Source organism: Comamonas sp. w2-DMI (assembly GCF_040187735.1).
GTDB classification, from domain to species: Bacteria; Pseudomonadota; Gammaproteobacteria; order Burkholderiales; family Burkholderiaceae_C; genus Comamonas; species Comamonas terrae.
On the sequence record NZ_JBANEL010000022.1, the window covers coordinates 56,239 to 100,037 of the forward strand.

Sequence of the window (43,799 nt, forward strand, 5' to 3'; positions counted from 1 at the left end):
AGGCAGTGCCGAACCCGGCGAGGCCATTGACGAAGCCGCCAGCAGCCGCGCCAGCCAGTAGGGAAAGAACGAGTTCGAGCGACATCTCAGGGCGCCATCACTGAAGAAAACCGGAGGAAGCGCGCGCCCAAAGTGGGCCGCGAAGTAGTAAATGGCATGACCTGTCGATGTCTCCCAAGCCTTGTTGATACCCAATTTTCGCCTTAAAATGGTAGGAGCAATCATACCAATTTCGCGGTGAGATACCTACCAATTGTTCAAGCACGCCCAACTCGAATCTGTCAAAGCCTGGATAGGTGACCCGGCTCATGGCGCCCTGTCGCTGCACGCCCGCATTCAGCGTGCGATCCGGCAATTGATCCTGGACGGCGCGCTGGAAGTCGGTCGGCCCTTGCCCGCCTCGCGGGCGCTTGCACAGTCACTGGGCGTTTCGCGGGACACGGTCGAAGCCGCGTACAGCCAATTGCATGCGGAGGGGTTCATCGACCGGCGAGTGGGTAGCGGCAGCTTCGTGTCGGAACGGGCACAGGTGCCTCCGAGGCGAGGCACGAGCCAGCGGGCGAAGCTGCACCGTGAATCACCACGTCTCAGCCAGCGTGGGGCCGCAATCTTCCAGAACGGCGGTGTACGCGAGGCCCTGACACCGCGCCCCTTCGCGCCGGGGGTGCCGGAGACGCGCAGTTTCCCGTTGCAAACGTGGGAGCGGCTGCAGCGTCAGGTGTTGAAGGAACATGGAACGCTGGCCCTGACACACAGCCATCCGCAGGGTGTGGAGGCACTGCGACGGGCCATCGCGGATTACGTCAACCTCGAACGCGGAGCCCGTGCCACACCTGATCGCATATTGGTGTTGACCAGTTCGCAACAGGCGCTGTCGCTGTGCGCCACTGTGCTGCTCGATGCAGGGGACCGGGTCTTTATCGAAGATCCCGCCTACCACGGCGCTCGTCGTGCATTCGATGCAGCGGGCCTCGAATCCGTGCCAGTGCCGTTGGATGCCCAGGGGATTCGGATCGAGTCATTGCAGAACGCCGCGCAACCGGCAAAAGCGATTTTTTTGACCCCATCGCACCAGTTCCCGACTGGAGCCACGCTTGCGCTTGACCGACGGCTTGCGATCATCGAGTGGGCACACAGGAACCAAGCCTGGATCATCGAGGACGACTACGACAGCGAGTTCCACTACGCCGGCAAGCCGACCGCATGCGTGCAAGGTCTCGATGCGCACGACCGGACCATTTACATCGGCACATTCACCAAATCCATGTTTCCGGGCCTGCGCATCGGCTACATGGTGCTGCCATCGCAGCTCGTCGCTCCCATGACAGTGGCCCGCACGCTGCAGGACGGCCATAGCGCCTCCATCCCGCAGTTGACGCTGGCGCGGTTCATGGAGGGCGGACACTTCGGTTCGCACGTTCGGACCATGCGCAGCGTCTATGCCGAACGACGCGACGCTCTGGAACTGCTTGTCCGCAAGCATTTGGCCGACTTCGTGGAGCCGAGAGTGCCCAATGGCGGCATGCAGATGCCATGCGTCTTCGTGCGCGACATCCCGGAACGGGAGGCCATTGATACCGCACGTCGCGCCGGCATCGACTTGCTGGGACTGACACCCCTGCATGCGTCGAGCAAGCACAAGGCCGGTTTTCTCATGGGGTTTGCCGCCTACGCCCCGAAGGAGCTGGAAATCGCGGTCAAAAAGCTCGCCAATGTACTTCGCGCACTGGATCGGTGACCGACAAGGACGTCCAATATGACTTCATCATCCAACGGGCTGCTGGCCCAGGTCTCTACCGCCCACCTGGTCAGTCACCTGCACATCATGGCGGTGCCCGCCATGTTGCCGTTGCTGCCGGCCGCGATGCAGGTCAGCTTCGTCGAGCTGGGTATTGCAATCGGCGTGTTCAATGTCGTGTCAGCCTTGGTGCAAGCCCCACTCGGGTTTCTCGTCGATCGCGTTGGGGCGCGACGGATGCTGTTGGCCGCGCTGGCGCTCGGTTCACTGAGTTTCGCACTGCTTGCCATCTTCCCAACCTATCTTTGCCTGCTCGTAGCGATGGGACTGGCCGGGCTGGCCAACGGCGTTTACCACCCTGCCGATTACTCATTGCTGTCGCGGGGCATCGTTCCCGAAAGAATGGGGCGGGCCTTCTCCGTTCACACCTTCGCGGGATTTCTAGGTGCGGCCCTCGCGCCACCGCTGATGGTGGGCGCTGCGCTGGCTTGGGAGCCGCGTTGGTCGTTTGCCATCGCCGCCGGGGCTGGGCTGATCGGGCTGTTCGTTGTGGGACTCGGCACGCCAGAACCGGCAAAGGCGGCAAGCCCGGCGACCACAGAAAAGGCCAAGGTGAGAGCCAGGCCGTTGACCACTCCGCTGGGAACCCTGGCTGTCCTGACGCTGCTGTTCGCCATGCTCAGCCTCAGCACCGGCGCCATCGAAAAATTCTCTGTCTCCGCGCTGGTCCAGGGGTTCAACGTCACGCTACCGGCTGCCAACATGGCGTTGACCGTCTTCATGTTCGCCAGCGCCTTCGGTGTGCTGGCAGGCGGCGTGCTTGCAGACCGAACGGACAAGCACGGCTACCTGGCTGCGGGTGCATTCGCGTTGGCGGCGGTCTTCGTTGTGATCGTCATCGGCCTACCGTTGCCACCGCTGCTGCTGGCCCTGGCGCTGGGGGCGATCGGCTTCCTGACCGGAATCGTGGCACCGTCGCGTGACATGCTGGTGCGTGCCGCTTCGCCGGCCGGCGCAGAGGGCAAGACGTTCGGCATCGTCTCCACCGGATTCAATGTCGGGGGTGTCATCGGGCCGGTTCTGTTCGGTTTCCTGCTCGACCGCGGGTTAGCCAGCGGCGTGCTCTGGGCTTCCGTCTGCTTCATGGTCATCACCACGGTGATCGTGCTCGTCCAGGAGCGGCACAGTGCCGCTAAACCCGCACTGGCTGTCCACTAGCAGCCACCCAAGAAAATCAAAGGAGATATTCATGAGCCATCCGAGCATTTCCCAAAAACGCGCGGCATTCCGCGCACTGCATCAATCCGGCTGCTTCGTGCTGCCAAACCCGTGGGATGCCGGCAGCGCCAGTGCGCTGGCCAGTCTCGGCTTCAAGGCACTGGCGACCACCAGTTCGGGCTACGCCTGGTCTCGTGCGCGGGCGGACGGACAGCTTTGCCGTGATGAAACCCTGGCGCACATGCGCTACATGGTCGAGGCCTCCGACCTGCCGATCAATGCCGATTTCGAGAGCGGGTTTGCCGACACGCCCGAGGGCGTGGCCGAGAGCGTGCGCATGGCGGTCGAAACCGGCGTGGCAGGCATCTCCATCGAAGATTCGACAGGCGACGCGCAAGCACCGCTGCGCAGCCTGGCTGAATCGGTCGAGCGGATGCGCGCGGCACGCGCTGCGATTGACGCCACGGGCGGCGAGGCCTTGCTGATCGGGCGCGCGGAGAACTTCTTCGTGGGCCGCCCCGATCTCGACGATGCCATCCTGCGGCTGAAGGCATATGCGGATGCCGGAGCGGATTGTCTGTACGCGCCCGGCATCAAGACACGCGAACAGATCAGCGCGGTGGTCGCGGCGGTTGCACCCAAGCCGGTGAATGTGCTCATCGGCTGGGAAAGCGATCTGACTTTGCAGGAGCTTGCCGACCTCGGCGTTCGGCGCGTCAGCGTCGGTGGCGCGTTGGCCCGCGCGGCTTGGGGCGGCTTCCTGAATGCGGCCCGCCTGATCGCCGAGCAAGGCCGGTTTGACGGTTTCGCCGGAGCCCCCTCCGGCGCGGAGCTTAACGCGCTACTTGGCAAGCAGGCGCCTTGATATGCCGCCAGGAGCGGGACGCCTCAGACGATTCAGCGCGAAGCAGGACAACGCTCCCGGCCTGCGTCGTGGCTGAGAGACCTTTTGAGTGCTGGTGGCAGGCCAGCTAATACGGAAAAAATTTGTGAGGCCAATATGGACGCAGACCTCGACGCGATGACGCGGGAACAGCTCATCGACGAAGTGAAAAAGTTACGCGCCGGCATTCGTACCCACCGCGACACGTCTGGCCATGATCTGTGCTGGTATCACCCGCACCTGTGGGCCTTGCTTCCAGAAAAGGCCGAACACGTTCCCGTAGTGCCCGACTGGCCACAGTTCATGCGCGGTTGCGTGCAGTACCGCGCATCGCTGGATGTTCAATGTCCTCAAGCTCCCCGCGTTCAACAGGAACTTGAGCAATGAATCGTTGGGTGCATCCATGACTGGAAGCCAGGGGTGTCAATCATTTATATCTCGGCTGTCTTTCGGCGCTTCGTCACGCTGACTCATTCCGTAGTCCCGAATCACTGTCGCGACTCGCAGACGGTAGTCGGCGAAGACCTCTTTTCGGCCAGCCGCTTGAGCTTTCCGATGTTGTCCAAGGTTACGCCATTGTTGAACGGCCTGTTCATCGCGCCAAAACGAAAGCGATAGATACTTTCCCTTGGACGTCACGCTTTCAAAGCGTTCGACCGAAATGAACCCTTCAATTTGCTCAAGATCACCCTTCAACGACGTTGCAATGTCGAAGTATTTTTCGGCACCACCATGAGAGGGGAAAACCTCAAAAATTACCGCTATCACTGTCACCTTCCATCATGATTTATATCGTGCTTGATCTAGTCCCGGTTGATGAGCCATAGCGCCAAGCAGATCAAGAGTCCGCCAGCAGCCTGTGTCCATGAAACCGAAGAATCCAAGATGAAATAGGCAAGAACGACCGTGAACAGTGGGGCCAGGAAAAGGAATCCACTAGCTCTTGCCGCTCCACCTTTGCTCAAGGCAACAAACCACAGCCCGAAAGATCCTGTCGATGCAGGGATTGCAAGCCACAGGAACCAACCCCACTGGACCGCTGTCACTGAGTCCGGCCAACGCAAACCATTGCCATACGCAAGGATCAGGATGGCCAGCGCACCTATCATCATTTGCCAAAAACTCAACGCCCACGAGTTGAACGGCAGAGCAGCACGTTTATTGACGAGCGTTGCGATTGCCCAGCATAGAGCCGAAGCAAGGCCGATGATCTCGCCGGTCACGCTTGTTTCGTGAGAAAAAGCGGCTGGACTGATGCCGAGCGCAAGCGCGACGCCCGCGAAACCGAGAAGCAGCCCCGCGAGTCTCGCGCTGCGAAGTGGCTCACCATGGAATACCCGTCCGAACAGCACTACCCAGATCGGGTTGGTAAAAAGCAGGATCGCGGCGGTAGAGGCAGAGACATGTTGCATTGCCCAAAACAGCAACCCCATGACGGCTGCCGTTTGAAGCAGCCCGATCAGGATCACCAAAGAGGCGTCGCGCAATCCGGCTTGGGGAGGGAATAACGCGGCAACGAGCTGTCTGGAATGCAGAAAAACCAGTGGAAGCGTTGCAAGGGCTGCGACGAAGAAGCGCCAGCCAACCAGGATCATGGGCGAAAAACCCTGCTGAAGCAGAATTTTCCCCGCAATGAAACTGGACCCCATCAAAAAAGTGGAGACGACAATTGAAATGTAGAAACCATCTATTGAAGACGCTGGCGATGGCTGAATCCGCGACATCGGCTCAGAATTGCAGGCGATAGCGAACGAAACGATCTGCGGCGACAAATTCGTCATACAGCTTGCGTGCCGGGTTGTCGTCCCGGGTATGCCAGTAAAGCCTTGCCCACCCGTTTTTCTTGGCCAAGGACACCAGGTCTTCAATCAGCTTCCGCCCGATGCCTTTCCCCCGACACTCGGGGTCCACGAACAAATCTTCCAGATAGCAGCCTGGTGCGGCGGTCCAGGTACTGTCGTGCAAGATGCTGGTGCTGAAACCGATCACCCGGCCATCGTGCTCGGCTATTCGGCAGAACGTCGATGATTTGGGGTCAAGAATGCTCTGCCAAGTCCGGGCGGTGATGGCGGGTGGCACGCTGGTTTCATAGAACGTGTTGTAGCCAGCCCAAAGCCGGAGCCAATCGTCTTGGTCAACCGGCAAGGCATCGCGAATTACGGTTTTATCGCTCATTGTGGATCTCCTAGATTGGCTAAATTACGGTGTCGTTACTGCAGATGACCGGGCCTCTTTTGCGGTATTGAAACGACCACAGCGGCAACCGTCAGCAAAGCGGTACAAAGAAATATCGGCCCGGAGTAGCTGCCGGATGTGTCGCGCAGCAGGCCGATCAGCCCAGGCCCGAAGGCGTAGGTCACTTGGCCGATGGCGGTCGATAGCCCGACGATCAGCGCAAAAGCTCTCGCGTCGAATTCCTTCTGAACGATGAGTGCCGGAAGCGTAATCACGTTGCCCACTGAAAGCCCGAACAGCGCGCAGGCGGACAGAAGCACGAGCCGGTCGTCGAACAGGCCGATCAGCAGCAAGGCCACAGCCTGCGACGCCATGGACAGCGCACTGGCCCGCCTCATGTTCAGGCGGTCGATGACAAAGCCCAGGCCCACCCGACCAACGACGGCCGTGACGGACACGATGGAGATGGCAAGGCCGGCCGAAGCCCTGCCTATCGTCGGCTCCAGAATGGCGACAAGGTGGACAAGAAAGCCGACCTGCGCGAACAACGCCAAGGCAAAGGGACCGGACAGCGACCAGAACGCCGGGCTATGCAGTGCCCGCATCCGCGTCCACGGCATGCCCGAATCACTGTCGCTGGTCGCATGTGAAACGCTTGCATTCGTCCGCGGCGAAGACTTGGGTGATGACGGCCGGCTGCCCCATGCAAGAATCATCGGGACAAGAACGACGAGCATGATGGCCGAGCCTGCCAGCGAAGCGACTTCCAACCCGACGTGTCCGATGGCGGCCAGAAGGATAGGCGCCCAGGCTATGCCGCCAAAGCTCGCCCCATTGAGCGCCAGGCTGATCGCGAGACCGCGCTTCGTGTCGAACCAGAGGGCGATCAAGGTGGTGATCGCAACGACATTCATGGCCGACCAGCCCATTGCCATCAGCAAGTAGGCTGGATAAATCTGCCACGCCGCCCGTGCCTGCCCGATGAGCACTACGGCGAGCGCAAGGCAACTCACGCCGCCAAGCAAGAAGCGTCGCGGTCCCCATCGGTTAATGGCCTCGCCAGTGAAAAGTACCAGTAGGGCACCAGCAAGATAGGACATCGTGCTCGCCGTCGAGACGGTGAAAGACGACCAGCCATGCAGGCGTTGCAGCTCAGCGAGATAGATGCTTTGGCCGTAGAAGGCGAATCCCCAGGAGAATACGGCCACTGTGAAGCACAAAACAACGATCCGCCATCCCCGATAGCTTGGGGAGGTTTCATCAATTCCAGTTGTCATGTTGAAGCGTTCTCGGCGACCAGGCATCGGCAGACAAGGGCCGCCAAAGCTGGGCGCATCTCGCCGGGGTGGAGCACGCGCTCTGAGTCCAGATGCGTTCTATTGGTACCAAAGATGCGAGGTGACCGTATAGCCTCCTTGCGAAATCCGGCAATCGCCCGACCGAGTTGGTCAAAACGCAGTCGCTTCAATTTTGCGACTGCTCCTTTCGGATCTCGGCCAGCGTCCTGATCTGCTTCCCTTCGCTGTCAAAGTTGGCGGATGCGAGCCAAGCGAGAAACGCCGCTTTGAGCGATGCCCATTCCTTGTCGATGATGGAGAACCACGCGGTATCGCGCGAGCGCCCCTTGTAAATCACCGCTTGGCGGAAGATGCCCTCGAAGCTGAAACCGAGCCGGTCCGCCGCCTTCCGGGACGGCGCGTTCAGGCTGTCGCATTTCCACTCATAACGCCGGTACTTGAGTTCATCGAACACGTACTGCATGAGCAGGAACTGGGCCTCGGTAGAGGCGGGCTTCTGTTTCATCAGCGGAGAGAATGCGACATTGCCCACCTCGATGGCGCCATTGCCAGGATCGACCCGCATCAGGGATAGCGTACCGACAGCTTTTCCCAGCCTGGTGTCGATGACGGCATAGTGCTTGGGGTCGGTGCTGCGCGCTGCGGTTTCAGCGTAGCTGCGGTACTCGTCCATGCTATTGAAGGGGCCAGCGAACATGTAGGTCCAGTCGCGCCCGTCAGGGGCGGAACTGTATGCCGCGTACAGATCGCCGGCGTGGCGCTCCGCATTCAGCGGCTCAAGGCGGCAAAAAGTCCCCTCCAGCGTCACATCGCCGGGCAACGGACGCGCCGACCAGTTCGCCAGGGTTTCTCCGATCGGTTGTCCATATTGATTGCAATTCTGGCTCATGCTGTTCCTTACCCTTCCAGTTTTTGAGATGGTTTTGACTGGGTTACCCGGATGGTGGTTGCCCCACAGGGAAGCCCGCTTTCAGCGATTGGCGGCAACGCCATACATCTCCATCAGATACCGCAGCCATTGGCGCCTGCGAGACTCTCGCGTTCCTTCGGAGTTGTCGTGGCGACGGTCACCAATCACTCCAGCGCCCGGCTGTTGTGCGATTTGATGAGAGGTCGAATCCGTTTCGCTACCTGTCCTGGGGGGCAATATCTTTGATGCTCTGAACATGGCTCGCGATCTCCTCAGTAGTGAACTTACAGTGCTTGCGCGCTGTACCGGCAGGATGATTGGCAAGCCCCAAATTCAGCTCCGGCCGCCAGGATCGGCGCGGTCGGATTGGCCTGGGGGCGAACCCACCTCCGCAGGTGGGACACACGTTGTTCAATACCCCGGTCGCGCAGTCAGCGCAGAACGTGCATTCGTAGCTGCAAATGCGCGCATCAAGGCTGTCGGCAGGCAAATCCTTGTCGCACAGTTCGCAGTTGGGTCTGATTTCAAGCATGCTTTGTCTCCTGTTTCATCCGGGCAGCGCTCCTATCCTTGGCAAGTAACTGCGCCAATGTCAGGCGGAGGGGTTATTGACGGACTCCAATCGCCAGACGGTTGAACGCACTCATCAGTGCGACGGCGAAACACAGGTCGGAAATCTCTACATCGCTGAAGTGTGCTTTCAGGGGCGCGAAATCTTCATCGGGAGCGTGGGTGTCCGCGACATTCACCAGGGACTCGGCCCAGGCAAGCGCGGCCCGCTCGCGCTCGCTGAAGTGTGAACTGACCCGCCAGCCTGCCAAGCTATCGAGCTTGACCTGTGGCGTGCCACCCGCACGAAGCGCCGTCGTGTGCATTTCCAGGCAGTACGCGCAGCCGTTGATCTGGGACACCCGCAGGTACACCAGCTCGACCAGTTCCTTGCCTAGATTGCTCTTTTCGAGCGCCTGGCTGGTGGCAATGAGACCGCGGTAGGCATCGGGCGAGAGAGTTCTGTAAGGCAGGCGTAATTCGCTCATCTTCGATTTCCTTGTCATAAGTCAGGGATTTTAGGAAAATTACGTCCTACCCAATAGGTGCAAGAATTGGAAAAATGACTGGGACATCGAACTTGGATTTGCGACAGCTCAAGCCGAGTCGGCAGTCGGACGCGCCGATCTATTTGCAGTTGTATCGGCGCTTTCGAGAAGCGATCGCCGCTGGCAAGCTGCGGCCGGGAGACCGTGTGCCATCGGTGCGCAGCCTCGCCAGCGAACTCAGTCTCGCGCGAGGCACCGTAGAACTGGCGTATCAGATGTTGACCGGCGAGGGTTATTTCCTGGCTCGTGGCCCCGCCGGTACGGTCGTTTCCCCGCGCCTCGACACCCTGGGCGAGCCAAAGCGAGCGGCTCCGTCCAAGCCTCATGTGCAGCCGCCAGTGCGCCGGCAGACAGCGTCCGACGAGCCTCAACCCTTCCAGTTCGGCCTGCCTGCTCTGGATGCGTTCCCTCGCAAGACATGGACCCGTCTCGCTGGCCGCAGCTTGCGTGTTCTCGACGCGGCAGCCATGAACTATCCAGACCCCGCCGGCTATGAACCGCTGCGGCACGCCATCGCCACCTACCTAGGCATATCACGTGGCATCGTCTGCTCCCACGAGCAGGTCTTCATCACGGCTGGCTACCGAGGAGCACTGGAACTGGTGTGCCGCACTGTGCTGAAAAGCGGCGACGAGGGCTGGTACGAAGATCCGGGCTACGTCTATGCCCGGGATTTTCTGCTGCGCATCGGGATGCGTCTGGTCCCGATTCCAGTGGATGAAGAAGGGCTGAGCGTAAGTACCGCGCAGCGACGCGCCGCCCAAGCGCGATTTGCCGTGGTCACGCCCACCCACCAGTGCCCCATGGGCGTTGCTCTGTCCTTGCCTCGGCGACTGGAGCTGCTGAAATGGGCGCGGCGGCGGCAGGCGTGGATTATCGAGGACGACTACGACAGTGAGTTTCGCTACCACGGCCGACCATTGCCCGCCCTGAAAAGCCTGGATCGGGACGAACGTGTGCTCTACAGCAGCACCTTCAGCAAAGTGTTGTTTCCAGGCCTGCGTCTGGGTTATCTGGTTGTCCCCGAGTCGCACATCAGGCGGTTTCGAGAGTCAGCGAATCATCTGCCCGGCCCAGGTTCGATCTTGCCGCAGGCAACGGTGGCCGAATTCATGGAGCAAGGCCATTTTGCCCGTCACCTGCGCAAAATGCGTTCGCTCTATGCGGAGCGACGGGGCTACCTGGTTGATGCGCTGACGCAGGTGTTCGGAGCGGATCTCAGTATTGCAATGCAGGCAGGCGGAACCCACGTGCTCGCGATGCTGAGCGGGCAACGTAGCGACCGCGACTTTGCTGCCGCGGCGCAGGCCCACGGTTTGGCGGTTCAGGCATTGAGCCACTGGCGTATCCGAAAGTCCGCCAAGGGAGGGGTTTTGATGGGGTTTGCCAACATTACCGGGCCGGATAACGCGATGGCGCTTGCGCGGCGCCTGCTAGAGACGACCAAGATCACGTGAGACCTCTACCGATACGCCGCGCCGCCTGGTGGTGCGACCCCTTGTTTCAGTTGCCTAACCATCCTTGAGGCTGAGGTAGGGGTTATCGGGTGGGGCTTCCTCGAAAACGTGCGTCGAATCGGCCAGCAGGTATCCATGCAGCCGCCTGGATTTGCGTGGACCAACAACCTCGCAGGTCCAGATATTCAGTCCATTGTTCTGCTTGCAGTGTAACTCTAATTTCTCGAAGCGTTTCTGCACCCACTGCCAGTCTTGCTGCCCCTCGCTCTTGGAGAGTATGGCTATTTGCGGATGCTCTTGAGCATATCGTTGGAACACACCTGGACTGACCAGGTAGGCTGTGCTGCACACGGTGTGTACGAGCGCCTTCGCGTCGTTGATGATGAGCCGCCGTGAGGCGACGCCCTGCTTCAGCCATGCCATGAAATGCTGCCCGGACGGTTTTGTTGCCGACGAAGCTGGTGCAGGTGACGGACGAGACGTTGCGGCTGTCGCGGCTACGGGGTTGTTGAGAACCTGTCCTGGGGTTTCCTCCGCGTGCTGGTCGGCCGAAGCGCCACCCAGGCCCACCATCGCCAGCATGTCCTCCATGACGTCAGGCTCGGGCTGGGCCGCAGGTGGCAACGCGGTGGCGGGGCCACCGCCTTCCAAAGGAGGGGGCTCTTGGCCTTCCTCGGCTGGCTGCGCCACGACCCCAGGCGGGGCGACTGTCGCACTGGCGTCAATATCGGCTGGTGTCGTGTCGATCGTCACTGTGCCGGCGAAAGGTGTTGGCCGCTCGGCAGAGTCCCAGATCAGTGCCGGCGCGAGGCGCAACAGGGTGAACGAGTGGGACCAGCCGGTCGCACTGGTCACGATCGCACGCCAGACCGCCTTGCCGTCGGACGTCGGCTGGAGCATCCCGTGATCCTGCAAGACGTTAAAGACGGCGGTGTTGTTCGCGGGAATGCCATCGATGCCCTGAGACAGCAGGTGCGCACGGAGCTTGTCCGAGACGGTTTTGCTCACCAGCCACAAGCTGTCCTCGGTGAGCCAGCCATCGGAAGCCTCGGGCTGGTTCAGTTTCAACTGTTCCCTGAGCAGGTAGCGCAACCCGTCCAGCAGCTTGCGCTGCAGCGCGTGTTTGGGTGCAGCCATGGCGCGGGTCGGATCGCCGCCCAGTTCCTGCGCCACTGAAGCCCGGTCTGCCTGCACGACAAGTTCTCCCAGCACACCGGCGTGCTCGTACTGCCCGGCCAGAACGTAGAGCAGCGGTGCCCACAGGGACGGGTAGTCACTGAGCCAGTCCAAGGCCTCACGGTCGAGCAGTTGGCGGTAGAGCAAACCTGTCGCGGCGCTGTGGAGCCGATATTCGCGATCGTCGCGGTAGCGGAATCGGTATGGCTGGCGCAGCGGGCCGTGCCACGGGTGCCAGGTGCTGCCGTCGGCCAGCTCGACGTGCAGATCGACTGCCACCTTTCCGATGTCATGGAGCAGCGCGGCGTAGGCGATGGCGGCGGTCCAGGCCTCGGACTGCGCCGCCTGGTCCTCAGGGCTGGCTCCAATGGGTAGTAGATGGGACTGCCGCAGTTTCAGGCTGTAGGCGACGATTTCCAGGCCGTGGTCCAGCATGCCGCCGGGGTAGGCGTGATGATGCGCTTCGGAGGCCGGAAAGGCCTGGACCAGTTCGGCATAGCGCTCCAGCGGTATGCGGTACAGAGTGGCGAATTGCCTGCGTGAGAGCGAGGTGCGCTGCCAAATGTGCTCCAGCAGCTTCTGCCGGCGCGGGGTAGCCAGCAGCGATGCGGCCGACTCGGGCTGCATCAACCCTTTCGGGAGGTCGGTAGCGGCTGGTGGTACCGGCGCGGCGGCGACCGGCGGCCGCTTTCGCTGGAACAGAGAGAGCATGTCACGGTGTCCTGATAGCGGGCCGGCCGGGAGGCCTTTTAGCCTTTTCGAGGTAGGGCCTTTCCCCTTGCCCCCATTCCCTTGCCGTTTTGGCCCTTTGGTCTTTAACCGTTTCGGTATAGCGGGGCGCGGGTTGCGACTCCAGCGTCAATGTGGAACTCCCACGAATGGATTGGACGGCGACCTGGCGCTGGCCTCGGCCCATACTGCGGAGACGCTGCTTCCGCCAGGTAGATTGCCTTTCAGGCGACAAAGTTGACAAACGCGACAAAGGAGACTAGAGTGGAGCCTGTCTCAAACCTACTTGGGAGATGACCATGCCCACTGCCATTGAATTCATTGCCGACCGTCTGCCGCGCGTCACGGTGGAGGATGTGCGCCGCTTTGCGGATACCGTCGAAATCCGGGATGCCACGGCGTTCGCGGCCGAGTTGCAGGCGTTCGTCCACGAGCGTGTGGAGGCGGTGAAATTGCCCGCCAACCTGGAAGGGGAGACGGTGGGGCAGGCCTTGGCACGCAAGGCGGCCGCGCTGCGCGCCGACACGCGCTGGGCACCGAACGAAACCGACGTCCAGCGAGGCCGTGCCGTGCTCCTGGAAACCTTCAACCAGCCGCACAACCTGCCGATCCCCGAGTTCGCCAAGCTGGCGGACAAGTCCCGCCAGCAGATCTACAAGGACATCGTTGCCCGTCGGCTGCTGGCGCTGAACGTGGGGCCGCGCGGTCAGAAGCTGCCCGACTGGCAACTCGACCCGGTGAAGCAGCAGTTGACCCAAGCCGTGCTTCAGGAGGTCGAGGGCATCGACCACTGGACGATCTACCGTGCGTTGTCCGAACCGCTCGAAGGCCTGGGTGATCGTTCGCCGGTGGATGCGGTGACGCATGGCACGATCGACGACGTGGCCGAGGCCGTGTTCAACGTGCTGGGCGTTCAGGTGCATTGAAGCGAGACCGCCATGAGCCACGAGCTGCCCTCGTTCCTGATCGATGCCGGCGAACTGCTCCAGCATGTGAGCCGCGTCATCTATCGGGGCAGCCCGCTGTTCTACGGCCGCAGCAGCACCAACCGCTATGACGACCCGGCCCGAGTCTATGGCGTGCTCTATTTGGGGCGCGACCTGCCCACGGCGCTGATGGAGTCAGTGTTTCACAAGCACCAGTGGCTTGAGGACACGCAACGCTCGATCGCGCTGGAAGAAGTCCAGAGTCGGATGGTGCGGGCCGTAGGAGTAATGGCAGACGTGCTCCTGGCCGACGTCACGGCACCGGGCGTCATGGCGGGCTACTTCGGCCTGAACCTGGAGCAGTTGGCCAGCCGGGACTACACGTACACGCAGCAGGTGTCCGCCCAGGTGCATGCGATGCTCGGCGATACCGGCCAGCCGCTGTTCGACGGGGTGCTCTATCCGTCGCGCAACAACTATCCCGCCAAGAGCATCGCGTTGTTCGAGCATGCGGGAGCGAAGGTCAGCGTCATCGAGGACATCGACCTGGTGGATCATGTGGACTGGCCGCGTTTCATTGCCGCTTACCGTGTCGGCGTGGAACCCGAGTCCCGCCCGGTGGAGCCGGATGACGAAGCGTTCTGAAACAGCAAGAGAACACCTTGAAGCCCGCAGCAGAGTGAAATGGACCAAACTGGAATAGGCATCCCTCATTAGCAGGAGACGACCATGAGCACCACGACCCGCACCAGCACTGCAAAACGCTTCGGCCGCGCCCTTGGCCGTGGGTGGCGCGTCTATGCGCGCGGCGAACGGCGGGCGTCGAATTGGTTGGCATCCAAGGGTGTGCCGGTGGCTGGTGCTGTTGCGCTGCTGTGGGCGGCCAAGCTGGTTGTGCTAGGACTGCTCTTCTACGCTGTCTTTTGGCTCGCGGTCGTGTTGCTGTGTGTCCTCGCGGCAGGATGGACTGCTGCTGCCAATACCCCTGATGATGACGAGTGGCCTTTCACCGATCTCACCGAGCTGCGCAAGACCCCGGGATACGACCCGAATCTGTACAACGACACATCGCACGAGTTGTACACCGACGATTGACCGCATCTGCGCTACTTCAGCTTACCTCCACTTAGCGCTCCAGCACCCTTGCCACCTGCTTGCCCGGCGCTCTTGCTGCCATCAGAGAGCCCTTGAATGGCATGCCCGGCCCGAATGCCGACCCAGGTGAGGCTCGCCAGCCAGAATCCCGGCAGTACGAGGAACATCGTACCCATGACGAAGTTCAGCAGCATGTCGCCGAACGCATTGTTCAAGCCCACCAGCGGATCGAAATTGCTGTGCGGCCGGTTCCATCCCCATCCCCACCCGTAGAGCGCATCGAGGATGGTGCTGTCGATCCAGCGGGCCAACTGAAACCAGAAATCGACGAAGAACAAGGCGAACTGCACGACGCTCACGGTGACGACCGTCTTCAGGTCATAGGTGCCCACGACCAATACCAGCGGGATGCAGATCACGAGCGCCATCTTGAGCAGCGCGAGCACCATGGGCAGCGCCTGGCGCACCACGTCCATGGCCGGGAATGCCGCGATTCCCCCGACGGCCATGCCCACGTCGCCGGCTGCGCGCGTGATGATGTTCGGCAACGTCTTGTCGATCTGGCCGCCATAGTCCGTATAGACCGACCCCTGGTTGAGCTTCTGTTGCTTGGGTGCAGCGATCGCGCGGATCACCGAGTCGTCCACCTCGGCGCGGCTCAGGAACCCGGCCCAGCCCGCCAGCCGCGTGAGCAGGCTCGGGTCCACCTGGCTCAGCAACCGTGTCCGCAGGCCGTTGCTGCCATCGGCCCACCACTGCCTGCAGGTTGGGTAACCACCGCCGCTGGGCACCTGCGCCAGCCCGGCGTCGCGCGCGCTGTCGTAGGGCCAGTCATCGCGCGGCGTGCTGGAGCGATAGCTGTCGTAGTAGCCGGCGGTGTCGGTGAAAAAGCGCGAGCCGATCCAGGTGACATCGTGCATCTGCGCGTCATCAAGGTCCGGGCGCTGCATGAACAGCTTGGCGCGGGCCGGCCCGTAGCAGTTGTGCGTGAAGTCCGCCACCTCCTGGGCCAGAACCGGATCGGCGATGCGAGTGGCGTCGATCTCCATGCGCATCTGCCGCAGATCGGTGCCGCAGGGGATCGCCGCGACGGAAGCGCCCGTGACCGCGCGCGAGAGCGGGTGCATGAAGGCCCACCACACCGGCACCTTCGCCGACTGGTTGTTGAGCGTGCTGAAGGACTGCGACCAGCCCGTGTCCGTGGGCTGCGGCACGCTGACCTGGCATTGCGCCGAGCGCGAACTGTCGTACTGAATTGTGTTCAGATCGACGTCAATGAAGGGGATGCCCGCGAACATCACCACCACGATAGCGACGAACACCCGGTTCTCGATGCGTGCGGCCGAAAGCACGCCCTTGTTGCCTTCGTCGGCACCCTCCGAGCGAGCCTTCAGCCATTCCTGCAAGATGATCGCCACGAAGGGAATGGCGAACACGCCACTGGACACCAGCACGGCCCAGATCCCGTTGTGGACGATCCACGAGACGAGCGTCAGGTAGTACTCCAGGTAGTCAGTCGTATAGAGCGTCATGGTCTGAATCTCCCTCAGCCGGCCTGCATCAACAGACTGGCTTCCAGCGCAACGATGGCGATGACACCCGCGATCTCGCTGCGCAGCAGGCGGCGGCGTGCCTGCGGGTCAGCCTCGCGCGTCAGCAGCCGGCGGCGCATCCAGACCCAGCCGTAGGCCGTCGCGCCGTACAGGCACAGCCGCCACATCAGGAAGTAGCCCGCGCTGGCCGCCAGCCACCGCTCCCAGCCGGCAACGCTACCCACGAGGTAGATGCCAACGATGTTGGCAACCACGGCCGCGGCGGTGATGACGGCCGTCCAGAGCAGCGCCTTTGCCGCGCGCCGGCTGAAAAGCCAGCGCGGGCGCAGCCAAGCCGCGTTCATGGCGTGCCTCCCGGGTTGCCCCGCTGCAAGCGATCGAGGCGGTCAGGCACCGGGTCACCCTCGTAGATACCGCGTGAGCCGGCCGCGCGCGTTCCGTGGCGCTGGATGATGGCCATGGGCGAGTTATTCGCCAGTTCGCGGCGCAGCTCCAATTCGGTCTTGAGGTTGCGGATCTCCTGATCGAGCGTGTCGCTCTCCTGGTTCACGGCCTCGACCGCCAACTGGTTGGCCGCCACATTGGGCTCCTTCTTGCCGGTCAGCAGGGTCCGCTGGAGCAGCAATGCCTTCTCCAGCACGGACGACAACGCGACCTCGGACGCGAGGCGCCGCGCCAGCAGGTCCTGGTCCGGCTCGTCGCGCAGCGCCTCAATGACGCCGCGCGTGATGGGCAGCGAGGTACTGCCGGCTGCACGCAGGTTCTCGAACGTCGTGTTGCGCGTCCCAGAAACCAACTCCTGCAAGGCCTCCAGCTTGGTCTCGTACTCCTCTTGGATCAGCGGCGTCAGCCCGACGCCTGGCACAGTCTCGGTCTTAGTGCAGGAATCGCACGTGCGCTGCACCTGTTCCCCGAGAACCCGCGTCGCCCATTCGGTCGCCTGCTGCGGCGACGTCCAGGTCTGGCAGGACAAGCTCGCGCAACTGGCGGGTGCGATGGAGGAGGTGTCGGTCACGCTGCGCCCGTTGACCAGGTTGTAGCCCGCGCGGGTGACGTCACCGACCACCCGGATGGCCGACTGGCCCGCGCCGCCGGCATTGCTGCCGCCCACCCAGGGCACGCCGTCGTTGCCGCGGCGGGTCTCGGCCTGTTCAATCGCCGATACGGCATCCGTGCTCGAAACCGCGTCGCGCAGCGCCATACCTTCCGCCATCTGGCTCCATCCGAGCTGGCCGCCTGCTGTGTCGGCCATCTTCTCCGCCATCGCGCGGCACGTCAGCTTCGAGCGGTCGAAGTCCAACCTGGCTTGCAGTACGCCGTTCGTGAGCAGGTTGTAGAGGCCCGGATCAGCCCTCTGGATGATCAGTGCCGGCAGGGACGCCACCGCGCTGGTGGCGCTCTGGATCACGTTACTCATGATCTGCTGAAAACCGTTCGTGATGCCATTGAGCTGGTTGCGCAGCGTGGTCTGGATACTCATATCTCCGCAGATGAGATTGCTGTTCCAGCCCACGCCGACACCGATCGAGCGCATGCCGGCGGCTCGTCCCATGGATACCGCGCTGCCGCCACCGATGGAGTACATGACCTCATCCCCGATGACGGGGCCGCTGGTCTGGAAGCCGGCTTGCCCCCACGCGAGGCCGCAGACCAGGGCGAGCGCGCCCGACAGCACCGTGGCGCGCAGCGGGCGGCATGCCTTGGTGGAGAGGTTCATCAGTTCAGGACGCTTCATCGTCGTACCCTCAGTAAAAATCGACGCTTCCGAGGAACACCTGGCCCCGGCGTTCGCAGCACGCATACGGCCGCCACAGCGCCCAGGCGTAGTCGCCTTGCTGAGCCTGGGTCAGGAAGCCGCTGCGCGGGAAGACCGTGCAGGACGAAGACAGAACGGGCGTGAGTTCCTGCCACTTGCCGGTCGAGGCATCGCCCTCCATCAGCGCGCCGGCAGGCCAGTAGCCGGGGCGCGAGTTCGCCAGCAGTGGCTGATAGACGTGGATCTGCCCGCGGCGCGTGACGACATCGCCGGCGCGTTGCGCGACCACGGCACCAGCTTTGTGGTCATCGGTCTGGTGCAGAAAGCCACCGCGCGGATAGACATTGCCCCAAAGGTTCAAGGTCGAGCGCGCACCGACCTCGCGCATGCCCGGGATCAATGCCTCCGGGAAAGCCATCTCGGGCACGTTGTAGCGCCAGGCCAGCGTATCCAAGGTACTGAGCAAGTACGGCATGAACGCCGTGCCCGCGCCCTCACAGAAGTAGCCCGAAGACGAGACGAATTGGTTGAACACCTCGACGCCAGGGTGGCCGATGACGTCCGCGTTCTTGAACTTCGCGAGATTGTTTTCGTGATCTTCATTGGTGGTGCCGTCTCCACCAGCCTGTGCCGAAGGGTTGGGCGTGCTCATGGCGCGCACTTCGATCCACGGGTTCTCGCCGGTGTTCGAGTAGGACGAAACCACCGCATCGGGGATGTAGTGCCTGACCTTGACGGACGTGCGCACCGTGCAGCCGGTCCAGGTGCAATAGAGCCAGTAGCAGATACCCACCACCCGGTATTCCAGGCAATCGGGCGAAGCCACTGAACCCACGATGGTTGCCGTGTTCAGGGCGTAGCTCCCCGTGGCACTGAGCAGCAGTACGGAGGCGACGGCAACCCGCATGCGGCGCAGAAGGTCGAATGGGCGGATCACGGTTCGGCCCTCCGGTGCTGTTCGATGCGCGCGATGGCGCGGGCCACGTCAGGCTCGCCATAGACCACGTAGCGCTGATCCACCACGACCGCCGGGATGGTGGTGATGCCCAGGCTCCATGCGTCGGCGACGCCCTGGTATGCGGTGGCGATGCGACGCTGGAGGTCAGCGCCCCCCTGGCTCAGCCGGCGCTTCACCACGGCGGTTGCCTGTTCGGGATCGGCGGGCAGCGCAGCAGAAAGCTCCGCTTCGATCCGGGGCGCCTCATCCAACTCGATCAGCCGCTCGCCACCCATGGTCTTGACCGGGTGGCGGCTGTCGGTGATGACTACCACATCGGCGGCGAAAGTGGTCGGGCTGAACACGGCCAGGGACGCCGGCAGCGCAACGGCCAGGCCAAGGGTTCGCCAGCCCGATGCAAACCTGGATAGAGATGTTGGCATGTCGAGCGCCCCCAAGAGTTGTCAAGGGCCATAGTCAAACGCCGAACGCCATGCGAGCCCAACAAACAATGCGCATCGCGGACTACCCGCATTACCTGCTTGTCTTGCGCCAAAGAAAAACGGAGGCCGAAGCCTCCGCGTGGATCAAGGAGCCGATACCATCGCTACAGAAGGCCGGATTCCGCGAACGAGTACGGTGTGCCCAAGCCGACGATGACGTGATCCAGCACCTTCACGTCGATCAGTGCCAGTGCAGCTTGCAGGTGCTGGGTCAGCGTGCGATCCGCGTTCGACGGTTCGGTGGCACCCGAGGGATGCTGGTGCGCGAGGACGACCGCGGCGGCGTTTAGTTCCAAGGCACGCTGCACGATCGGACGCGCATGTACCGTGGTCGAATGGACGGTGCCCTTGAACATCGGTTCGTAGGCCAGCACCTCGTGCATGCTGTTCATGAACACGACGGCGAATACCTCGTTGGGTTCAGCGACCAACTTCAGACGCAGGTAGTCGCGCACAGCCGCTGGCCGGGTCAGGTATGGCCCGGTTTTGAAGACGCGCTTCTCCAGCAGCACGATGGCTTGTTGAATGATCCAGTCTTCGTGATGGCTGGCGACAGTGGAAAGCGACTCCACGCAGGAGTCATTGATGACAAAAGACATGGCGAACCTCCAGACGGTGAGAACGGAGGACGCGCACCCTTGGGGAGGCGAACCTCCCCAAGGGATGAAAAAATAACAGCGATACAAGGTGCATCCATCACCGCGGCTGCGGTGGTCGTTCGCGGCCAGGATGCGAGGCGAACGGGTTGCGGTCAGCGCAGCAGGCTGCGCCGTAGCCTCAAGGACCGCTGACTACCTGGGCATGTCGCCGACGGCGTCGGCAGGCATCTCGTTTGTGGGTGTGGCGGCCGGTTCGTCAGCCGCCAACATGTCCATAGCCGACAGCAAGGCGTCACCCTCGATCGGCCCCTGCAGCAGAATTGCCTGGCCGGTCTGGCGATCCTGTACCAGCAGCGATGGCGTGGCGGTCACGCCGCTCTTTGTGGCTTCTTCGGCCTGGGCACGGATAACGGCATCGAGCCGCTCGCTTGCCATGCACTGCTCGATGGCTGTCGAACTGTCGGGGTAGCGCAGACCATCGGGCAAGCCCTGGCCGTCGCTGCGCGTATGGGCATAGACCCACTCGACGGCTTGCCAGAAGGCCGCATGTCCGCCAGCTTCGGCGGCACATTCCGTCAGGCGTGCCTCGGCCGATGCGGCCGGCTCGTGCGCGGCCAGTGGCTGGTGGTGCCATTGCAGGGCCACGTCCGGGTTGTCGCTCACCCAACGCTTGAGCCGCGGCAAGTACGCCCGGCAGAACGGACATTCGAGGTCGGCATAGAGTGTCAGCGTGAAGCGGCCCTCGGCGTTGCCCAACTGCCAAGGCGGCCCAGCCACCTGTACGGCGTCAACCGTCGTGGCAGGTGGTGGTGCGTGCTCGCTCGGTAACTTGGCTACGAGCCAGATCAGCAGCACGCTGGCAAGCCCGGCGGCAACGGCCCGAGGCCAGCGCCGCCCGCGGCGCAGGTGGCGGTAGGCCTCGACCTGCAACGGAATGGAAGGACGTTTTGGCTCCATGGCGGTCTCCGATTTTTACGATAGCTCCAGGGCTGGCGACTCGATGCCGCGCGCCTGATCGATCTTCTCGGCCACTTTGAAGGCCGCGTCGAGTTCGCTGATGCCGTGCTGCTGCATGAGCTGATAGCGCTCCGCCTTCTCTTCGGGTTCGGTCTGCGCCAACGCCAAGTAGAGGCTCGGAGGCACAGCCCGGAAAAGTACCTCCATCGATTTGGAGAGGATCACGCCCTCGGTGAACTTGCCCGCCTCTTTGCGCGCTGACAGCATCAATGCTTTCTGTGCGGGCGAGAGTTCGCGGAACCTGGCGATCTTCTCCACTTCGTCCGGTGGCATCGACAGGCACAACCACCATTCAATCATGTTGAGCATGGGCTCCGCGGCGCGCGGCAGGTCGTCGATATTTTGTGTCGCCAGCCAGTACCAGGCCCCTAGCTTGCGCCACATTTTTGTGATCTTGACCACGTAGGGAGCGAGCAGCGGGTTCTTCGTGATGATGTGGCCTTCGTCTGTGACGTTGATGATCGGCCGCCCCAGGTACTGGTCGCGCTCCGCGATGTTATTCACGGTGCTGATCAGGCTGATGTAGGCGATGGAGAGTTGGGCGTTGTAGCCCTCGCGCGCATAGGTCGCGAGATCCACCAGCGTGATGTCGGCCTCGGGCCACGGACTGCCGTCGCGGTCGAACATCTCGCCATCCGTGCCTTGGCAGAACATATCCATCGCGTCCGCCATCTCCAGCAGCCGCACGCGCCGCGTCTCGGGCAGCGTCGGGTCCTGGCCGCGCGCGCGCAGCGCGTTGCGCACGTCGCGCGTGAGCACCGTACGCGTTTCGGCCACACAGTGTTCGGCAGCGTCGAGGATGCACTGGCGGATCAACGAGCGATCGGCCCGCGTCATCCTGGCTTCCTCCTTATCTTCGCCGCCCGTGATCATCAGCCGCGCCGTGATCTCCAGCTCGCCCAGCACGTCGCGCTGTTCGTCCGCGTCCATGGCTTCCAACGGCTGATCCTCGTCCAGCGCATCGGCATCGAGTGTCTGGACGTCGCTGGGCGTTTCGATCAACCGGCGTGCGTCGGCGAACGGAGCCAAGGTCACGCCGGAGCCAGGCGCCAGCTTGACCCGGTTAACTGTCAGGCCCAGACGCTTGGCGAAGTCGCTGAACAGTCCGAACGAATTCCCTGCCTCCACGATGAAAAGTCGCGGTCGGTAGATCGCCGTGACCTGGTTCAGCAGATTGTTGAGCGTCGCCGATTTGCCGGAACCCGTCGGGCCGAACAGGAACAGATGGGCATTCATTTGCCGGTCCAACCTGTTGAGCGGATCGAAGGTGATCGGCCCGCCGCCACGGTTGAACATCGTGATGCCCGGATGGCCCGTACCCTGGCTGCGGCCCCAGGCCGGTGAGAGATTCGCCACGTGCTGGGCGAACATCAGTTGGGTAAACCAGTTCCGCCGATCCTGAGCAGGGTTGTAGCAACAAGGCAGCCAGCGCAGGTAGCTGTTGAGCGGCGCGACTTCATCGTCCTCGCGCACGGGCTGCAGCCCCGCGTTGAGCATCACGTTGGCGAGGTCCAGGCCGCGCCGGTCAAGCTCAGCATCGTCGTGTCCGCGCAGGTAGAAGGCCAGCGTGCCCCGGTAGAGCTTGTGCGCGCTGCCGATGAGCGAACGCGCCTCCTGCACATCCTTGAGCGCCTGCTCCGATGCCAGTGTTTCCCCGACGGCTTTCTTCGCCAGATGGTTCAGGTGCGATTCGAGGATATCCTGGGGCGTCGCCACCATGGTCAGACACATCGTCGTGTCCTCGGGCATCTGGTCGAACAGCGTGTTGATGGCGTCCCCCTTGCGGGTTTCGCCGGTCAGATGTCCGGTGCCGGGCGGCATGCGCAGCCGGTCGGTGACCAGCACGCGGTGCGGCATTCCATCGAAACGCCAGGTGCCATGCGCTACGTCGGAGCGTGGCTGGCCGAAGAACAGCCGTTGGCTGAAATCCCTCCCGCTCGCCAGCTCGATCTCGCCGGCGTCGTCCTCGTCGGGATAGCGCGCCAGTGCATAGAAGCGCTCCCGATCCTCGGCGCTTGGCCCGAGCATTGCGGGACGTGGGTTGAACCATCGCAGGAACCAGTCGTGGATATCCGCCCCTGACATGCGGCGGACCTGGATACCGGCATTCGCCAGCCCACCGCACAGGCGGTCGCAGACGATGTTCAGCATCTGCTCCGGCGTCTGGCCGCGGCGGTTTGTCTGTCCGGTGGACCGACGATAGACAACCATGCGCACGCGCCGCGTCTGGCCGCGCCAGCGCAGCCGTGTGACCACAGTGTCCTCGAACAAGCCCCCAGGCTTGGCCACCGAGCGCAGGTGATGGGCGAAGAAATGCAAGTAGAACTCGGTGAACGCCGAGCCGCGCGCACGCGGCTGCACATAGTCGCGCAGGGTCTGCATGTACTGGTCGAAGCTGGGTTCGTCCTGGGCATATAGCTGCAACACCCAGGGGTTCTCGTCCAACTCATCGAAGCTGTCCTGAAGCGCGTTTTCCAACGCATCGCGGGCGTGCGCGAGCCAGCCAGGTTCCCGGCCCTCGGTGCCCAGCGGGACCAGCTCGTAGAAGGCCGCGACGGATTGACCGTCCTCAAGCAGCATGGATTTCGACTGGGGCAGGAATTCAACCCAGGGCAACAGTTCCACGAACGATGGCCCGAAGTCGTACAGCGCCTGCTCGTCGGCCATGGTCGCTGGCCTACGGCCCTGGGTCGTTGCGCCGGGTTCGGGGATGCCGGCTTGGTGCAAGGCTTCGATGTGGCGCTGCCAGCCGTCCGGCTGCTCGTTGGCCGCCGTGTCTTTGGCGCCGGCTGTGGCCAGCTTCGGCCACGGGAGTTTCCAGCGCATCAGTAGTCCTCCGTCCTCTCACCAGGCATCGCGTACTGCACGCGCTGGTACAAGGGAAAAACCGTCGTGTAGCCCGGCACGGGTACGGGATCGGTACCCGCGAGGTGCGGATAGACGTACATCACCAGATCGGGGTTGGGCAGGCGCTGGAACTGGCGATGGACTTCATTGCGGGCTGTGCGCGTGTAGTGCATCTGCTCGGTGGGCGCGGCCAGCACGTCCGCCTCGGTCAGCGGCCTGCGCAGGCTCTGGCGTGCATCGAGCAGTTGGCGGCGCATGACCTGGCCCGCACCGCCACCCGCACCGTCGCCGGCTTCCTGCTGCCAGATGTCCATCATCGTGCGGTCGCCGTGGGTCAGCAGATCCTCCTTGCTGGTGGCACAACCACCGAGGGCGGTCACGGCAACGGCCAGCGCGAGGCCCTTGGCCCAGTCAGTCAAGTTCGAGTGCATGGCTTTCTCCTGCTCGGTGATCGACGCGGCGGCCCTCGGGGTCGAAGTCGATGGCGAGTGGCTTTTCGAGATGAACGGCGACCTTGGCACCGGGCTGGACGTACACCGCCGCGAACGCTTGCCCGTAGAGCTTGTTGACCCAACTCGACATCTCCTGGACGCCGCTCGCGAGAATCCGGCCGACCGCTTCCTGGCCGCTGATGCCCACGGTACCGATCGAGCCATCGGCGCCCACGTAGGAGGCCCTGCCGCTGTCGGATTCGATGAGCGAAGCCACGCCCGCGCCTGCTGCCGTGATCAGGGCCTGCGAGCCGAGGTACTGCTGCGCGTTGCTGCGCCGTTCCCCGCTGACGCAGGGGATACCGTGCGGATCGCTGATCCAGCCCAGGCCATCGCGCTGCTGGTTGTTCTGCTGGTTGCCGTCGCGGTCTTCGGGGATCGTGCGGATCGTGCCGTCGTGGAAGACGAACGTGATGCTGCGCACCTGGCCGCGCACGCACGAAAGTGTCCAGTCGCCGGACGCCGTACCGCTGAACACGGCACCTGCGACGTCGGGAATGTCGATGCCATTCGCGGTCAAGTTGTCCGGCCCGACCAAGACCTTGAAGGGGTACGGGTCGTTCACCGTCCCATCGATCGGCACGCGGCCGATCAGCGCCGTCATCGCCACCGAGCCCATGAGGGTCGAGTTGGTCGGCACGGTATAGACGGGCTTGGCGCTCTTGATCCCGGTCGCGCGTGCGCCGGCATGCGCCACGGTTTCGGCGGTGGTCTCCAGCGTGCGCTGCGCGGGTCCGAAGCTGGTCGGGAAGCTCACGCTACCGCCCGACCTGCCGCGTCCATCGCCTTGCTTCGCGTCGTCAGGCTCCACCCAGCGCACGCCGCCTTCCATTCCGGCTTCGTCGCCGCCCTGCAGCCCGAGGCCGACTGGCAGGTCGGCGTGGCTGCCACCGTGCCCGCTAATGCTGTCCAGGCGCCGCTGCAAGTCCGCGAGCAGTCCCTCGGTCTGCTGGCGTTCGCTGGCTGCCTGCTGCTGGTCGCGGCGCAGGTTGGAGCGTTCGGATTCGAGCGCCGAATTGATGCGCTGGTCGATCGAGTTCTCGCGCTGGCGCAGGCGCTGGTTCTCTTCACGCTGGGATTTGTTGTCGGACAGCGCGGTTTGCAGTTCGGTGCGCAGTTGCTTCACCTGCGCGACCAGCGTGGCCACTGTGTCGCGCGGGGTATCTCCTTCGATGCCCAGCGCCTTCATTTCCTCGGGTGTGAGCTGGCTCCCCCTGTCACTTTGGGAGGGCACCGCGTTATCGCCACCCGAGAACAACCGGATGCCGACGAACAGGACAAGAAGCGCCACCGGGATCATCAACCACTTGAGCAGACCGTTACTGCGCATGGTGGGTCTCCTTGTCGCCCTTGCTGTCCTCGGAATGCGGCTTCGGCAGCGGCAGATGTACGGCCGGATCGAAGCGGTAAATAGCGGGCAACAGCGATTGCGCGAGGCCACGGCCGCGCGTCACCAGATACAGCACGGTGGTGTCCTCCGGCGTTCCTCGCGGGCCCAGCGCCTCGTGCTGGAAGGTCACCGTCAGGAAATCGCCTTGCAGCATGCGCGGGTCAAGCGTGACCCAGCCAGCGCCGGTGTTGCTGAGGCGCACGGCCGTCACCCACTGGTCCTCCAGCCGCCATGAGGCAAGCGCGGCGGCACGCACCGACAGCGTGGGCATCAGCGTGCCGAGGTCCAGGTCGCGGCGCAGGTTGACCCGCATGACGCCCGGCAGCGGTTCGACCGTACGCAAGGGTGCGTACAGGTTCTGCGCGGCGAAGCGCGTCAGCACCACAGGGATCGGGGTTTCGCGTTGCGGCTTGCGCGCGCCCGGCCGCCCGTCAGCGGGTGCCAATGCCTCGTCCGTGCCGATCGCCTGATCGCCATACCGCACCGGGGTGGCGTTGCCCTCGATGATGCGTACCGGCTCCAGCGCCGGCTCGCCGTCCTTGGCCGGTTCGGCGACGATGTCCAGCAGGATCAGTGCGCCGGTGTCGGCGTCCTGCAGTTGCAACCGCGTGGGCTCGATCGGCTCACTGGCGCGCAGGTACACCGCGCCGCCTGCGCTCTGCACGCGCAGCCGTTCGCCCACGCCGACCGGGATACCCACGCGCACGTTCCGGTCGATGAACACGATGCGCTCCTGGCCGACGCGCAGCGGCACGGCGAGCGGCATGCGTTCCCAGCGCAGGATTTCCACCGCCTGGGAAATGGGGGACGCGGTCACAGCCAGCAGGCCCAGCAGGGCGAGAAGGTATTGCCGGAAGGGATGCTTCATGGGGTGTCTCCTTGGGGCACCTGCGGCGCAAGGCTGCCCTGGACGGGTGCTGGCCGCGCCGGTTCCGGCGCACTGATGCGCTGCGGCGTGGCTTCGTAGCAATCGAGCACCAGCCCGAACGGGTTGCGCGCGGGATCGACATCCACCCGCGTCACCTTGATGGGGTAGCGCACCAGGGCGCGCTTGACCTGCTCCGCGCCGTAGTATTCGTCGGCGCTGATGTCCAGCGTCACCACCCAGTCGCGGTCGGAGACGACACGCACGCGCGCCGTGGGGTCGTCACCGTAGCCACGGCCGGGGATTTCATAGATGCCGCGCACGCGCTGCCGCAGCTCGCCCGTACTGCGCCGGTAGTCGTAGTCGGCACGCAGGAACGCATGGCAGGCCGGCGTGAGGTACGGGGACAGTGCATGCAGGTTGCGCGGGTAGTCTTCCTCGCCATTGGTCGGCCAGCGGTTGAGCTGCTGAAACACGTAGAACGTGAAGGCATAGACCGATTCGGGCGGCACCTCCCACCACTTGCGGATGCTGCCGGAACGCAGGTCGGGCGGCACGTGGATGGTCAGGTCGCGCGGTGCGCTCCACCAGCCGCCGCCCATCAACAGGGCGACGACGACCAGCGCGCCGGCACCCAGGCGCAGCGTCTTGATGTGCGCCTGCAGGTGGGTGATCTCGTTCTTGAAACGGCTCATCGGGTGCTCCTGCGTGTGGTCCAGAAGCCGGAGCGCGAGATCAGCACATGGCCGCCCACCCAGCCCGCCATCAGCGGATGGCGCGTCGCGATGCGCCATTGCAGTTGCCGGTAGAGCCAGGTGTCGGGACGCCCGCGCTTGAGGCGGCGCAGGATGCCTCCACCCACGAACACGCCCAGGGCCACGCCCAGGACAACGAACGTCGGTGCGACGGCGATCGTGCGGAGAACCCATGAAAGCGGCGCGCCGACCAGCAGGCCGGCGGCGCTGGACAGGCCGCAGCAGATCCAGAGTTCGTCGGCGGTCAGGCCGCGCACGACAACGGGGTGACGGTTGAGCCGATGCGGAAGGAACGTCACGGTCCCGTCTGCACGGACGTGCTGCTGCTCGGACATACCGGCCTCGCCTTACAGGATGCCGGTGGCTTCGGTGAGCAGCCAGATGCCGATCACGAGCAGGACGGCGCCGATGGCGACGGTGAGGCCGAACTGGCCCCAGGTCTTGCGGCCGGTGTGGATTTCCGCGTAGGTGCCGTAGGCGTGGTAGCACACGCCGATGAACATGGAGGCCACCACCAGTAGGGCCACGAGCATGATGATGTCGTAACCGTAGTTGCGGATGGTCTCCATGATGCCGCTGCCGGTGCCCCTGGTGGGGTTCTCGATCGTCGGCAGGCCCTGCGCGAACGAGAGCGCGGGCAGCATGGCGGCGCCGAGGGCCATGGTGGCACGCTGGGCAAGACGGGAAGTGAGGATGCGGCTTTGCATGGTCAGTCCTTTCAGTTCAGGAGAGGAGGAAGAAACTCAGAACGAGGTACATCGCGACGAAGCGGATGCAGACGCCGAGGAACTGGCGCTGATTGAGGCGGCTTTCCGACCACCCCACGTAGGCCGTTCGGATGGCCCACACGCCCCACACGAGCAGCACGGCGAAGACCACGCCCACGAGGACGGTCGCCATGGCTGAGGGCGCGATGCCGCTGTTGGCCTGGAATGCGGAGAGCTGAGCGCCAGTCATGGCTGGCCCTCCGGTATCGGCGCCGGTGACGCGGGCGCGGACCGCTCGGTGCGGTAGTCGCCGGCCAGTTCGGACGGGTCGCGCGGCTGGGCGCGCGAAGGCGTAAGGTGGTCCTGAATGCCGGCGCGCACGCGCGCCAGGTCAGCCAGCAGCCTTGGGTAGTCGAAGTGGTAGCGCTCGCCTGGAGCGATGGAGGTACGTACGGCGCTGTGCGCAACGGTGCGCTCAAGCGCGTCGATTTGGCGAAGCGCCGCAGCCAGTTCCTGACGCTGTGCCGGCGTTTCGGCACGGGCCATCGGTGACTGGCCCAGCAGGAGGACCGCCACGAGAACAAGGGGAAGAAGGGGCACGCCGCGATGCGCGGCGCGCAGCCAGATCGAAGCTGCCATCGCGCCATTCCTGTGTGATCAGCAATGGCTAGATCGTGGAGATCGGTGGTGCTTCAGGCTGCAAACAATAGGAACTCAGCTATGCCCGGATTGATTGGTCGTTCTGTTTGGCATGTCCCCTTGATGTGGTGCGATAAAGCTAGCTGCCGCAATCCAGGTCGTCGCGTACCAGATGCCATGGGCCGATCGCCACGCACAAGCCAGCCGCGGCCGCCTGCAAGCTGAAATAGAAGTGCTCAAAAGTTTGCACCGGCGCGTGAGGCACGGGGCTGGCCCGAGGCCGCCACCCATTCCGACCATGTGACCGGCCTCATGCGCTGTTGCTGGGCATCCGCCCATGATCGAGAGACTGGCGACGTCAACCGGCTACAGGCTGCGCCTTATGTGCATCGCCCTCGACATGGGCGTCACCCCACTTCTTCAACGCATGGATCACCGGCTTCAAGGTCTGGCCGTAGGCCGTCAGTCGGTATTCCACCTTGGGTGGCACCTCGGGATAAACCTTGCGCGCGATTAGTCCGTCGCTTTCCAGCTCGCGCAATTGGTTGGTGAGCATACGCTGGGTGATGTTGGGCAGCAGGCGGCGCAGTTCGTTGAAGCGCAGCACCTGCTCGGTGAGCAGGCGGTAGAGGATTACGCCTTTCCACTTGCCGCCGATCAGGGTGAGCGTGGCTTCGACCGTGCAACCGGCGGAGCAGGTGAAAGTTTCATGTGGGATGCGGGCCATGACAGTACCTTTTTCGACACTATGTGCAAAATATGTGCGTTCTTACGTAAATCGCCAATAGGAGCAAGAATAGCTGCATTATTCACTGAATGGAGTGCACTATGAAAGCCATTGGATTCAATCAACCGCTGCCGATTTCCGATCCCCAAGCCCTGGTCGATCTCGACCTGCCCGAGCCCGAGTACGGCGAGCAGGATCTACTGGTCGAAGTGCAGGCCATCGCCGTCAACCCGGCGGACACGAAAGTGCGGGCCTCCGCGCAGCCTGCCGCCGGAACCTGGCGCATCCTCGGCTGGGATGCCGTAGGACGGGTACGCGCGGTCGGCGCCCGCGTGACCGGGTTCCAGCCAGGTGACCGGGTGTTCTACGCGGGTGCGATCGACCGGCCAGGTTCCTACGCCGAGTTGCAGGCGGTCGATGCACGCATCGTGGCCCATGCACCGGTGACGCTTAGCGACGAAGACGCCGCTGCGTTGCCGCTGACAGCGATCACTGCTTGGGAAACCCTGTTCGACCGCCTGCGGATCGAGCAGCCCGTGGCGGGCGCTGCCAATGCCATCGTGGTGATCGGCGGGGCCGGCGGTGTCGGCTCCATCACAATCCAGTTAGCGCGAGCCCTGACGGATTTGACCGTCATCGCCACCGCGTCGCGTCCCGAAACCGTCGAGTGGGTCAAGAAGCTGGGCGCCCATCAGGTCATTGATCATCATCAGCCACTGGCGCCACAGATCGAGGCGCTGGGCTTGGGCGCGCCGGCCTTCGTGTTTTCCACGACTAACACCGATCGCTATCTAACCGACATCGTGGAACTGATCGCACCACAGGGGCGGATCGCGCTCATCGATGACCCCAAGTCGCTCGACATCGTCTCGCTCAAGCGCAAGAGTCTGTCGATCCACTGGGAGTTCATGTTCACGCGCTCGTTGCTGGGGACGGCCGACATTGCTCGCCAGCAGGACATCCTGCGCAAGGTGGCCGAACTCGCAGGCCATGGAACGATCACGACGACGCGCACCCGCTCCCTCGGGACGGTCAGCGCGGAAAATCTGCGCAAGGCACATGCCCTGCTCGAAAGCGGACAGGCCATTGGCAAGATCACGTTGGCAGGCTTTGCTTCGCAGGAGCAAGGCATATGACGATACGAGGCGTTTTCCGAGCACTGGCCGCGTGTGACATGTTGACAACGTTGACTCGCTACCGTTAGAGGTACTTTTTGAAGCTGCCTGCCGTCAAGCTGACGGCCAACCCCAGCAAGGCCGCGCTCGGCAGCAGGATCACCAGCGGATGCACCGAAATCGGCAACGCGAGGTATGTCACCCAGGGCAATACAGCCAGCGGCATCAGGCTTGCCTTCGCGCGGTGGTAGATGAAGCCTGATTCTCGGCCCGCGCCGAATCGGCGCACGTCACGTCTGACCAGGCCGTCGATCAGGCCGACGAATGCCGCAGTAAAGATCAGCGGCAACGTGAGCACCAGTACCAGCAGCCGCACCAGGAACGTCAGCGTCGTGAAGGCTGCGGCGATCAGGTAGTTCTCGGCCCAGACATAGACCTCGCTGATGTAGTAGCGGAAGTTGCGTGCCTGCGCGTGGCTGGGTGCCCGGGCGCGCTCGGCGGTCTGGCTCATGCGTTCCAGCAACCCGGAGCGCACGAATACCCATTCGTATCCGGTATCCACGAGCGTGTGTGCCGTGCGCCCCGGCTCCTGCACCACCACGCTGCGCGTGAAGTGGCTGGACAGGTGCCCTAGTTCGTACTGCAACATCTGCTGGGAATGCCGCCAGCCCTGATCTTTCCAGAACAGGTGCATGCCCACGCACTCCATGACGATGGAAAACAGCAGCGAGCCGATCAGCACCCCGAGCAGCCGGAACGGCAAGGTGAAGGTGCCGACGATCAGCCCTCGCCGGCGGTTCTGCTCCCGTTGCGTGGTGGTAGCGGCATCGCTCATGGCGTGGCCTCATCGCTGGCCGCGCCGCCTGAGTCCATGGTGGTGGGCGTACTGGGAACTACCTCGTCGAGCAGACCATCAGGCAAAGCCGCGTCCTGCAAGGCGGGCGAACTGGTGAACTCCCACCACTGGGTCGCGTCGGTGTAGCTCTGACGCATGTAGCCGGCGAGCTGCTGCAGATCCTGCGGCATCAGCTCATCCGGGTCCGGCGCGGGCAGCGGCATCCTGATCTTCCAAAGCTGGCCACCCTGCATCAACGCGAAGCACTGGCCTTTCGGCAGGCTGACAACGTGGGATGGCTCGACCATCGGCACGCTGGACATGCTGATGCGGTCCTGGGTGTTTGACGTGAAGTCCGTCGCGCCGCGGATGTCCGAACTGTCGGTCGCGCCCGAGACGATGGTGGTGGTATAGACCTCCACCTTTGGCAGTTGCCGGGTCAGCAGTTCGGCGGTGGCCGTCTCCCGCACCCGCAGCATGAACAGGTTGTTGAAATTGCCGATGACCTGGCCGGCCTTCGCGCGATTTCCGATGCGGGCCTCGATATCGGAAAGCGTCTGCGTGTAGGCCGTGACCTGCAACCCTGCGCCGCCGCCCTTGTTAATCAACGGCACAAATTCGTCCCCCATCAACTCGTTGAACTCATCGGCATGGACGTTGATCGGCACGCGCGTGCCTGCCGATGCGCCTGGCAGACCATCATCGATCCCATGCTTGTAGATGTGCCCGGCCACCGACACCAGGTCGGAGAACATGGAGTTGCCGACCGCCGCAGCGACCTCGGCGTCGGACAGCGCATCCAGGCCGATATAGACGACGGCGCGCTTCCTGATCACTTGCATCCAGTCGAAGATCGGACGGGGATCGGCCAGGTCGGAGTAGTTCGGTGCCAGGAGCTGCGCGATCTTGCCGCTGGTGAGCTTTTCCAACAGGGGGAGGAGCGACGCGACGATCTTGTCAAAGTAGGTCTTGTCGTAGCGCACCGCCGAGCGCAGCCCGTCCAGTACGGGGTCATAGTTTCGGGCCTGGCTCAGGTACTGCTCCAAGGCCACCACGCGCTTCTCGCGGCCGATCATGTTGCGCGGAATGTTCTTCTCGTTGAGCTTGGCCTCGATCTGGACGATTACCTCCCAGGCCTTGGGTTCGGTCTTGGCGAAGTAATGCTGCGCGTACTCCAGAAACAGCGCGTCGATGTTGATGACGTGCCGCTGGATCAGCATGTAGTTCGGTCGCTGCCCCAATTCCACCAAGGCTCGGGCAATGATGTTGACAAAGCGCCAGGCGAACTCCCTGAAGGCGGCCGAGTTGCCTTCGCCGGAGAGTTGTCCTGCGATGCGCGTGGCGACTTCCGAGATACGGCCGAAACGCCCCACCGCGTTGTAGCGGGCACTGATCTCCGGCCAGCCCAAATGGAAGACGTAGAACTCGCCTTCGCGTCCCGCGCGCTTCGCCTCGACGTACATCCGCTTCAGCAGATCGGCATCGCCTTTGGGATCGATGACGATGACCACCTCATGCTCGCCATCGGCGTTCTTGCGACGAATGTCCTGCGTGACGAACAACTCGGCGAGTCGCGTTTTGCCCACGCGGGTGGTCCCCAGGACCAGCGAGTGGCCGACACGCTCGCCCAGCGGCAGGCTGACGTCCACTTCATCGGGCTCGATGCCATGTAGCCGCGGCAGGCCACCCACGGGCGGCAGCGGCTGAACGGGGTTGAAAGGCACATCCCAGCCCGTGAGCCGCGCCAGGCGCGACAGTGGGAATGGCGCGAACTCCAGCCGCTCCTCCAGCCTTCGCGCCAGCCGGTAGGCCGGCGTCGGCTCCGCGTAGCGGCGAAACTCCGGCCGGTATGTCTGCATGAGCCTATGGGTGTGCTTCTGTTCCCACAGGAACCCGCGCCCGATGAAAAGCCGCTGTTGGCTGACGGGCACGTCCTTGCTCGTCATCACATAACGCGGCAGGCGGCGGATGTTGCGCCTGTAGCGCAGGATCACGCGGGCATCGCGGTAGCGGATCGCGCCATAGGTGCCGAACGCCAGGGCGCTGCCAACGCCCATCGCGGGGCTCAGCGCGAGCGACCACGGGGCCACCAGGGACAGAAACGCGGCGCCTGCACACGCCGCGACGGTATATAGCTCCACCGCTGGGCGTAGCAGAACCTCAACTGGCTGTTTCCCCGACATAGCTTCATTGCTCGATGCCGGTGGCCGTGACCAGCGCCGGGTAGTGCCGCAGGCCCAAGCGCTCTGCCAGGTCGTCGCCAGCCACGGGCGCGAGGGGCACGCCGGGCACAAGTGCACGCAGCCGCGCCAGGCCCTGCACGGTTTCGACGTTGACCACCAGGCCGACCGCGCCGCGCTCGCGCAGCGATGCCGCCTGGCGACGCAGCCAGGCGTGGGATGCCTCATCGTCGCCGACGACCACGAATGCCCGCAGGCCCGGTGCCTCGATCACCCGCCGCGCGACGGTGCCGGGCGAGAGCTTCGTGCTGCGCACCGGCAGCATCGCAGCCTCGTCCGCAGGTGTTGCGGGAACCTTGGGCGTCGGGATGGGAGGCCGCGCCGGGCTGTTGCCGCGCGGCTGGAGATTGAGGGCTTCGTAGTACGGCAGCGCCGATGTGCCGCCGCGGTCCTCGACTACGATCAATGGTTCGGCTGCGTGTGCGACCAATGGCAGGGCCGCCAGGAGTACGAGCAGGCCCCTCAAGGTGAGATGGGCCGGAAGGGATTTCGTCATGGGATGTTCTCCTGGCGTGCGGAGCGCACTGCGGCGGTTGGGCGCGTGCCTTGCACGCGGGCAAGGTGGCGGGACACGCTGCGCCGATAGCGGGCGGCGGGCTCGCCGCCTGCTGGGCGGTGGTAGCGGCCAATCGCCAGCAGCCAGTCCTCGCCGGGGGTGTGCTGCTCCTTCAGGATCTCGGCGGCGATCGCCAAGTTGCGATATGGGTCAAGCAGATCGCAGGCGCTGGTAATGCGCTGCTTGTGGTAGCCCAGGTTGATCTGCCCCAGGCCCGCGTCGATGCGTGTGTGCGGCGTGGAGCGCATCGCCTGCTGCAAGCCGGAGCAGGCATCGGCGCGAGTGGCGAAACGGCGAGACTGGCCGGCGATGTTGAGCGACCAAGGCCACGGCACCAGACGTCCATTGCGGCGGATGCCACTCTCCTGCAAGGCCACGGCGTAGAGCACGGTGGAAGGAATCCCCGCGCGCTGTGCGGCGAGCTGGTAGGCCGGTGGCGGAACCTCCTGGGCATGGGCGCTACCGACGTACAGGCCCGCAGCGAGCAGCAGCGCGCACAGGGGCCGCAAGGCGGCTACGGCTGACGCTGCCATTGGCCGTTCACCTCACGCACGACGGCTGGCAAGTCGCCGGGCAAGCCCAACGACAGCCACCGTCCACTGTCGTGATTGAGCGTGATGCTGCCGCTGCGCACGCGCGCCGGATCGACATTCGCCCGCTTGGCCCAGTCGCGGATGCGCGCATCGTCCTGGCGGCTGCCGACCATATACACGTCGAACGCGGCACCCGAGGACTGCAGGCGCTGCACGAGTTGCCCGCAGTCCACACAACCGTCCTTGACGAACACCGCCGTGCGGCCACTGCCGCGCGCGGCTGCAGTGCTCGGGCCTTCGTCGGGCAGATTCACGCGCTGCATGCCGGGGTTGAGGCGCTGCCAGGCCTCGTCGTAGGCGCGCTGGTAGGCGAGCAGCTTCTCGACGCGGCGCGCTTCGGCCTTCACCTGCAATTCAGCGTAGCGCCGCCGTTCCTCGTCCGACCGGGCCTCGACGCCCAGCGCTGAAAGCGGGTCCAGGTTGGGCGAGTAGATGCCTAGCGGCCCCTCCATCAGTTCGCGGTAGCGCTGCCATTCCTGCGGTTGCAGTCCCCAGTCGCTCGCCACGCGGTCGTCCAGGAGGCGGCTGATCACTGGGTGCTCCTGGCTCTGGGCATTGCGGGACTGGGCCGTGGAGGGTTGCTGTGCCCAGGCGGGCAACTGCGCTGCGGCCAGCAGGAACAGGGTGAACAAGATCGAGGGTTTCATGGCGGGGCTGCCTCCGTCAGGGAACCGCCAGACGGCGGGTCTGCTCGCCGGCCTGGAAGATGGCGACGTTGCCCTCGACCGCATGCAGGTACCACGGGCCGATCGCATCGCCGGGCAGCAGCACCTGAACCTGGTCGGCAGTGAATTCGCCTGTCGCTGGTGCGACGGAAAGGCTGCGCTGGCCGGCCCGCAGTTCGACGCTCACGACGCGGAACGGCAGCGGGGGCGGCTCGGGTTTGGTGACAGCCTTGCTCGGTGGACGCGGCTGCGTAGGTACTGGGGCACGAACCGTCGCTTGTCGCACCTTGACCTGCTCGACCTCGGCACGCAGCGCCAGCAGATCGTCATTGGAGGCATGGCCACCCAGCGCCTGTTCGATCTGCGCGATGCGGGTTTCCAGCGCCTGCCGGGTGTCCTGCAGGCCCGCCGCGGTTGCGGCGGCTGGCCGCTGCTGTGCGGTCTCGATCAGCCCGGCTACCTGTGCTTCGAGCCGCTGCAGGCCGGAATCGACCCGTTCCTGGTCGGCCAGGCCGCCCATCGCCTGGTAATTCAGAGCCACAAAGGCGCTCAGGCCGATCAGCCAAAGCCATAGCAGGCTCTGCACGACCACGGCGGCGGTCGAGCGCTGGGAAGGCAGTGGAGCATTGTTCATGGCTGGCCTCCCGAAATGGGCGGCATCTGCGGGATCGCCTGCGCCGCCTCGGTGGCAAGGGGTTCGGAGACCAGATCGGTGCCTGCGTCGCTACCGGGCCGCTCGAAGCAAACCTGTCGCGTGCGGTCATCGGCGTGCAGTTCCCAGGCCGGGCCGACCAGGGTAAGCAGCGCATCGCGCAAGGTCATGGGGCCGAGATGCAGGTGTGCCGCCGGCAACGGCAGCGCGTACAGCCCGATCACGGTATGCGCCGTCTCGCAAAGCTGGTAGCCGCTGCGCTTGAGTACATGCCGCAGCCCGTCGCCGACCGTGGCGCGGGCATCCTCGGGCATGGACACGTCGATGGTCTGCAACAACAGGTCGCGCTGCGCCGCCATCGGCGCCAGCTCCACGAGGGTGTAGCGGCCATAGCGCACGACGGGGATGAAATCGGGCGTTGCAGCCTCGGGTGCGGGCGCGATTTCCTCGATGGCGTCAGGCATCAGCGGTGCCGTGGTGGTCGCGCAGCCGCTGGCCAGGGCTGCGGCCAGGAGACCGGCGCTGGCCAGGTGCCGGGATACAGGGATTGCGGGCATGGCATCGGCTCTTCATGTTGCGATGCCGATACCTTGGCGGCGCGCGGTTGTACGGTCAGCCAGGAATGCGAACTGGGGGTTGCCCGGTTTCAGGGAGGGCGGCAAGGCCAAGAAAAAGGCCCCGAGCGGGGCCTGTGAAAGTGGATGTCACGCTTGCCGGATCAATCTCGCGCCAGCTTCAGGCCAGGATCGACCTGCGCCAACATCAGGCCATAACGCGCCAAACGCACGGAAATGTCCTCTGCGCCGAGATTGCCGTCCTCGATGCGCTGTTGCATGAAGGCGGCGATCTGAGCTTCCAGCACATCGCGGTCAGCTTTTGACGGCACCGCGGCCACGTCGATCGACCAAGTATCCACTTCCGCGGCGGTCTCGCCGGTCAGCAGTCCTTCGCCGATGGCGCGTTCGCGCATACCGCGCAGCCGCGCCAGCATGTCCGAGGCAACCTCGCCGTTGAGCAGGTAGGCCACGTCCAGCGTGAGGCGAGCATTGACGACTTCGGGCGTAGTTTGGGTATGGGTGTTCATGGAAATCTCCTTGGGATGAAAAAACGCAGCCACGTCCACGGAGACCGTGGGCGTGGCTGCAAGGTGGGAACAACGGAAAGCCGGCGGCGCGAGGCCGGCATTGGCGTGGGATCAGGCAGCGACCAGTTGCCGGGCCAAGGCCACTTCAACCGAGTCACCATCCTGGTTCAGGACATCGAGCCCCGATTCGGGCACATCGCCCGAAGTGGACTGCGAGACCATGATCTTCTTGGCCATCAGTTCCAGGCAGGTCATCTGCGAGGAACCGGCGTAGCCGAGGTAGATCACGCGCACGGGCTGTTTCTGCCCGATACGCCAGGAGCGGCGTGCCGCCTGCTGGAGCGAATACACGTTGTAGCCACTCTGCATGAACACGATCGTGGGAAAGTCCAGCAAGTCCAACCCTGTCTTCACAAGCTCGGGATTGGTGATGAGCACGTCGATGCCACGGTCCAACTGCTCGGCGATCCAGTCCTCGCGACGGCTGGCATCCACGCTTGCACGCAGCACCGCCACCCGAAAACCCTCCTGCTCCAGCAGCACCTTCAGACGCGACGTGGTGTCGCGCGTGCCGGTATAGACCGTGTAGGCCAGCACCTTGCGGCCCTGTGCCTTCTCTTCCTTGCAGATGTCGATCAGCTCACGCTCCTTGGGGCTGATCTCGAACTCGTTGAACTGAGCCGGGACGAACGCCAAGGTGTTGCGCGTGCGTGGATGCACCACGGTTTCCGGCCGGAAGCAGCAATCCGGCCAGGCCAGTAGCACGTTGAGTACCACGCCCAGCAAGGTCGTATCGCGTCGCGCCAGAGCCTGTTTCAGCTCCGCGGTCAGCCGCCCCGCCAGATCGCGGTAGGCCGCGGCTTGCGCCGTGTCCATTGCGACTTCACGGAACTCTTCGTCATACGGTGGCAGGACGTTGCCGCCAATGTCCTTGAGCTTGAGGAAGATGGTGAACGGCAGGATGCACCGCAAGACCCCTTTCGGGCCGAAGCCCGGAGCCTTGACCGTGCGTACCGATACCTTGGTGCCCTTGGCCGTCTTGTGCGCCGTGCCGGTGCTCTCGGAGTAGATGTCCTTGAGGACGCCGTGATCGCGCATGAACGCCATGGCGGCCGAGGTCATGCTGCCGCTCGTGGTCGGGCGATAGCCGTCTTCGATCATCCGCCCGGGAAGGGCTCGGAACAGCAGGTAGAACAGGTCGTCGCCGTAGCCGCCCATCAACGTGCCGGTCAGCAGCAAAGTCTTGCGAGCCTTCGCCGCCAGCACGCCCATGGCCTGGCCCTGGGCACTGCCACCGTTCTTGTACTCGTGCGCCTCGTCGGCGATGAGCAGGTCGAATGTGCCTTGCGGCAGGTAGCGCTTGATGAACTCGGACGGCTGGTAGCCGCCCTCGCCAAAGCCGAACTCCATGTTGGCCATCGCACGCTCCATACGCGTGGCTTGACGGTCGGAAAACACCAGCTCGCCGTTGCCGTCCATGAGGTTGATGAACTCATGGATGTTGTCGCCGAGCATCGAGGCCAGGAAGCCGTCGCCGAACTTCTGCATCAGCTTCTGCGCGGTGACTTCCCCGATGGTGGGGATACGCTTCAAGGCTTTGAGGACAGCCGAGGACTGGTCGCTACCGGCCATGCTTCGCGGACGCATCAGCGTCCACAGGGGCGCGGCGCAATGGCTGCACTTCCTGCGGTACTCCTCGGCTTCGAGCGCGACCGGGTTGACCGGCTCGCCGTCGAGGTCGGTGATGACCGTGCCGCAGTCCGGGCAGGCCGCCACATCGCCGTGACGAGTGCGCCGCTGGGTGAAGACAGGCTTCCAGTGGAACCCCATCCGCATCCTGACGCGCCCCAGGACAAAGAACTCCTGGCCTGTGGGCTGCACACCCAACTGCTCGCGCAGCTTGATGAGCTTGACCAAGGTGTCAGGGCCGTTGAGCACCCACACCTTGGCGCCAGCCACCGTCTCCTGGATCTCCCGCCGCCACTTGTAAACAAGGTGCGGTGGCGAAAGAACCAGGGTGCGGCGATAGCCTTCGGCGTTGAGCACGGCGGCCGTGGCAATGCCGACGGTCGTCTTGCCGCAACCCATTTCGCCGTTGACGATCGCGGCGCGTTCGCCACGGTCGATCAGCAGCTCGGCGGCGGCATGGACGACTTCGGCCTGGGCCGGGAACAGCTTGCGCTTGAGGCTGGCGACGACGAGTTGCCGATGCGCCTGCGGCTGGCCGGTATAGACCGGCGGGTTGGCGCTGTTGAGGGCGTCGAGCAGTTCGTCGCCGAACTCACTGACGAAATCCTGAAGGCTCAGGGTTAGAGGGGAAGATTCCGCGTCGAGCAGTTCGCCCTGTACGGACGTGGCTTCGGCGGTGGTGGTTTCGAGATCGAGGGACATGGTGATGCTCCAAAGAAAATGGGGCATGCACCACCCGCCAACGGGGCGATGGCATGCCCCGTGGTGGGAAAAAGGACGGCGAACCGTCAGCGGTGAAGAGCGATCAGCGGATGGTCAACACCTCGCCCCGCGTGGCGGAGCTAGGCGTCATGTCCCACGCGCGGATGACAGGCACGAACTTGTCGGTGAGGATGCGGGTCTCGGCGATGGAGCCGTCTTCGCGTTCGGTGAATTCCCGCTGGAGCGTCTTGTCCTTGTGGGTGTCACCTTTGACAACGAGCACGCGCCCGGTCTTGGAGCGCACAACCCCCGAGATCGCGCCCGCGGCCAGAGCCAGGGCGAGATGCCAGTGGGACAAGGCCCGCGCCGGTGGACGCAGCGACTGCTGCGCGGCCCCCAGGTGCGTGTCCAGCGACGGCCAGAGGCCTTGCAGCCTGCCAACCTCGTCGGCGAACTGCTCGGGCTCCATCGTCACGCGGAAGAAATGCTCCGGCTCGGCCGGACTGGCGGGGACGATGTACGGCAGGAACGGCCAATCGCTCGGCAGCTCCTCGGCTTCGACTTCGCCAAGCCCAACCTGCAGCAGCAGATTGCGCACGGCCTTGACGCCATCGGGAGCCTGTTCACGCTGTCGCACCCTTCGGCCGAAGATCACCACCTGCTTGAATTGCGTTTCCACCGCTCGGTAGATGCGCAGGTCCGTGTAGTGGCGTGTCAGCCAACCGACCAACTCCGCGTCGAGCACGTAGCCGGGGACGATGAAGACCAGCACGCCGCCGTACTGCAACAGCGACAGCGAACGCTGATATTAACCCGGCCCTTAAATAAACTGTTTTATCTATAATGTGTGCATGGAAAAGATCGATGCACGCAAGCTGGGTCCTGAAGGGCGCGAGACGCTGCGCAAGATGGTGCTGCGCCTGAATACGCAGTCTGGAATGAACGGCGTGGAGTTGGCGAAGATCGCCGGCGTCCATGTGCGCACGGTGCAGGCGTGGCTGAGGAAAGCGCGCACGGACGGTGTCGGGGCGCTGGTCGAGAAGACGCGAGGCCGGCCCTATGGGGCCTGCCGGAAACTGACGATGGCGCAGGAAGTGTGGGTGCGCCAGCGCATCGTGGCCGCGGTGCCCGAGCAGTTGAGCTTGCCTTTCGCCCTGTGGACCCGGCGGGCGATCCAGGCCTTGGTGGAGCAACAATTCGGACTGCAGTTGTCCGATCGTCTCGTAGGCAAGTACCTGAAGCGCTGGGGCTACACCGCTCAGCGCCCGGTCAAAAAAGCGATGGAGCAGCGTAACGATCTGGTCCAGGCTTGGCTGCGCGAGCGTTACCCTGCCATTGCCGCGCGCGCCAAGGCCGAGGGCGCGGTCATCTACTGGGCCGACGAAACGGCCGTCAAGGAAGACACGAACTGGATTCGAGGCTTTGCGCCGGCCGGTCGCACGCCGGTGCTCGAGGCGTCGGCCCGCTGGGCCAAGCTGTCGATGATCTCGGCCATCACCAATCGGGGCGAGATCGCTTTCCAGATCGTCGAGGGCACGATCAACGCAGAACGCTTTATCGAGTTCCTCGACCGACTGATCGCCAGTGCGGCGAGCAAGGTGTTCCTGATCGTCGATAACCTGAGGGTGCATCACGCCAAGCTCGTCCAGGCCTGGGTCGAGCCGCGTCGTGCGCAGATCGAGTTGTTCTACTTGCCGCCCTATGCGCCCGAGTCCAATCCGGACGAATACCTGAACCACGACTTCAAGACCGCCCTGCGCCTGGAGCCTCCCAGCCGCGATGATTCGCAGCTCTTGAAGAAGGCCCACGCCATCATGGACCGCATCGCATCGCTCCCCGAGCGTGTCCGGTCCTACTTCGAGCACCCGGCCGCTGCATATGCTGCGCAGTGAGCGTATTTAAGGGCCGGGTTAATAGAACAGTTTTTCGAGGCGGGCACGGCCCTGGCCCTGGTATCCGATGTTGCCGTTGACGTCCTTGGACAGGTCGCCATACGGCGGGTTGAGCCAGAGCAACCCGAAGGACTGCTTGGAGACCATCGTGTCCATCAGGTCCGCGTGCAGGCAGTGATCGACCAGGCCGCGGGCATGACGTGCCCGCTCCGGGTCGAACTCGACGGCGAACGCCTTGGCCTGCTCGCGCCCGAGGGCATGGGCGGCTTCGGCGATCGCCACGCCTTCGCCGGCGCAGGGATCGAGGATGCACATCGGCCCGTCGCTGGGCATCAGTGCGTTGAGGGCTCTTTCGAGCGTGGGTTCGTCGGTCGGGTAGTAACCGTTCTTGGCGAAATTGCGGGCGAGCCGCGGGAACATGAGGGCCATGGAAGTCTCCTGGTTGGCGGGGATGAAACACGGAAGCGCGCCAAGGCGTGCCTCCGTGGGTGGGTCAGGCCGCTACCACTTCCGGCGTCCAGATCTTGGCCGGGTATGGATAGGCGGTGAGTACGTCACTGCGGATCAGGGAACCCAGCGCCAAGGTCAGCGCCGGCACGTCGATGGCGAGCCGATGGCCTTCCAGCGGCCCGAGGGCGAACGGAAGGTGGACAAGCATCTCGCGGCTTTGCAGCAGTTCCAGCACGGTCTCGCGCCAGTGGTCGAGCAGCGGCAACGGGCAGGTGTCCCGCACCAGCATCCACAGGCGGTCAAGCCGGTGGGCGCTGTCGCGTGGCAGCAATGCCAGTGCGCTGGCGTTGGCCTTGTCGGGCTTGACGCAGCGCCGGTCGAACAGCCACACGTTGGACAGCGAACCGAACAGCGTTCGCCGATAAGCGCGGGTCATGCGCTTTTCCAGGCGATCGACGTTGCCGACGAACACCGGGACGCTGCCGCCCTGGCCGGTGATGATGTGGAACTGGTCCAGTCCCTGCTCGTCGCGCCCGAGGGTCAGGCGAGCAAGGAACTGCTGGACGGCGGTGTCGCGCGCCCAGATTGACAGGAAGATCAGGTTGCCCTGGTCATCGCCGACGCAAGCGTCGGCCATCACGTCCGGGCATTCGTCGATGCGGTACAGCGTGGTGGAAGAAGTGTTTGCGGGCATGGTGGTGTCCTCGGATTAACGGGAACAGCACCGCCCGCTGGGGCAAGTACTGCCCCAGGGGGTGGAAGAAAACGCTCAGTCCGGCTCGAACTGCCGGGTGCGCGGGTTGAAGTGAAGCGGCTCGCCCGCCGAAGTGATCGGCGTGAAGCCTTCCAGGTAGATGTTGTTGAGGTACTGGTCGCGGTAGGTCAGTGCCTGCCGTGCCTGGTCCTCGGTGAGGCCGTTGTCGATGAAGTACGCCAGCATTTCCTCGTCGGAGGACACTTCGTCGTTGGACAAACTGCCTTCAACGAGTGCCAGCAGCGAGGGCGGAAGCGCAGCCAGGATCGGGTCCATGTCGGTTCCTCCTGACTCAGACCATCAGCGGCGCGGCGGGTGCCGTGACAGCCGTGGGTGTACGCCGCCGTGCGTGGTAAGCGCGAACGCCGGTACGCCAGTTGGCGGACTGCTCTGGTGCCATGTCGAGATAGCTCAACGGGCACGAGTAGTAGTACGGGGACATGCACTCTTCCAGCGGCTTGTAGCCCCACTGGTTGCCGCTGCGTTCCAGCAGATCGCAGCGGATGTAGCGCAGGGACTGGCCCGGCGCAAGATCACGATGCACACCTTCGACCTTGGCGGTCAGTTCGACCACGGACCACAGCACGTTGCCGCGCAATGCGTGAGCGATGACCTTCGCGCTGACGCGCTCGGTCTGCTGCGGTGCGATCAATTCCGCGATCAGTTCAGACCGCGATTGGGGAGAGAAATACCAGCCCATGAGATGCCTCCTGAAGAAGTAGAGCCGGAGGCCTCCCCGCTGGGAGGAACCCCCAGCGGGTGATGGAATACCGCATCTGCGGCGAAGGAACCTATGCGTTGCCCTCAATCCCAGTCGTCATCGTCTCGATCACAACCGGCCGGGCAGCAGCCGAACTCGATCCCGTGCGAGCAATAGCCATGCTCCGCATTCCAGTCCTGGGTTTCCTGCCGTTCGGCAGGTGTTGCGTAGTCCCATTCTTGGGCCGCGATTTCCAGAGCATGAGCGCACTGGCTTTCCGGCAGACGACTGACTTGCGCGTCGATCTCGGAACTGAAAAGCGTGACCCAGTGTTCCCAGGACAGGCCGCAACCACGCTGGGCGTGCTCGGCGGCGGCCTTGCAA

General features: G+C 63.9%; 49 protein-coding genes and 3 pseudogenes (1 of these 52 running past the window's edge). 10 read left to right on the forward strand and 42 right to left on the reverse strand.

Annotated elements, in window-relative coordinates:
• Positions 1-85, reverse strand: partial view of a sulfite exporter TauE/SafE family protein gene (locus tag V8Z74_RS20095; protein WP_349710906.1) — the start only. Its footprint begins 659 nt before the window's first position; 85 of the gene's 744 nt are visible here — the first part of the coding sequence; it begins with the start codon at positions 83-85; its stop codon lies beyond the left edge, outside the window.
• A gap of 168 nt (positions 86-253) precedes the next feature.
• Here V8Z74_RS20095 and pdxR (V8Z74_RS20100) point away from each other — a divergent pair, with 168 nt between their 5' ends.
• From pdxR (V8Z74_RS20100) to V8Z74_RS20115, 4 genes are all read left to right on the forward strand, one after another.
• A complete protein-coding gene (gene pdxR, locus V8Z74_RS20100; RefSeq protein ID WP_349710907.1) occupies positions 254-1,738 on the forward strand; it encodes a MocR-like pyridoxine biosynthesis transcription factor PdxR in 1,485 nt (494 codons plus the stop codon).
• An 18-nt stretch (positions 1,739-1,756) separates the two neighbouring features.
• Positions 1,757-2,956: an MFS transporter gene (locus V8Z74_RS20105; RefSeq protein ID WP_349710908.1), complete on the forward strand. Its 1,200-nt coding sequence runs from the start codon at positions 1,757-1,759 to the stop codon at positions 2,954-2,956.
• Positions 2,957-2,987: 31 nt separating this feature from the next.
• Positions 2,988-3,821 carry an isocitrate lyase/PEP mutase family protein gene (locus V8Z74_RS20110; protein ID WP_349710909.1) on the forward strand — a complete coding sequence of 278 codons (834 nt, stop codon included), beginning with the start codon at positions 2,988-2,990 and terminating at the stop codon, positions 3,819-3,821.
• A gap of 135 nt (positions 3,822-3,956) precedes the next feature.
• On the forward strand, positions 3,957-4,226 hold the full coding sequence (locus tag V8Z74_RS20115) for a hypothetical protein (RefSeq protein ID WP_349710910.1): 270 nt from the start codon (positions 3,957-3,959) through the stop codon (positions 4,224-4,226).
• A gap of 36 nt (positions 4,227-4,262) precedes the next feature.
• On the opposite strand, the gene V8Z74_RS20120 is transcribed toward V8Z74_RS20115, so the two are convergent.
• The 7 genes from V8Z74_RS20120 to V8Z74_RS20150 all read right to left on the reverse strand — a co-directional run bounded on the left by V8Z74_RS20120 (position 4,263) and on the right by V8Z74_RS20150 (position 9,259).
• Positions 4,263-4,607, reverse strand: coding sequence for an antibiotic biosynthesis monooxygenase family protein (locus V8Z74_RS20120; RefSeq protein ID WP_349710920.1), 345 nt, complete (start codon positions 4,605-4,607; stop codon positions 4,263-4,265).
• Between the two features lie 35 nt (positions 4,608-4,642).
• Positions 4,643-5,620: a DMT family transporter gene (locus tag V8Z74_RS20125; protein WP_349710911.1), complete on the reverse strand. Its 978-nt coding sequence runs from the start codon at positions 5,618-5,620 to the stop codon at positions 4,643-4,645.
• Entirely contained in the window at positions 5,568-6,014 is a 447-nt protein-coding gene (locus V8Z74_RS20130; RefSeq protein WP_349710912.1) for a GNAT family N-acetyltransferase, read from the reverse strand. Before V8Z74_RS20130 ends, V8Z74_RS20125 begins: the two co-directional genes overlap by 53 nt.
• A 35-nt stretch (positions 6,015-6,049) precedes the next feature.
• Positions 6,050-7,291, reverse strand: coding sequence for an MFS transporter (locus V8Z74_RS20135; RefSeq protein WP_349710913.1), 1,242 nt, complete (start codon positions 7,289-7,291; stop codon positions 6,050-6,052).
• Positions 7,292-7,478: 187 nt separating this feature from the next.
• Positions 7,479-8,201, reverse strand: coding sequence for a GNAT family N-acetyltransferase (locus V8Z74_RS20140; protein ID WP_349710914.1), 723 nt, complete (start codon positions 8,199-8,201; stop codon positions 7,479-7,481).
• Between the two features lie 238 nt (positions 8,202-8,439).
• Positions 8,440-8,754: a DUF1272 domain-containing protein gene (locus V8Z74_RS20145; RefSeq protein ID WP_349710915.1), complete on the reverse strand. Its 315-nt coding sequence runs from the start codon at positions 8,752-8,754 to the stop codon at positions 8,440-8,442.
• Between the two features lie 73 nt (positions 8,755-8,827).
• On the reverse strand, positions 8,828-9,259 hold the full coding sequence (locus tag V8Z74_RS20150; protein ID WP_041111050.1) for a carboxymuconolactone decarboxylase family protein: 432 nt from the start codon (positions 9,257-9,259) through the stop codon (positions 8,828-8,830).
• Between the two features lie 74 nt (positions 9,260-9,333).
• On the opposite strand from V8Z74_RS20150, the gene pdxR (V8Z74_RS20155) reads away from it, so the two are divergent.
• Positions 9,334-10,776, forward strand: a complete 1,443-nt coding sequence (pdxR, locus tag V8Z74_RS20155) for a MocR-like pyridoxine biosynthesis transcription factor PdxR (protein WP_349710916.1) — start codon at positions 9,334-9,336, stop codon at positions 10,774-10,776.
• A 54-nt stretch (positions 10,777-10,830) separates the two neighbouring features.
• Here the strand turns inward: pdxR (V8Z74_RS20155) and mobH are convergent, their stop codons facing one another.
• Entirely contained in the window at positions 10,831-12,663 is a 1,833-nt protein-coding gene (gene mobH / locus V8Z74_RS20160; protein WP_087535340.1) for a MobH family relaxase, read from the reverse strand.
• Between the two features lie 317 nt (positions 12,664-12,980).
• On the opposite strand from mobH, the gene V8Z74_RS20165 reads away from it, so the two are divergent.
• The 3 genes from V8Z74_RS20165 to V8Z74_RS20175 all read left to right on the forward strand — a co-directional run bounded on the left by V8Z74_RS20165 (position 12,981) and on the right by V8Z74_RS20175 (position 14,702).
• The gene (locus tag V8Z74_RS20165; RefSeq protein ID WP_087535379.1) at positions 12,981-13,607 is read left to right on the forward strand and encodes an integrase; all 627 of its coding nucleotides are present in this window, start codon (positions 12,981-12,983) and stop codon (positions 13,605-13,607) included.
• Positions 13,608-13,619: 12 nt separating this feature from the next.
• Positions 13,620-14,252, forward strand: a complete 633-nt coding sequence (locus V8Z74_RS20170) for an RES family NAD+ phosphorylase (RefSeq protein WP_087535339.1) — start codon at positions 13,620-13,622, stop codon at positions 14,250-14,252.
• Positions 14,253-14,336: 84 nt separating this feature from the next.
• Positions 14,337-14,702: a DUF3742 family protein gene (locus V8Z74_RS20175; RefSeq protein WP_087535338.1), complete on the forward strand. Its 366-nt coding sequence runs from the start codon at positions 14,337-14,339 to the stop codon at positions 14,700-14,702.
• 11 nt (positions 14,703-14,713) lie between these two features.
• Here the strand turns inward: V8Z74_RS20175 and V8Z74_RS20180 are convergent, their stop codons facing one another.
• The 18 genes and pseudogenes from V8Z74_RS20180 to V8Z74_RS20265 all read right to left on the reverse strand — a co-directional run bounded on the left by V8Z74_RS20180 (position 14,714) and on the right by V8Z74_RS20265 (position 29,488).
• On the reverse strand, positions 14,714-16,234 hold the full coding sequence (locus V8Z74_RS20180; protein ID WP_087535337.1) for a conjugal transfer protein TraG N-terminal domain-containing protein: 1,521 nt from the start codon (positions 16,232-16,234) through the stop codon (positions 14,714-14,716).
• A 14-nt stretch (positions 16,235-16,248) separates the two neighbouring features.
• Positions 16,249-16,599, reverse strand: a complete 351-nt coding sequence (locus tag V8Z74_RS20185; RefSeq protein ID WP_087535336.1) for a hypothetical protein — start codon at positions 16,597-16,599, stop codon at positions 16,249-16,251.
• Entirely contained in the window at positions 16,596-17,990 is a 1,395-nt protein-coding gene (locus tag V8Z74_RS20190; protein WP_087535335.1) for an integrating conjugative element protein, read from the reverse strand. Before V8Z74_RS20190 ends, V8Z74_RS20185 begins: the two co-directional genes overlap by 4 nt.
• Positions 17,991-18,000: 10 nt before the next feature.
• Positions 18,001-18,948, reverse strand: coding sequence for a TIGR03756 family integrating conjugative element protein (locus V8Z74_RS20195; protein ID WP_087535334.1), 948 nt, complete (start codon positions 18,946-18,948; stop codon positions 18,001-18,003).
• Entirely contained in the window at positions 18,945-19,391 is a 447-nt protein-coding gene (locus tag V8Z74_RS20200; protein ID WP_087535333.1) for a TIGR03757 family integrating conjugative element protein, read from the reverse strand. Before V8Z74_RS20200 ends, V8Z74_RS20195 begins: the two co-directional genes overlap by 4 nt.
• 164 nt (positions 19,392-19,555) lie before the next feature.
• The gene (locus V8Z74_RS20205) at positions 19,556-20,050 is read right to left on the reverse strand and encodes a JAB domain-containing protein (RefSeq protein WP_087535332.1); all 495 of its coding nucleotides are present in this window, start codon (positions 20,048-20,050) and stop codon (positions 19,556-19,558) included.
• A 192-nt stretch (positions 20,051-20,242) separates the two neighbouring features.
• Complete coding sequence (locus V8Z74_RS20210) at positions 20,243-21,007, reverse strand: DsbA family protein (protein ID WP_087535331.1); 765 nt, start codon at positions 21,005-21,007, stop codon at positions 20,243-20,245.
• A 15-nt stretch (positions 21,008-21,022) separates the two neighbouring features.
• The gene (locus V8Z74_RS20215) at positions 21,023-23,893 is read right to left on the reverse strand and encodes a conjugative transfer ATPase (protein ID WP_087535330.1); all 2,871 of its coding nucleotides are present in this window, start codon (positions 23,891-23,893) and stop codon (positions 21,023-21,025) included.
• Positions 23,893-24,345, reverse strand: coding sequence for a TIGR03751 family conjugal transfer lipoprotein (locus tag V8Z74_RS20220; RefSeq protein WP_087535378.1), 453 nt, complete (start codon positions 24,343-24,345; stop codon positions 23,893-23,895). Before V8Z74_RS20220 ends, V8Z74_RS20215 begins: the two co-directional genes overlap by 1 nt.
• Complete coding sequence (locus V8Z74_RS20225; RefSeq protein ID WP_087535329.1) at positions 24,326-25,735, reverse strand: TIGR03752 family integrating conjugative element protein; 1,410 nt, start codon at positions 25,733-25,735, stop codon at positions 24,326-24,328. Before V8Z74_RS20225 ends, V8Z74_RS20220 begins: the two co-directional genes overlap by 20 nt.
• Positions 25,725-26,663 (reverse strand): TIGR03749 family integrating conjugative element protein, encoded by a 939-nt coding sequence (locus V8Z74_RS20230; protein WP_087535328.1) that lies wholly within the window; start codon positions 26,661-26,663, stop codon positions 25,725-25,727. Before V8Z74_RS20230 ends, V8Z74_RS20225 begins: the two co-directional genes overlap by 11 nt.
• Entirely contained in the window at positions 26,660-27,355 is a 696-nt protein-coding gene (locus V8Z74_RS20235; RefSeq protein WP_087535327.1) for a PFL_4703 family integrating conjugative element protein, read from the reverse strand. The genes V8Z74_RS20230 and V8Z74_RS20235 overlap by 4 nt, the downstream gene beginning before the upstream one ends.
• The gene (locus V8Z74_RS20240) at positions 27,352-27,750 is read right to left on the reverse strand and encodes a TIGR03750 family conjugal transfer protein (RefSeq protein WP_087535326.1); all 399 of its coding nucleotides are present in this window, start codon (positions 27,748-27,750) and stop codon (positions 27,352-27,354) included. The genes V8Z74_RS20235 and V8Z74_RS20240 overlap by 4 nt, the downstream gene beginning before the upstream one ends.
• A gap of 12 nt (positions 27,751-27,762) precedes the next feature.
• On the reverse strand, positions 27,763-28,122 hold the full coding sequence (locus tag V8Z74_RS20245) for a TIGR03745 family integrating conjugative element membrane protein (protein ID WP_087535325.1): 360 nt from the start codon (positions 28,120-28,122) through the stop codon (positions 27,763-27,765).
• A gap of 16 nt (positions 28,123-28,138) precedes the next feature.
• Positions 28,139-28,372, reverse strand: a complete 234-nt coding sequence (locus V8Z74_RS20250) for a TIGR03758 family integrating conjugative element protein (protein ID WP_087535324.1) — start codon at positions 28,370-28,372, stop codon at positions 28,139-28,141.
• Positions 28,369-28,761 (reverse strand): integrative conjugative element protein, RAQPRD family, encoded by a 393-nt coding sequence (locus V8Z74_RS20255; protein ID WP_087535323.1) that lies wholly within the window; start codon positions 28,759-28,761, stop codon positions 28,369-28,371. Before V8Z74_RS20255 ends, V8Z74_RS20250 begins: the two co-directional genes overlap by 4 nt.
• A gap of 145 nt (positions 28,762-28,906) precedes the next feature.
• Positions 28,907-29,078: pseudogene (locus tag V8Z74_RS20260) on the reverse strand (LysR family transcriptional regulator); the annotation flags it as partial.
• A gap of 41 nt (positions 29,079-29,119) precedes the next feature.
• A complete protein-coding gene (locus V8Z74_RS20265; RefSeq protein WP_087535322.1) occupies positions 29,120-29,488 on the reverse strand; it encodes a winged helix-turn-helix transcriptional regulator in 369 nt (122 codons plus the stop codon).
• Positions 29,489-29,589: 101 nt separating this feature from the next.
• Between V8Z74_RS20265 and V8Z74_RS20270 the strand changes: the two genes are divergently transcribed.
• Positions 29,590-30,624, forward strand: a complete 1,035-nt coding sequence (locus V8Z74_RS20270; RefSeq protein WP_087535321.1) for a zinc-binding alcohol dehydrogenase family protein — start codon at positions 29,590-29,592, stop codon at positions 30,622-30,624.
• Positions 30,625-30,688: 64 nt separating this feature from the next.
• Here the strand turns inward: V8Z74_RS20270 and V8Z74_RS20275 are convergent, their stop codons facing one another.
• The 10 genes and pseudogenes from V8Z74_RS20275 to V8Z74_RS20320 all read right to left on the reverse strand — a co-directional run.
• Positions 30,689-31,438, reverse strand: a complete 750-nt coding sequence (locus V8Z74_RS20275) for a TIGR03747 family integrating conjugative element membrane protein (protein ID WP_087535320.1) — start codon at positions 31,436-31,438, stop codon at positions 30,689-30,691.
• Entirely contained in the window at positions 31,435-33,621 is a 2,187-nt protein-coding gene (gene traD / locus V8Z74_RS20280; RefSeq protein ID WP_087535319.1) for a type IV conjugative transfer system coupling protein TraD, read from the reverse strand. Before traD ends, V8Z74_RS20275 begins: the two co-directional genes overlap by 4 nt.
• A 4-nt stretch (positions 33,622-33,625) precedes the next feature.
• Positions 33,626-34,174 carry an integrating conjugative element protein gene (locus V8Z74_RS20285; RefSeq protein WP_087535318.1) on the reverse strand — a complete coding sequence of 183 codons (549 nt, stop codon included), beginning with the start codon at positions 34,172-34,174 and terminating at the stop codon, positions 33,626-33,628.
• Positions 34,171-34,767, reverse strand: a complete 597-nt coding sequence (locus tag V8Z74_RS20290) for a transglycosylase SLT domain-containing protein (RefSeq protein WP_087535317.1) — start codon at positions 34,765-34,767, stop codon at positions 34,171-34,173. Before V8Z74_RS20290 ends, V8Z74_RS20285 begins: the two co-directional genes overlap by 4 nt.
• Entirely contained in the window at positions 34,749-35,474 is a 726-nt protein-coding gene (locus V8Z74_RS20295; protein ID WP_087535316.1) for a TIGR03759 family integrating conjugative element protein, read from the reverse strand. The genes V8Z74_RS20290 and V8Z74_RS20295 overlap by 19 nt, the downstream gene beginning before the upstream one ends.
• 16 nt (positions 35,475-35,490) lie before the next feature.
• Entirely contained in the window at positions 35,491-36,126 is a 636-nt protein-coding gene (locus V8Z74_RS20300; RefSeq protein ID WP_087535315.1) for a hypothetical protein, read from the reverse strand.
• Positions 36,123-36,701 carry a PFGI-1 class ICE element type IV pilus protein PilL2 gene (pilL2, locus tag V8Z74_RS20305; protein WP_087535314.1) on the reverse strand — a complete coding sequence of 193 codons (579 nt, stop codon included), beginning with the start codon at positions 36,699-36,701 and terminating at the stop codon, positions 36,123-36,125. The genes V8Z74_RS20300 and pilL2 overlap by 4 nt, the downstream gene beginning before the upstream one ends.
• Before the next feature lie 161 nt (positions 36,702-36,862).
• On the reverse strand, positions 36,863-37,228 hold the full coding sequence (locus V8Z74_RS20310; RefSeq protein WP_227493120.1) for a hypothetical protein: 366 nt from the start codon (positions 37,226-37,228) through the stop codon (positions 36,863-36,865).
• 111 nt (positions 37,229-37,339) lie between these two features.
• Positions 37,340-39,619: a helicase-related protein gene (locus V8Z74_RS20315; protein ID WP_087535313.1), complete on the reverse strand. Its 2,280-nt coding sequence runs from the start codon at positions 39,617-39,619 to the stop codon at positions 37,340-37,342.
• A 103-nt stretch (positions 39,620-39,722) separates the two neighbouring features.
• Positions 39,723-40,427: pseudogene (locus V8Z74_RS20320) on the reverse strand (DUF6094 domain-containing protein); the annotation flags it as partial.
• Positions 40,428-40,470: 43 nt separating this feature from the next.
• On the opposite strand from V8Z74_RS20320, the gene V8Z74_RS20325 reads away from it, so the two are divergent.
• Positions 40,471-41,511, forward strand: a complete 1,041-nt coding sequence (locus tag V8Z74_RS20325; protein ID WP_349710917.1) for an IS630 family transposase — start codon at positions 40,471-40,473, stop codon at positions 41,509-41,511.
• 21 nt (positions 41,512-41,532) lie between these two features.
• Here the strand turns inward: V8Z74_RS20325 and V8Z74_RS20330 are convergent.
• From V8Z74_RS20330 to V8Z74_RS20350, 5 genes and pseudogenes are all read right to left on the reverse strand, one after another.
• Positions 41,533-41,964: pseudogene (locus V8Z74_RS20330) on the reverse strand (DUF6094 domain-containing protein); the annotation flags it as partial.
• A gap of 40 nt (positions 41,965-42,004) precedes the next feature.
• Entirely contained in the window at positions 42,005-42,655 is a 651-nt protein-coding gene (locus tag V8Z74_RS20335; RefSeq protein ID WP_087535311.1) for a hypothetical protein, read from the reverse strand.
• A 75-nt stretch (positions 42,656-42,730) separates the two neighbouring features.
• Complete coding sequence (locus V8Z74_RS20340; protein ID WP_087535310.1) at positions 42,731-42,991, reverse strand: hypothetical protein; 261 nt, start codon at positions 42,989-42,991, stop codon at positions 42,731-42,733.
• A 16-nt stretch (positions 42,992-43,007) separates the two neighbouring features.
• Positions 43,008-43,415 carry a hypothetical protein gene (locus V8Z74_RS20345; RefSeq protein ID WP_087535309.1) on the reverse strand — a complete coding sequence of 136 codons (408 nt, stop codon included), beginning with the start codon at positions 43,413-43,415 and terminating at the stop codon, positions 43,008-43,010.
• 104 nt (positions 43,416-43,519) lie between these two features.
• A partial coding sequence (locus V8Z74_RS20350; protein ID WP_349710918.1) for a hypothetical protein occupies positions 43,520-43,799 on the reverse strand: 280 nt, incomplete at its 5' end.

What these genes read in the sequence shown, in the direction of transcription:
- V8Z74_RS20165 (WP_087535379.1), top strand. Translation starts at nt 12,981, where the DNA reads ATGCCCACTGCCATTGAATTCATTGCCGACCGTCTGCCGCGCGTCACG.
- V8Z74_RS20285 (WP_087535318.1), bottom strand. Translation starts at nt 34,174, where the DNA reads ATGACGAAATCCCTTCCGGCCCATCTCACCTTGAGGGGCCTGCTCGTA.
- V8Z74_RS20245 (WP_087535325.1), bottom strand. Translation starts at nt 28,122, where the DNA reads ATGCAAAGCCGCATCCTCACTTCCCGTCTTGCCCAGCGTGCCACCATG.
- V8Z74_RS20225 (WP_087535329.1), bottom strand. Translation starts at nt 25,735, where the DNA reads ATGCGCAGTAACGGTCTGCTCAAGTGGTTGATGATCCCGGTGGCGCTT.
- V8Z74_RS20170 (WP_087535339.1), top strand. Translation starts at nt 13,620, where the DNA reads ATGAGCCACGAGCTGCCCTCGTTCCTGATCGATGCCGGCGAACTGCTC.
- V8Z74_RS20230 (WP_087535328.1), bottom strand. Translation starts at nt 26,663, where the DNA reads ATGAAGCATCCCTTCCGGCAATACCTTCTCGCCCTGCTGGGCCTGCTG.
- mobH (WP_087535340.1), bottom strand. Translation starts at nt 12,663, where the DNA reads ATGCTCTCTCTGTTCCAGCGAAAGCGGCCGCCGGTCGCCGCCGCGCCG.
- V8Z74_RS20175 (WP_087535338.1), top strand. Translation starts at nt 14,337, where the DNA reads ATGAGCACCACGACCCGCACCAGCACTGCAAAACGCTTCGGCCGCGCC.
- V8Z74_RS20240 (WP_087535326.1), bottom strand. Translation starts at nt 27,750, where the DNA reads ATGTCCGAGCAGCAGCACGTCCGTGCAGACGGGACCGTGACGTTCCTT.
- V8Z74_RS20270 (WP_087535321.1), top strand. Translation starts at nt 29,590, where the DNA reads ATGAAAGCCATTGGATTCAATCAACCGCTGCCGATTTCCGATCCCCAA.
- V8Z74_RS20145 (WP_349710915.1), bottom strand. Translation starts at nt 8,754, where the DNA reads ATGCTTGAAATCAGACCCAACTGCGAACTGTGCGACAAGGATTTGCCT.
- V8Z74_RS20345 (WP_087535309.1), bottom strand. Translation starts at nt 43,415, where the DNA reads ATGGGCTGGTATTTCTCTCCCCAATCGCGGTCTGAACTGATCGCGGAA.
- V8Z74_RS20295 (WP_087535316.1), bottom strand. Translation starts at nt 35,474, where the DNA reads ATGAAACCCTCGATCTTGTTCACCCTGTTCCTGCTGGCCGCAGCGCAG.
- V8Z74_RS20215 (WP_087535330.1), bottom strand. Translation starts at nt 23,893, where the DNA reads ATGCGCTGGAAACTCCCGTGGCCGAAGCTGGCCACAGCCGGCGCCAAA.
- V8Z74_RS20200 (WP_087535333.1), bottom strand. Translation starts at nt 19,391, where the DNA reads ATGCCAACATCTCTATCCAGGTTTGCATCGGGCTGGCGAACCCTTGGC.
- V8Z74_RS20150 (WP_041111050.1), bottom strand. Translation starts at nt 9,259, where the DNA reads ATGAGCGAATTACGCCTGCCTTACAGAACTCTCTCGCCCGATGCCTAC.
- V8Z74_RS20140 (WP_349710914.1), bottom strand. Translation starts at nt 8,201, where the DNA reads ATGAGCCAGAATTGCAATCAATATGGACAACCGATCGGAGAAACCCTG.
- V8Z74_RS20300 (WP_087535315.1), bottom strand. Translation starts at nt 36,126, where the DNA reads ATGAACAATGCTCCACTGCCTTCCCAGCGCTCGACCGCCGCCGTGGTC.
- V8Z74_RS20205 (WP_087535332.1), bottom strand. Translation starts at nt 20,050, where the DNA reads ATGTCTTTTGTCATCAATGACTCCTGCGTGGAGTCGCTTTCCACTGTC.
- V8Z74_RS20185 (WP_087535336.1), bottom strand. Translation starts at nt 16,599, where the DNA reads ATGAACGCGGCTTGGCTGCGCCCGCGCTGGCTTTTCAGCCGGCGCGCG.
- V8Z74_RS20250 (WP_087535324.1), bottom strand. Translation starts at nt 28,372, where the DNA reads ATGACTGGCGCTCAGCTCTCCGCATTCCAGGCCAACAGCGGCATCGCG.
- V8Z74_RS20290 (WP_087535317.1), bottom strand. Translation starts at nt 34,767, where the DNA reads ATGGCAGCGTCAGCCGTAGCCGCCTTGCGGCCCCTGTGCGCGCTGCTG.
- V8Z74_RS20210 (WP_087535331.1), bottom strand. Translation starts at nt 21,007, where the DNA reads ATGGAGCCAAAACGTCCTTCCATTCCGTTGCAGGTCGAGGCCTACCGC.
- V8Z74_RS20335 (WP_087535311.1), bottom strand. Translation starts at nt 42,655, where the DNA reads ATGCCCGCAAACACTTCTTCCACCACGCTGTACCGCATCGACGAATGC.
- pdxR (WP_349710916.1), top strand. Translation starts at nt 9,334, where the DNA reads ATGACTGGGACATCGAACTTGGATTTGCGACAGCTCAAGCCGAGTCGG.
- V8Z74_RS20180 (WP_087535337.1), bottom strand. Translation starts at nt 16,234, where the DNA reads ATGACGCTCTATACGACTGACTACCTGGAGTACTACCTGACGCTCGTC.
- V8Z74_RS20340 (WP_087535310.1), bottom strand. Translation starts at nt 42,991, where the DNA reads ATGGACCCGATCCTGGCTGCGCTTCCGCCCTCGCTGCTGGCACTCGTT.
- V8Z74_RS20315 (WP_087535313.1), bottom strand. Translation starts at nt 39,619, where the DNA reads ATGTCCCTCGATCTCGAAACCACCACCGCCGAAGCCACGTCCGTACAG.
- V8Z74_RS20135 (WP_349710913.1), bottom strand. Translation starts at nt 7,291, where the DNA reads ATGACAACTGGAATTGATGAAACCTCCCCAAGCTATCGGGGATGGCGG.
- V8Z74_RS20105 (WP_349710908.1), top strand. Translation starts at nt 1,757, where the DNA reads ATGACTTCATCATCCAACGGGCTGCTGGCCCAGGTCTCTACCGCCCAC.
- V8Z74_RS20110 (WP_349710909.1), top strand. Translation starts at nt 2,988, where the DNA reads ATGAGCCATCCGAGCATTTCCCAAAAACGCGCGGCATTCCGCGCACTG.
- pilL2 (WP_087535314.1), bottom strand. Translation starts at nt 36,701, where the DNA reads ATGCCCGCAATCCCTGTATCCCGGCACCTGGCCAGCGCCGGTCTCCTG.
- V8Z74_RS20275 (WP_087535320.1), bottom strand. Translation starts at nt 31,438, where the DNA reads ATGAGCGATGCCGCTACCACCACGCAACGGGAGCAGAACCGCCGGCGA.
- V8Z74_RS20255 (WP_087535323.1), bottom strand. Translation starts at nt 28,761, where the DNA reads ATGGCAGCTTCGATCTGGCTGCGCGCCGCGCATCGCGGCGTGCCCCTT.
- V8Z74_RS20325 (WP_349710917.1), top strand. Translation starts at nt 40,471, where the DNA reads ATGGAAAAGATCGATGCACGCAAGCTGGGTCCTGAAGGGCGCGAGACG.
- V8Z74_RS20310 (WP_227493120.1), bottom strand. Translation starts at nt 37,228, where the DNA reads ATGAACACCCATACCCAAACTACGCCCGAAGTCGTCAATGCTCGCCTC.
- V8Z74_RS20115 (WP_349710910.1), top strand. Translation starts at nt 3,957, where the DNA reads ATGGACGCAGACCTCGACGCGATGACGCGGGAACAGCTCATCGACGAA.
- V8Z74_RS20190 (WP_087535335.1), bottom strand. Translation starts at nt 17,990, where the DNA reads ATGAAGCGTCCTGAACTGATGAACCTCTCCACCAAGGCATGCCGCCCG.
- V8Z74_RS20125 (WP_349710911.1), bottom strand. Translation starts at nt 5,620, where the DNA reads ATGACGAATTTGTCGCCGCAGATCGTTTCGTTCGCTATCGCCTGCAAT.
- V8Z74_RS20235 (WP_087535327.1), bottom strand. Translation starts at nt 27,355, where the DNA reads ATGAGCCGTTTCAAGAACGAGATCACCCACCTGCAGGCGCACATCAAG.
- traD (WP_087535319.1), bottom strand. Translation starts at nt 33,621, where the DNA reads ATGTCGGGGAAACAGCCAGTTGAGGTTCTGCTACGCCCAGCGGTGGAG.
- V8Z74_RS20220 (WP_087535378.1), bottom strand. Translation starts at nt 24,345, where the DNA reads ATGCACTCGAACTTGACTGACTGGGCCAAGGGCCTCGCGCTGGCCGTT.
- V8Z74_RS20265 (WP_087535322.1), bottom strand. Translation starts at nt 29,488, where the DNA reads ATGGCCCGCATCCCACATGAAACTTTCACCTGCTCCGCCGGTTGCACG.
- V8Z74_RS20130 (WP_349710912.1), bottom strand. Translation starts at nt 6,014, where the DNA reads ATGAGCGATAAAACCGTAATTCGCGATGCCTTGCCGGTTGACCAAGAC.